The organism is Aeromonas sp. RU39B (genome assembly GCF_900156095.1).
In the GTDB taxonomy this organism is placed as follows: Bacteria; Pseudomonadota; Gammaproteobacteria; order Enterobacterales; family Aeromonadaceae; genus Aeromonas.
Genome location: NZ_FTMJ01000010.1, coordinates 1 through 57,671, shown reverse-complemented (window position 1 = coordinate 57,671; position 57,671 = coordinate 1). Strand labels below are relative to the sequence as shown.

General features: G+C 60.3%; 51 protein-coding genes and 1 tRNA gene (1 of these 52 running past the window's edge). 27 read left to right on the top strand and 25 right to left on the bottom strand.

The window, feature by feature from the left end:
• Window positions 1-585: the 3' portion of a heparan-alpha-glucosaminide N-acetyltransferase domain-containing protein gene (locus BW958_RS13960; RefSeq protein ID WP_076576373.1), read on the top strand. Its footprint begins 441 nt before the window's first position; the window shows 585 of its 1,026 coding nt (coding positions 442-1,026); the start codon falls outside the window, past its left edge; the stop codon is at window positions 583-585.
• Here BW958_RS13960 and BW958_RS13955 read toward each other — a convergent pair.
• From BW958_RS13955 to BW958_RS13945, 3 genes are read right to left on the bottom strand one after another with little or no spacing between them, the layout of a single operon-like run.
• Window positions 579-1,235, bottom strand: a complete 657-nt coding sequence (locus tag BW958_RS13955) for a ChrR family anti-sigma-E factor (protein ID WP_076576372.1) — start codon at window positions 1,233-1,235, stop codon at window positions 579-581. The two genes, BW958_RS13960 and BW958_RS13955, sit on opposite strands and share 7 nt — an antisense overlap.
• Complete coding sequence (locus BW958_RS13950) at window positions 1,228-1,851, bottom strand: sigma-70 family RNA polymerase sigma factor (protein ID WP_083687352.1); 624 nt, start codon at window positions 1,849-1,851, stop codon at window positions 1,228-1,230. Before BW958_RS13950 ends, BW958_RS13955 begins: the two co-directional genes overlap by 8 nt.
• A 56-nt stretch (window positions 1,852-1,907) precedes the next feature.
• Window positions 1,908-2,471, bottom strand: a complete 564-nt coding sequence (locus BW958_RS13945) for an LON peptidase substrate-binding domain-containing protein (RefSeq protein WP_076576371.1) — start codon at window positions 2,469-2,471, stop codon at window positions 1,908-1,910.
• A 309-nt stretch (window positions 2,472-2,780) separates the two neighbouring features.
• Between BW958_RS13945 and argS the strand changes: the two genes are divergently transcribed.
• A complete protein-coding gene (gene argS / locus BW958_RS13940; protein ID WP_076576370.1) occupies window positions 2,781-4,526 on the top strand; it encodes an arginine--tRNA ligase in 1,746 nt (581 codons plus the stop codon).
• 3 nt (window positions 4,527-4,529) lie between these two features.
• A complete protein-coding gene (locus tag BW958_RS13935) occupies window positions 4,530-5,402 on the top strand; it encodes an SPOR domain-containing protein (RefSeq protein ID WP_076576369.1) in 873 nt (290 codons plus the stop codon).
• Between the two features lie 51 nt (window positions 5,403-5,453).
• Here BW958_RS13935 and BW958_RS13930 read toward each other — a convergent pair whose 3' ends face one another.
• Genes BW958_RS13930 through BW958_RS13915 form a run of 4 tightly spaced genes read right to left on the bottom strand, consistent with a single transcriptional unit; the run spans window position 5,454 to window position 9,449 of the window.
• Window positions 5,454-6,596, bottom strand: coding sequence for a beta-galactosidase BglB (locus BW958_RS13930; RefSeq protein ID WP_076576368.1), 1,143 nt, complete (start codon window positions 6,594-6,596; stop codon window positions 5,454-5,456).
• Between the two features lie 13 nt (window positions 6,597-6,609).
• Window positions 6,610-7,917, bottom strand: coding sequence for a TRAP transporter large permease (locus BW958_RS13925; protein WP_076576367.1), 1,308 nt, complete (start codon window positions 7,915-7,917; stop codon window positions 6,610-6,612).
• The gene (locus BW958_RS13920; protein WP_076576366.1) at window positions 7,910-8,437 is read right to left on the bottom strand and encodes a TRAP transporter small permease; all 528 of its coding nucleotides are present in this window, start codon (window positions 8,435-8,437) and stop codon (window positions 7,910-7,912) included. The genes BW958_RS13925 and BW958_RS13920 overlap by 8 nt, the downstream gene beginning before the upstream one ends.
• Window positions 8,438-8,444: 7 nt before the next feature.
• Entirely contained in the window at window positions 8,445-9,449 is a 1,005-nt protein-coding gene (locus tag BW958_RS13915) for a TRAP transporter substrate-binding protein (RefSeq protein WP_076576365.1), read from the bottom strand.
• A 314-nt stretch (window positions 9,450-9,763) separates the two neighbouring features.
• Here BW958_RS13915 and hslV point away from each other — a divergent pair, with 314 nt between their 5' ends.
• From hslV to BW958_RS13880, 7 genes are all read left to right on the top strand, one after another.
• Entirely contained in the window at window positions 9,764-10,297 is a 534-nt protein-coding gene (gene hslV / locus BW958_RS13910) for an ATP-dependent protease subunit HslV (RefSeq protein ID WP_076576364.1), read from the top strand.
• Window positions 10,298-10,348: 51 nt separating this feature from the next.
• Window positions 10,349-11,677, top strand: coding sequence for an ATP-dependent protease ATPase subunit HslU (hslU, locus tag BW958_RS13905; RefSeq protein WP_076576363.1), 1,329 nt, complete (start codon window positions 10,349-10,351; stop codon window positions 11,675-11,677).
• A 265-nt stretch (window positions 11,678-11,942) separates the two neighbouring features.
• On the top strand, window positions 11,943-14,486 hold the full coding sequence (gene nirB / locus BW958_RS13900; protein ID WP_076576362.1) for a nitrite reductase large subunit NirB: 2,544 nt from the start codon (window positions 11,943-11,945) through the stop codon (window positions 14,484-14,486).
• 2 nt (window positions 14,487-14,488) lie between these two features.
• Window positions 14,489-14,806 carry a nitrite reductase small subunit NirD gene (gene nirD / locus BW958_RS13895; protein WP_076576361.1) on the top strand — a complete coding sequence of 106 codons (318 nt, stop codon included), beginning with the start codon at window positions 14,489-14,491 and terminating at the stop codon, window positions 14,804-14,806.
• Between the two features lie 47 nt (window positions 14,807-14,853).
• Window positions 14,854-15,663 carry a nitrite transporter NirC gene (gene nirC / locus BW958_RS13890; protein WP_076576360.1) on the top strand — a complete coding sequence of 270 codons (810 nt, stop codon included), beginning with the start codon at window positions 14,854-14,856 and terminating at the stop codon, window positions 15,661-15,663.
• Between the two features lie 13 nt (window positions 15,664-15,676).
• Complete coding sequence (gene cysG / locus BW958_RS13885) at window positions 15,677-17,077, top strand: siroheme synthase CysG (RefSeq protein ID WP_076576359.1); 1,401 nt, start codon at window positions 15,677-15,679, stop codon at window positions 17,075-17,077.
• A gap of 121 nt (window positions 17,078-17,198) precedes the next feature.
• Window positions 17,199-17,996, top strand: a complete 798-nt coding sequence (locus BW958_RS13880; RefSeq protein ID WP_076576358.1) for a PhzF family phenazine biosynthesis protein — start codon at window positions 17,199-17,201, stop codon at window positions 17,994-17,996.
• Window positions 17,997-17,999: 3 nt separating this feature from the next.
• Here the strand turns inward: BW958_RS13880 and BW958_RS13875 are convergent, their stop codons facing one another.
• Window positions 18,000-19,493: a MocR-like pyridoxine biosynthesis transcription factor PdxR gene (locus BW958_RS13875; protein ID WP_076576357.1), complete on the bottom strand. Its 1,494-nt coding sequence runs from the start codon at window positions 19,491-19,493 to the stop codon at window positions 18,000-18,002.
• 239 nt (window positions 19,494-19,732) lie between these two features.
• Here BW958_RS13875 and BW958_RS13870 point away from each other — a divergent pair, with 239 nt between their 5' ends.
• The 4 genes from BW958_RS13870 to BW958_RS13855 all read left to right on the top strand — a co-directional run bounded on the left by BW958_RS13870 (window position 19,733) and on the right by BW958_RS13855 (window position 22,752).
• Window positions 19,733-20,599: a transporter substrate-binding domain-containing protein gene (locus BW958_RS13870; RefSeq protein ID WP_076576356.1), complete on the top strand. Its 867-nt coding sequence runs from the start codon at window positions 19,733-19,735 to the stop codon at window positions 20,597-20,599.
• Window positions 20,600-20,677: 78 nt separating this feature from the next.
• Complete coding sequence (locus BW958_RS13865) at window positions 20,678-21,319, top strand: amino acid ABC transporter permease (protein WP_076576355.1); 642 nt, start codon at window positions 20,678-20,680, stop codon at window positions 21,317-21,319.
• 10 nt (window positions 21,320-21,329) lie between these two features.
• Window positions 21,330-21,995 carry an amino acid ABC transporter permease gene (locus BW958_RS13860; protein WP_076576354.1) on the top strand — a complete coding sequence of 222 codons (666 nt, stop codon included), beginning with the start codon at window positions 21,330-21,332 and terminating at the stop codon, window positions 21,993-21,995.
• 1 nt (window position 21,996) lies between these two features.
• On the top strand, window positions 21,997-22,752 hold the full coding sequence (locus tag BW958_RS13855) for an amino acid ABC transporter ATP-binding protein (RefSeq protein ID WP_256702030.1): 756 nt from the start codon (window positions 21,997-21,999) through the stop codon (window positions 22,750-22,752).
• Between the two features lie 42 nt (window positions 22,753-22,794).
• Here the strand turns inward: BW958_RS13855 and BW958_RS13850 are convergent, their stop codons facing one another.
• The 3 genes from BW958_RS13850 to BW958_RS13840 all read right to left on the bottom strand — a co-directional run bounded on the left by BW958_RS13850 (window position 22,795) and on the right by BW958_RS13840 (window position 24,915).
• Window positions 22,795-23,340, bottom strand: a complete 546-nt coding sequence (locus BW958_RS13850) for a YgjV family protein (RefSeq protein WP_076576352.1) — start codon at window positions 23,338-23,340, stop codon at window positions 22,795-22,797.
• An 88-nt stretch (window positions 23,341-23,428) separates the two neighbouring features.
• Window positions 23,429-24,193: an SDR family NAD(P)-dependent oxidoreductase gene (locus BW958_RS13845; protein WP_076576351.1), complete on the bottom strand. Its 765-nt coding sequence runs from the start codon at window positions 24,191-24,193 to the stop codon at window positions 23,429-23,431.
• Between the two features lie 38 nt (window positions 24,194-24,231).
• The gene (locus BW958_RS13840) at window positions 24,232-24,915 is read right to left on the bottom strand and encodes a TSUP family transporter (RefSeq protein ID WP_076576350.1); all 684 of its coding nucleotides are present in this window, start codon (window positions 24,913-24,915) and stop codon (window positions 24,232-24,234) included.
• Window positions 24,916-25,115: 200 nt separating this feature from the next.
• Between BW958_RS13840 and BW958_RS13835 the strand changes: the two genes are divergently transcribed.
• Window positions 25,116-26,444, top strand: coding sequence for an aspartate aminotransferase family protein (locus BW958_RS13835; protein WP_076576349.1), 1,329 nt, complete (start codon window positions 25,116-25,118; stop codon window positions 26,442-26,444).
• A 143-nt stretch (window positions 26,445-26,587) separates the two neighbouring features.
• Window positions 26,588-28,330, top strand: coding sequence for a tannase/feruloyl esterase family alpha/beta hydrolase (locus BW958_RS13830; RefSeq protein ID WP_076576348.1), 1,743 nt, complete (start codon window positions 26,588-26,590; stop codon window positions 28,328-28,330).
• Window positions 28,331-28,426: 96 nt separating this feature from the next.
• On the opposite strand, the gene brnQ is transcribed toward BW958_RS13830, so the two are convergent.
• On the bottom strand, window positions 28,427-29,755 hold the full coding sequence (gene brnQ, locus BW958_RS13825; RefSeq protein WP_076576347.1) for a branched-chain amino acid transport system II carrier protein: 1,329 nt from the start codon (window positions 29,753-29,755) through the stop codon (window positions 28,427-28,429).
• 582 nt (window positions 29,756-30,337) lie between these two features.
• On the opposite strand from brnQ, the gene BW958_RS13820 reads away from it, so the two are divergent.
• Window positions 30,338-30,769 carry a DoxX family protein gene (locus BW958_RS13820; RefSeq protein ID WP_076576346.1) on the top strand — a complete coding sequence of 144 codons (432 nt, stop codon included), beginning with the start codon at window positions 30,338-30,340 and terminating at the stop codon, window positions 30,767-30,769.
• Window positions 30,770-30,833: 64 nt separating this feature from the next.
• Here BW958_RS13820 and rimK read toward each other — a convergent pair whose 3' ends face one another.
• From rimK to metH, 3 genes are all read right to left on the bottom strand, one after another.
• Window positions 30,834-31,730 carry a 30S ribosomal protein S6--L-glutamate ligase gene (rimK, locus tag BW958_RS13815; protein ID WP_076576345.1) on the bottom strand — a complete coding sequence of 299 codons (897 nt, stop codon included), beginning with the start codon at window positions 31,728-31,730 and terminating at the stop codon, window positions 30,834-30,836.
• 95 nt (window positions 31,731-31,825) lie between these two features.
• Window positions 31,826-32,887 (bottom strand): Gfo/Idh/MocA family oxidoreductase, encoded by a 1,062-nt coding sequence (locus BW958_RS13810; protein WP_076576344.1) that lies wholly within the window; start codon window positions 32,885-32,887, stop codon window positions 31,826-31,828.
• A gap of 2 nt (window positions 32,888-32,889) precedes the next feature.
• Window positions 32,890-36,564 carry a methionine synthase gene (metH, locus tag BW958_RS13805; RefSeq protein ID WP_076576343.1) on the bottom strand — a complete coding sequence of 1,225 codons (3,675 nt, stop codon included), beginning with the start codon at window positions 36,562-36,564 and terminating at the stop codon, window positions 32,890-32,892.
• 208 nt (window positions 36,565-36,772) lie between these two features.
• Here metH and BW958_RS13800 point away from each other — a divergent pair, with 208 nt between their 5' ends.
• On the top strand, window positions 36,773-38,050 hold the full coding sequence (locus BW958_RS13800; RefSeq protein WP_076576342.1) for a cation:proton antiporter: 1,278 nt from the start codon (window positions 36,773-36,775) through the stop codon (window positions 38,048-38,050).
• A 57-nt stretch (window positions 38,051-38,107) separates the two neighbouring features.
• Here the strand turns inward: BW958_RS13800 and cysQ are convergent, their stop codons facing one another.
• Window positions 38,108-38,923, bottom strand: coding sequence for a 3'(2'),5'-bisphosphate nucleotidase CysQ (gene cysQ, locus BW958_RS13795; protein ID WP_076576341.1), 816 nt, complete (start codon window positions 38,921-38,923; stop codon window positions 38,108-38,110).
• Window positions 38,920-39,483, bottom strand: coding sequence for an ADP compounds hydrolase NudE (nudE, locus tag BW958_RS13790; protein WP_076576340.1), 564 nt, complete (start codon window positions 39,481-39,483; stop codon window positions 38,920-38,922). Before nudE ends, cysQ begins: the two co-directional genes overlap by 4 nt.
• Window positions 39,484-39,632: 149 nt before the next feature.
• Between nudE and BW958_RS13785 the strand changes: the two genes are divergently transcribed.
• From BW958_RS13785 to BW958_RS13755, 7 genes are all read left to right on the top strand, one after another.
• Entirely contained in the window at window positions 39,633-40,301 is a 669-nt protein-coding gene (locus BW958_RS13785; protein ID WP_076576339.1) for a glutathione S-transferase family protein, read from the top strand.
• A gap of 55 nt (window positions 40,302-40,356) precedes the next feature.
• Window positions 40,357-41,025, top strand: a complete 669-nt coding sequence (gene yrfG, locus BW958_RS13780) for a GMP/IMP nucleotidase (protein ID WP_076576338.1) — start codon at window positions 40,357-40,359, stop codon at window positions 41,023-41,025.
• Window positions 41,026-41,150: 125 nt separating this feature from the next.
• Entirely contained in the window at window positions 41,151-41,543 is a 393-nt protein-coding gene (gene hslR, locus BW958_RS13775; RefSeq protein ID WP_076576337.1) for a ribosome-associated heat shock protein Hsp15, read from the top strand.
• Between the two features lie 51 nt (window positions 41,544-41,594).
• Window positions 41,595-42,476 carry an Hsp33 family molecular chaperone HslO gene (hslO, locus tag BW958_RS13770; RefSeq protein ID WP_076576336.1) on the top strand — a complete coding sequence of 294 codons (882 nt, stop codon included), beginning with the start codon at window positions 41,595-41,597 and terminating at the stop codon, window positions 42,474-42,476.
• A 155-nt stretch (window positions 42,477-42,631) separates the two neighbouring features.
• Window positions 42,632-44,257 (top strand): phosphoenolpyruvate carboxykinase (ATP), encoded by a 1,626-nt coding sequence (gene pckA, locus BW958_RS13765; protein WP_076576335.1) that lies wholly within the window; start codon window positions 42,632-42,634, stop codon window positions 44,255-44,257.
• 119 nt (window positions 44,258-44,376) lie between these two features.
• Window positions 44,377-44,853 (top strand): transcription elongation factor GreB, encoded by a 477-nt coding sequence (gene greB / locus BW958_RS13760; protein WP_076576334.1) that lies wholly within the window; start codon window positions 44,377-44,379, stop codon window positions 44,851-44,853.
• A gap of 16 nt (window positions 44,854-44,869) precedes the next feature.
• On the top strand, window positions 44,870-47,191 hold the full coding sequence (locus BW958_RS13755) for a Tex family protein (protein WP_076576333.1): 2,322 nt from the start codon (window positions 44,870-44,872) through the stop codon (window positions 47,189-47,191).
• A gap of 51 nt (window positions 47,192-47,242) precedes the next feature.
• On the opposite strand, the gene BW958_RS13750 is transcribed toward BW958_RS13755, so the two are convergent.
• The 7 genes from BW958_RS13750 to BW958_RS13720 form a co-directional block, all read right to left on the bottom strand.
• Window positions 47,243-47,851, bottom strand: a complete 609-nt coding sequence (locus tag BW958_RS13750) for a DsbA family protein (protein WP_076576332.1) — start codon at window positions 47,849-47,851, stop codon at window positions 47,243-47,245.
• A gap of 70 nt (window positions 47,852-47,921) precedes the next feature.
• Window positions 47,922-48,899 carry a serine/threonine protein kinase gene (locus BW958_RS13745; protein ID WP_083687356.1) on the bottom strand — a complete coding sequence of 326 codons (978 nt, stop codon included), beginning with the start codon at window positions 48,897-48,899 and terminating at the stop codon, window positions 47,922-47,924.
• Window positions 48,900-48,951: 52 nt separating this feature from the next.
• Window positions 48,952-50,379, bottom strand: coding sequence for a cytochrome c oxidase accessory protein CcoG (gene ccoG / locus BW958_RS13740; RefSeq protein ID WP_076576330.1), 1,428 nt, complete (start codon window positions 50,377-50,379; stop codon window positions 48,952-48,954).
• A 151-nt stretch (window positions 50,380-50,530) separates the two neighbouring features.
• Entirely contained in the window at window positions 50,531-50,794 is a 264-nt protein-coding gene (locus tag BW958_RS13735) for a YihD family protein (RefSeq protein ID WP_076576329.1), read from the bottom strand.
• Window positions 50,795-50,821: 27 nt separating this feature from the next.
• Complete coding sequence (locus BW958_RS13730) at window positions 50,822-51,976, bottom strand: GGDEF domain-containing protein (RefSeq protein WP_076576328.1); 1,155 nt, start codon at window positions 51,974-51,976, stop codon at window positions 50,822-50,824.
• Window positions 51,977-52,048: 72 nt separating this feature from the next.
• Window positions 52,049-52,438: a Cu(I)-responsive transcriptional regulator gene (gene cueR, locus BW958_RS13725; RefSeq protein WP_076576327.1), complete on the bottom strand. Its 390-nt coding sequence runs from the start codon at window positions 52,436-52,438 to the stop codon at window positions 52,049-52,051.
• A 1-nt stretch (window position 52,439) separates the two neighbouring features.
• Window positions 52,440-54,815: a heavy metal translocating P-type ATPase gene (locus BW958_RS13720; RefSeq protein ID WP_076576326.1), complete on the bottom strand. Its 2,376-nt coding sequence runs from the start codon at window positions 54,813-54,815 to the stop codon at window positions 52,440-52,442.
• A gap of 302 nt (window positions 54,816-55,117) precedes the next feature.
• Between BW958_RS13720 and pgi the strand changes: the two genes are divergently transcribed.
• Complete coding sequence (gene pgi / locus BW958_RS13715) at window positions 55,118-56,767, top strand: glucose-6-phosphate isomerase (RefSeq protein WP_076576325.1); 1,650 nt, start codon at window positions 55,118-55,120, stop codon at window positions 56,765-56,767.
• A 225-nt stretch (window positions 56,768-56,992) separates the two neighbouring features.
• Window positions 56,993-57,355, top strand: a complete 363-nt coding sequence (locus tag BW958_RS20360) for a hypothetical protein (RefSeq protein WP_143233089.1) — start codon at window positions 56,993-56,995, stop codon at window positions 57,353-57,355.
• Window positions 57,356-57,465: 110 nt separating this feature from the next.
• Here BW958_RS20360 and BW958_RS13710 read toward each other — a convergent pair.
• A tRNA-Thr gene (locus BW958_RS13710) sits at window positions 57,466-57,541 on the bottom strand.
• Window positions 57,542-57,671 lie beyond the last annotated feature (130 nt).

Below are 57,671 nucleotides of genomic sequence, written 5' to 3'. Positions count from 1 at the left end.
CGCTGGCAGGATCTCAGCTACCCCGATTTCTGGCAGCCACTTGGATTTGCACGCAATCTGCTGTTCAACGGCTGGTATCCGGTGGTGCCCTGGTTGGCGTTTCTGCTGCTGGGGCTCTGGCTGAGCCGCTTTGATCTGGCAAGCCCACGGGTGCGCGGCTTGCTGCTGACAGGCGGCGTGGCGGCGGCGGTGCTGGCCAAAGCGGGCTCGCTGCTGCTGTCGGCGCTCTTCCCGGCCTGGGACTCCCTGTTTGCACTAGAGCCGATGCCACCGCTGCCGCTATTTCTGCTCTCGGCGGCCGGCATCGCCTGCGCCCTCATCGCCCTGTGTCTGTTGCTAGGTGACAGTGTGGTGCTGCGCCCCCTGCTGCCGATGGGGCGGCAGACGCTGACCCTCTATCTGCTGCATCTGCCCTTTGTCACTCTGCTCACGGCGCTTGATGCAACCGCTTGGCAAAGCCTGCTGGCAGCCGGCCTCTGGTTGTGGCTGGCTGCGCTGGCGGCAGGATGGTGGCAGCGGCATCGTGGCCGCGGACCGCTGGAAGCCCTGATGCGGCGGTTGTGTGACCGCCGCATGCCTCAATAGAGGCGATGGGCCAGCGGATTGAGCAGGCGTGGCAGACCGCGGGTAAAGTGGATGGGTGCATCCTGCACCGTATAGCAGAGGCACCCCTCTGCGGTGTGCGGGGTATGCACCACGCTGGCATCGCGCCAGATAAAATCGCCGCGCTGATAACGCACACCGCCGTCCTGCATGCTGCCTGACAACAGCAGGGTCAGCTCATAGCCGCGATGGGTGTGCTCGGGGATCTGTCCACCCGCCGCGATATGCAGCAAGCTGGCCCGAATGGCGGCCTGACCAAACGCCAATCCCTGATGACGCACCTTGCCCAGTTGCCGCCAGGTCGGCTGATGATGGCGCGCCAACACCCCCGGCAGGGCAATGCGCTCACCGTCCACCTCAATCCAGCCTTGCGCGGCTGGTGGCGCAGGCACCCGCTCAGCCGGCGATGCCAGAATCTGATCCAGCATGTCAGACATCCCCGCGTCATCAAATGCGGCAGGCAGCGGCTCATCAAACGCTTCGGCGGCCAGTTCGGTTTCGTGTTGATGCACTCGGTTGCGACAGGCGGCGCACAGCTCGCAGTGGGCGGCAACCCCTACCGCCAGCGGCACAGGCAGCTGATCGGCCGCGAAGGCGCGCAGCATCTCGTCAGTCGGATGGGCTTTAATCATGGTGCTGCTCCACCTGTTCTTTGAGTTTTTGCAGGGCAAGGCGCAAACGCGACTTGATGGTACCGAGCGGAACGCCAAGCAGGTCGGCCAACTCCTGCTGGGAGAGCTCCTGCAGATAGAGGCCGCGAATCACCTGTTGCTGCGGCTCGGGCAGCGTGGCCACGTAACTGGCCATCTGGCGCGTCAGCACCGCCCCTTCACCGCCGCCGCTCTGCTCATCATCCTGCTGATTGAACTCCACCAGCGGCCACAGCTCGTCGGCGCACAGATCTTCTTTATTGCTCTGGCGACGGCGCAACATGTCAAAGCAGTGATTGCGCATCACGGTGTAGACCCAGGTGGTCGCCTGACCCCGATCGGGTTGATAGAGCGCCGCCTTCTGCCACACCAGGAGCAAGGTTTCTTGTACCAGCTCCAGCGCATTGGCTTCGCTGCCAAGATGACGCAGGCCATAGTGGCGGATGCGGGGGGCAAAGTAGTGAAACAGCCGGGCAAAGGCCGCGCGGTCACGGTCGCTCGCGACCCGCAACAGCAGCGCCTGCAGATCCTCGGGCAAAGGTTGCGTCACGGCACCCGTCCTGTGAGGCTGTGGGGAAATGTGGCCAGTATATGTCATGGCGAACCGTCCTGTAGCTCGATGACACAGCAATACGTGGCCGAGTCAAAGAGGGATCACTGCGGACGCGCAACCAGCTCTTCAAGCAGGGTCAGGGCAGCAATGCAGTTGGGCTCGCCAATCAGCCACTGCTTTTGCTGCGGCGACATGGGCAGGATCTCAATCCAGCGCTGCACCACCCAATTAATGTCGTGCCAGCGCGGATGCTGGTAAAGGGCGCCATATTCGGGGTACTCACGAAACACTTCGCGCAGCTTCTCCACCAACCAGCCATCTTCAATTCCCTCTTGCGACGGCCAGGTAGGCAGCGATGTCACCTCGCCCCAGCGCAGGCCGTCCGCCTCCTGACGCAGCTCGCCAATCTTCATCCGCTCCATGCCGCGCACCGTGATACCGAGCAGACCATCTTCGAGGCGGTCAAAATCGATGATCTCGACCCGGGTGCCGATCGGCAGCATGTTGCACAGCGCATCCGGCTGTTCAGGGTCAAGCATGCACAGCACAAAGCCATGCTCGCTGGCCAAGGTGACCAGCCGCTGATAACGGGGCTCGAAGATCCGCAGTAGCATGATGCCGCCGGGCAACAGATGAGCAGATAGGGGGAAGAGAGGCAGTTCCATGATGATCTCCGCTGACACACCTATCATGATACGTCAGCCAGCGTCAGGCGGTTCAATAATGGCGCGATCTTCTGCCTGCCAGCGCACATAGTGGCCTGATTTGTCTGTCATTCTCTGGAATTATGCAGTAAAAGTGGATAACGAGCGATTATTCGGAATTTAATCCGGTAGTAAGTGGTCCCTTTCGGTGAGTTGCCCTGCCTTCGCGCCTTGTCGCCGCCCGCACGGTGGTTTTCTCGGCCCGTTACGGGTAAAATTCACGCCCTTAAATCCAGTCATTCTTCGACGCATAGCCATTGGTGGTCAGTTATGAAAGAGCATATTCATCATCTACTTGAACAGACGGTTGCCAACCTCAAATCCGCTGGCATGCTGCCGGCCGACCTGGAAGCCCGCATTCAAGTCGATCGATGCAAGGATAAAGCTCACGGTGACCTGGCTACCAACCTGGCCATGCTGCTGGCCAAACCGGCCGGTAAAAACCCGCGTGAGCTGGCCGCGGCCATCATCGAGCACCTGCCCGCATCCCAGCAGGTCGCCAAGGTCGAGATCGCCGGTCCCGGTTTCATCAACTTCTTCTTCGACAAGGCCTGGCTGGCCGGTCAGGTGGATGCCATCAACGCGTCCGCCAAGGCCAATGTGAAGCTGCCCGAGCCGCAAACCGTGGTGGTCGACTACTCGGCGCCGAACGTAGCCAAAGAGATGGCCGTGCACCACATCCGCTCCACCGTGCTCGGTGACGTGGCAGTGCGCGCCCTCGAGTTCCTCGGCCACAACGTGATCCGCGCCAACCACATCGGTGACTGGGGCACCCAGTTCGGCATGTTGATCGCTTATCTGGAGAAGATGGAGAACGAAAGCGCCTCCGACATGGAGCTGCGTGATCTGGAAGCCTTCTATACCCAGGCCAAGCGTTATTACGACGAAGACGAAACCTTTGCCGAGCGCGCCCGGGGTTATGTGGTCAAGCTGCAGGGCGGTGACGAGTACTGCCGCACCATGTGGAAGAAGCTGGTCGATATGACCATGGAGCAGAACCAGCGTAACTACGACCGCCTCAATGTCTCCCTGACCAACAAAGACATCATGGGCGAGTCGATGTACAACGACATGCTGCCCGAAATCGCGGCCGACCTGAAAGCCCGTGGTCTGGCGGTGGAAGATGACGGCGCGCTGGTGGTCTATCTCGACGAGTTCAAGAACAAGGATGGCGAGCCCATGGGCGTCATCATCCAGAAGCGTGACGGTGGCTTCCTCTACACCACCACCGACATCGCCTGTGCCAAGTACCGCTACGAGAAGCTCAAGGCCGATCGCGTGATGTACTTCATCGACTCCCGTCAGCACCAGCACCTGATGCAGGCCTGGACTATCGTGCGTAACGCCGGTTATGTGCCCGCCGCCGTGCCGCTCGAGCACCACGCGTTCGGCATGATGCTGGGCAAAGATGGTCGTCCCTACAAGACCCGCTCCGGTGGCACCGTCAAGCTGGTTGACCTGCTCAACGAGGCCGAAGAGCGCGCGGCAGCCCTGCTTGATAGCCGTAACAGCGACATCACTGGTGACGAGCGTGCCAAGGTGATCAACGCCATCGCCATGGGCGCGGTGAAGTATGCGGACCTCTCCAAGAACCGCACCACCGACTATGTGTTTGATTGGGATCTGATGCTGTCGTTTGAAGGCAACACCGCGCCTTATCTGCAGTATGCCTACACCCGTATCCAGTCGATCTTCCGCAAGGCCGGTGTCGATGCCGCCAGCCTGACCGGCAGCATCGCTCTGGCCGAAGAGGCCGAAGAGACCCTGGCGCAGAAGCTGATCCAGTTCTCCGACGCCGTCAACGGTGTCTCTGACAAGGGGATGCCGCACCTGCTCTGTACCTATCTGTACGAGCTCTCCGGCAACTTCATGACCTTCTACGAAGCCTGCCCGATCAACAAGGACGGCGTCGATGAAGCGACCCGCAACAGCCGTCTGCTGCTGTGTGCTGCCACCGCCAAGGTGCTCAAGCTGGGCCTCGACGTGCTGGGTATCCACACTCTGGAGCGCATGTAAGTTATGGCTACACGGGATTATGTCGGCAACGGCGCGCGCAGGCGCTCCGGTGGACGTAACAGCAGGCGGGCAGCGCCCAAGCGCAGCTTCCCGCTGATTCCGGTGCTGGTTGCCGGAGTGCTGCTGGCCGGCTTTGGCGGCTTCCTTTACATGATCAAAGGTCAGGGAAACAGCGGCCCCTCCATCGAAGATCAGGTGCGGGCCAATAAACCCAAATCTGACAAACCCGAGCTACCACAAGAGAAGTGGAGCTACATGGAACGGCTGGAGAACAAGCAGGTCGATATCGTCGCCCCGCCGCCCCAGCCGGGCGTGCTGCCCCCGCAGCCGGCCGACACCATGACGCTGCAGACCGATGCCGAAGCCAATCCGGTCACCACCTCGGTGCCGCAACCGGGGACACCGGTGGGCCAGAGCGGTCTGAACCAGCCGGTGACCCAGCCCAAGCCAGTCACCAAGCCACAAGCGGTGACTCAGCAAGCGGTCAGCCAACCGGCCGTGGCGCCGGTAGCCGAGGCGCGCGAGCAGGTGATCGATCGCAAGGCAGAGCGGGAACGTATTGAGCGGGAGATCCGCGCCGAGATGGAGAAAGAGCAGGCAGCAAAAGCCGCGGCAGCCAGCACGCCGGCTAGCAGTGACAGCGGCCGCTTCATCATGCAGTGCGCCGCCCTGCGCTCGCAGGATGCTGCCGAGTCGCTCAAGGCGCGCATCGCCTTTACCGCCGGTCTGAGCTCCAGCTTGCAGATCGTCAACGGCGCCAGTGGCACCGTCTATAAGGTGGTGGTAGGTCCCTTCAACGGCAAGGCCGCAGTCGATTCGGCTGGCAGCCAGTTGAAGGCCTCCGGCATCAGCGGCTGTATCCCTCGCAAGCAGTAACCTATTGAAAAAGTTGAGCCGCCCTCGGGCGGCTCACTTGTTTCTGCCTTGTCACAGATAGGTTCGCAGATACTCCGACAGACAGAGGATCGCCATCGCCTGCCCATAAGGCATGGAGGTGAGCGGGATCTGCCGGTAATAGTCGAGATCGCTGCCCATCGCCGTACCAAACGAGACGCAAGTCAGCTCACCCTGCTCGTTGATGTAGTCGCGGATCAGGGTATCGACCGCCTTGGTGGCCAGCGGAAGATAGCTGCGATCCAGATAGCGTTTGCGCACCCCCTTGAGGATTCCGTAGGCAAATCCGGCAGTGGCCGATGCCTCCACGTAGGAGTGCGGATCATCGAGCAGGGTATGCCACAGACCGTTGTCGCTCTGATAGCGCGCCAGCGCTTCCACTTGCCGCTCAAAGATGTGCAGCAGATGACGGCGATAGGCATCGCGTTCAGGCAGGTCGAGCAACTCGAGAAACTCTGGAATCACGATGGTCAGCCAGCTGTTGCCACGGGCCCAGCGGGCGCGGGCAAAGTTGTGGTTACCTTCAAAGGTCCAGCCGTGGAACCAGATGCCACTCTGGGTATCCATCAGGTATTGGGCGTGAACCAGGAACTGGTATTTGGCCTCCTCCACATAGTCATCGCGTCCAAGCAGCAGACCGATCTTGGCCAGCGGCATCACACTCATCATCAGGGTGTCATCCCACATCTGCTGGCTGTTTTCGCTGTTGTAGACGATGTGCTGAATGCCGCCGTAGCGAGTGCGCGGCATCTCGTACATCACATAGTCCGCCCAGCTTTCGAGATAGGGGCGCAAGGTCGCGTCACCGGTCTCTTCATAGCGATAGGCCAGCGTGAGAAACGGGCAGACGGTGTTGACGTTGCGAGTCGCTTGCTCTTCGCCAAAACGGTCGCTAAACCACTGATCGATAATGCCGATCACCTGCTCATCACCACTTTGCTGATAGTAGCGATACATGCCATAGAGACCGATACCGTGGGTCCACTCCCAGCCGGCCCACCCCTTGGTGTCGATGGTGCGCCCATCATCCAGATGCAGCAGGAACTCCCCGCTTTCGTCCTGAATGTTGACGAGGTTGTCGATGAGGGCGTGAATCTTCTCTACCACCACAGAGCGGGGATGAACCCACTGTGGACGGCGTAACAGCTCACTGTGTTTGACAGGAAAGACTTTCATTCACCATCTCCGCTTACATAACACCAAGCATTCTTGGCAGGAACAGAATCACATCAGGCACATAGGTAATCAGCAGCAGCACGGCGATGATGCCGGCATAGAAAGGCATCAGCGGCTTTAGCACCTCTTCAACCTTCACCTGACCCACGCTGGCCCCCACATACAGGCCACTGCCGACCGGCGGCGTAATGGTGCCGATGGCCAGGTTGTAGACCAGCAGCACGCCGAAGTGCACCGGATCGACCCCAATTTGCTGCATGATGGGCAGCAGGATGGGTGTGAAGATCAGGATCGCCGGACCGATATCCATAAAGCAGCCGATCACCAGCAGGAAAATCGTCACCACCAACAGGATCACCCACTTACTCTTGGAGATCCCCAGCAGCATGCCGCTGAGCGTCTCGGGGATGCCGGTGATCGCCATCGAGAATGACATGGCTGACGAGGTGGCGAGCAGAAACATGATCACCGCGCTCATGACGAAGGTCTGCAGCAGCAGTTTGGGCAGATCATGCAAAGTCAGGGTCTTGTAGAGACTCAAGGTTAGATAGGCGGTATAGACCACCGCGATGGCCGAGGCCTCGATGGCGGTGAAGATCCCAGCCACGATGCCGCCCACGATGATCACAATCAGCAGCAAGCTCGGGATCGCGTCCTTGGTTACTTGCAGCGCCATGCCTTTGCGCAGGTTGAAGAAGTTGGTATAGCCATAGCGTTTCACCATGTAGTAGGTGATCAGCATGCAGCCAACTCCCCACAGCACCCCGGCTACCAGCCCGGCGGCAAACAGCGCGGCAATCGAGGCGCCCCCGCTGGCCAGCGCATAGAGGATGAACGCGGTGGTCGGCGGGATCAGCATGCCGGTCGGCGCCGACGCGATATTCACCGCCGAGGCAAAACTGCGGTTGTAGCCTTCGCGGGCACTCATCGGCACCAGCACCCCACCGATCGAGGTAGATGCCGCAATGGCCGAACCCGACACCGCCCCAAACAGCATGTTGCCCATGATGTTGGTGTAGGAGAGCGAGCCCGGCAGACGACCGGTGAACAACTTGGCGAAGTTAACCAGCCGCGTCGCTATCCCCCCGTTGTTCATGATCACCCCCGAAAGCACGAAGAAGGGCACCGCCAGCAGCGAGAAGCTGTCGAGGCTGGCAAACATCTTCTGCGCCGTGGTGAACATGGCGATGTTAAAGGGCAGCACCAGCATGATGGTGCAGGTTGAGGAGAGCACGATGCACAGGCCAATCGGCGTACCGAGGGCCAGCAACGCGACAAACACCCCGACCAGAATGGCCGAAGCCAGAATCGGGTCAATCATACTGTTGCACTCCCTGTTGCAGGCGGTCGGCATCCTGACCAGTCGTCACGCTGGCCGGTTGCGAGAAGAGATCGGCAATATTGAGCAGGCTGTAGACGATGATCAGCACGCCCGAAATAGGCAGGGCGAAGTAGACATGGCCCATCGACAAACGCAGCACCGGCGAGACCTGTACCATGGCATTGGCCGAGATTTTCCAGCCCCCCATGATCATCACGTAGATGGCGAACAGGATGAACACCAGCTGGATGATCAGGTGCCAAACGCGGGTCCAGCGCGCCGGGCACTTGTCGAGAAACAGAGTCAGGCTGATGTGCTCTTTGCGCCCAGCCACATAGGCCATGCCGATCACCGAGATCCACACCAGCGAGAAGCGCAGCAGCTCCTCGGTCATGGTGCTCGGCGAGTTGAAAATATAACGGCTGACTACCTGCCAGCAGACTGCCAGCACCATCAGCACCAGCATCAGGCAACCGAATGCCTCAATGCTGCGATCAAGCCACTTCCTTATCGTATTCATGGCATCCTCACTGACTGACCGCGGCAGTTTCTGCTACCGGTAAATGGGCGGAAATCCGCTTGTAAGCCTCGGCCACGGCCGGGCTCAGGGTCTCATAAATGGGCTGGACAGCCTGCTTGAAGGGGGCTGGGTCGATGTCGATAAACTGCACGCCAAACTGATCGACCGCCTGCTTGCGGGTCTTGGCCATTTCGGTTGCCCAGGCCTGTTTTTCCACCGTGATCGACTCGTTGATCACCTCTTGCAGCAGGGTTTGCTGCTCGGGAGTGAGCTTGTCGCGGGTCAGGGTGCTGACAATCACGATGTCGGGAATGCGGGTGTGCATATCGAGGGTGTAGAACTTGGCCACTTCGCCGTGGCGGGCAATCGTCAGGGCAAACTCGTTGTTCTCGGCCCCATCGATAATCCCCTGCTGCAGCGCGGTATAGACCTCGGCCTGACCCATCGCGATGGGAGACGCACCAAGCAGCTTCATGGAGCGGATGGCGGTGTCACTTTGCATCACCCGGATCTTCTTGCCCTTGACATCCGCCATGCTGCGCACCGGCGCCTTGCTCATGTAGAAGTTGCGGGCCCCCGAGTCATACCAGGCCACACCGGTAAAACCCTGCGGCGCGGTGGATTGGTAGATGGGCTGCATCACGGCCGGATCGTCCATCACCTTGTAGTAACTCGCCTGATCCGGGAACAGATAGGGGAGCGAGAACACCCCGTAGACCGGCGAGAAGCTCTCGAGCAGGCCCGAGGAGACCTTGGTGATGTCCACCGCCCCCACCTGGGTCAACTCTACCAGTTCACGCTCGCCGCCCAGCTGACCGTCGGGGAAGTAGAGCACCTTGATCTCTCCCCCACTGCGTTTTTCGATGGTCTCGCCGATGTACTTCAGCGCATCTTTCACCGGCTGACTGTTCTCGGCATACGCCAGTCGCAACAAGGTGGCGGCGCCCGCCTGCCCGAGCGGCAGCAGGGTCGTCATCGCCACCAGCAGCGACGAGCACAAGGTTCTTTTCATGAAGCCCTCCTTTGCACACCAGCGTGCGACCGGCACACCATCTGTGTCCCGAGCGACGATATGTGAGGCATCTGGAAGATACCTTTGCGTTTCTGCCAGCTAAAACAGGCAGATGGCAAAAATGCGAACGTCGGCATGATGCCGCGCACCATTTGGGAAAAAAGGCTCAAAAATAAAAAACGAAAGATCTTTAAAAGTAAAACAACAAACCAAAATGAAAAGAGCATTGAAAAAAAGCGGACCTGTCCCCACTTCTGGTTTCATGCAACCTTGACCCCGCTTTCGGGGTTATATCCCCCAGCGAGGTACTCAAAGTGACCACCATAGTTTCAGTTCGCCGCAACGGTCAGGTCGTCATCGGTGGCGATGGCCAGGTATCCCTTGGCAACACCGTGATGAAAGGCAATGCCCGCAAGGTCCACCGCCTCTACAACGGCAAGGTGCTGGCCGGATTTGCCGGCGGTACCGCCGACGCCTTTACCCTGCTTGAGCGTTTCGAAGCCAAGCTGCAGGCCCATCAGGGCAACCTGGAGCGCGCCGCCGTGGCGCTGGCCAAAGAGTGGCGTACCGACCGTGCCCTGCGCCGTCTTGAAGCGCTGCTGGCCGTGGCCGACGAGAACAAATCCTTCATCATCACCGGCAACGGTGACGTGGTGCAGCCGGAACACGATCTGATCGCCATCGGCTCGGGCGGCAACTTCGCCCAGTCGGCCGCCATCGCACTGCTTGAGAACACCGATCTCGACGCCAAGAGCATTGTCGAGAAGGCCCTCAAGATCGCTGGCGATATCTGCGTCTTTACCAACCAGCACCACACCGTCGAAGTGCTGGACTATCAGCCCAAGTAAGGCCCATTTTCTCATGGGGCGGCAGGCCGCCCCTGCTACAGGAATATCAACATGTCCGAGATGACCCCGAGAGAAATCGTTCACGAACTGGACCGTCATATCATCGGCCAGGCCGATGCCAAGCGCGCCGTCGCCGTTGCCCTGCGTAACCGCTGGCGCCGCATGCAGCTCGATGAGGCGATGCGCCACGAAGTCACCCCGAAGAACATTCTGATGATCGGCCCGACCGGCGTCGGTAAAACCGAGATCGCCCGTCGTCTGGCCAAGCTGGCTAACGCCCCCTTCATCAAGGTCGAAGCCACCAAGTTCACCGAAGTGGGCTATGTGGGTAAGGAAGTAGACAGCATCATCCGCGATCTCACCGACGCCGCTATCAAGCTGGTGCGTGAGACCGAGATGGAAAAGATGAAAGTGCGCGCCGCCGACAACGCCGAAGATCGCATCCTCGACGCCCTGCTGCCCAACCCGCGCAACGGCTGGGGTGAAGAAGAGAAGGCTGACAACAACCACACTCGCCAGATCTTCCGCAAGAAACTGCGCGAAGGTCAGCTCGACGACAAAGAGATCGAGCTCGAGCTCTCCGCCAGTCCGATGGGTGTTGAGATCATGACCCCGCCCGGTATGGAAGAGATGGCCAACCAGCTACAGGGTCTGTTCCAGAACCTGGGTCAGGGCCAGAAGAAAAAGCGCAAGCTCAAGGTGAAAGACGCCCTCAAGGCACTCACTGAAGAGGAGGCCGCCAAGCTGGTCAACCCGGAAGAGCTCAAGCAAAAAGCCATCAGCGTGGTCGAGAACAACGGCATCGTCTTCATCGACGAGATCGACAAGATCTGCAAACGCGGCGAAGTGTCCGGCCCGGATGTCTCCCGTGAAGGGGTGCAGCGCGACCTGCTGCCGCTGATTGAAGGGTGCACCGTCAACACCAAGCACGGCATGGTCAAGACCGATCACATCCTGTTTATCGCCTCCGGCGCGTTCCAGGTGGCTCGTCCGTCTGATCTCATCCCCGAACTGCAGGGTCGTCTGCCGATCCGGGTTGAGCTGGGCGCCCTCTCCACCGAAGACTTCGAGCGGATCCTGAGCGAGCCGAACGCCTCCCTGACCGAGCAGTACAAGGCGCTGATGGCCACCGAAGGGGTCAACATCGACTTTACTGCCGATGGTATTCGTCGTCTGGCCGAAGCGGCTTGGCAGGTGAACGAGCGCACCGAGAATATCGGTGCCCGTCGTCTGCACACCGTGATGGAGCGCCTAATGGAGGAGATCTCCTTCGACGCCTCCGAAAAGTCGGGCCAGACCTTCACCATCAATACCGACTACGTCAACGCCCACCTCGGTAAATTGATCGAGGACGAAGATCTGAGCCGTTTTATCCTGTAACGCGCCTGAATCTTCTGGTTAAAAAACGCCTCCTGCATGGAGGCGTTTTTGTTTCTGTCCCCCTTTAGCTGAGGCTTCAAGCAACACCCTTACTTTGTAGGTAATTTTGCCTTACAAATACCCATTAAGTTATATCTTTGAATTTATTAGGTTTACCTCTGATGGGATATATAAATAGACACTTGATTTGCATCAATCGCCTGCGCCGCGCGCGTGAGTAGGCTTGCTGCAGATTTGATGTTTTATTACTCCAACTGAGGCAATTATGAGCAAAGCCAGACTGGTCGTTGTCGGCAACGGCATGGTGGGGCACCGGTTTATCGAAGAGCTGGTTGATCGGGGTGGCTGCGACCACTTCGAGATCACCGTCTTCGGTGCCGAACCGCGCCCCGCCTATGATCGTGTCCACCTCTCCTCCTATTTTTCCCACCACACCAGCGAAGACCTCTCCTTGGTCAAGCCGGGTTTCTACGAGAAGCACGGCATCCGTCTACTGCTGGGCGAAGCGGTGAAAAAAATTGATCGTGAGCAGCGCGAAGTGCACTCCAACAAGGACACCGTGGTTGCCTACGACAAGCTGGTTCTGGCGACCGGCTCCTACCCCTGGGTGCCGCCGATTCAGGGCGGCCAGCATGACGAGTGCTTCGTCTATCGCACCATCGAGGATCTCAAAGCGATCCGCACTGCCGCCAAGAGTGGCAAGAGCGGCGTGGTGATCGGGGGCGGTCTGCTCGGTCTGGAAGCCGCTGGCGCACTCAAGGCGCTGGGCCTCGAAACCCACGTGGTGGAATTTGCCCCGGTCCTGATGGCCGAACAGCTCGACGGTCAGGGCGGTCTGCTGCTGCGCCGCAAGATCGAGTCGATGGGCGTGCAGGTTCACACCAGCAAGAACACCCGCGAAATTCTGATGAACGGCGGTGAGCAGGCGCGCCATCGCCTCGCCTTTGCCGACGGAAGCAATCTGGAAGTGGATGTGGTGGTCTTCTCCACCGGGATCCGCCCGCAAGATACGCTGGGTCGCTACGGCGAGCTGGCGATTGCCGAACGCGGCGGCATCGTGATCGACGATCAGTGCCACTCCTCCGATCCGGACATCTTCGCCATTGGCGAGTGCGCAGCCTGGAATGGCCGCTTCTTCGGTCTGGTCGCCCCCGGCTACAAGATGGCTCAGGTGGCGGTTGACCAGCTGCTCGGCGGCGACAGCCAGTTCCAGGGCGCCGACATGAGCGCCAAGCTCAAGCTGCTCGGTGTATCGGTCGGCTCCATCGGTGATGCCCACGGCCGTACCCCCGGCAGCCACAGCTACCTGTTCCAGGACGATCAGGCCGGGATTTACAAAAAGCTGGTAGTGAGCGAAGACAACAGTCGCCTGCTCGGCGCCGTGCTGGTCGGTGACGTGGAAGATTACGGCAACCTGCTGCAGATGATGCTCAACAGCCTGCCGCTGCCGGAGCACCCGGACACCCTGATCCTGCCCGCCTATGCCGGTGCCAAGCCGACGCTGGGGGTCGATGCGCTGCCCGACACCGCCCAGATCTGCTCCTGCTTCGACGTCTCCAAGGGCGATATCGCCCGCGCCGTGGCCGAAGGTCACACCACGCTGGCGGCCATCAAGGCCCACACCGGCGCCGGTACCGGCTGTGGCGGCTGCGTACCGCTCATCGGCAAGGTACTTAATGCCGAGCTGGCCAAGCAAGGCATCACCGTCAGCAACCACCTGTGTGAACACTTCCCCCACTCCCGCCAGGAGCTGCTGCATCTGGTCAAGGTGGAAGGGATCAAGAGCTTCGACGAGCTACTGGCCAAGCACGGCAAGGGCCACGGCTGTGAAGTGTGCAAGCCGACGGTCGGCTCAATCCTCGCCTCCTGCTGGAACGGCTATGTGCTGAGCCCGCTCAACACCCCGCTGCAGGACACCAACGACATCTTCCTTGGCAACATGCAAAAGGACGGTACCTACTCGGTGATCCCGCGCATGGCCGGTGGTGAAGTGACCCCGCAGGCGCTGCTGGTGCTGGCCGAAGTGGCACGCGACTTCAACCTCTACACCAAGGTGACCGGTGCCCAGCGCATCGGCCTGTTTGGTGCACGCAAAGATGACTTGCCGGCGATCTGGCGCCGCCTGCTGGAGGCCGGTTTCGAGACCGGTCAGGCCTATGCCAAGGCACTGCGCATGGTCAAGACCTGCGTCGGCAGCACCTGGTGCCGTTACGGCGTGCAAGACAGCGTCGGCCTCGGCGTCTTCCTCGAAAACCGCTACAAGGGGATCCGCACCCCGCACAAGATGAAGTTTGGTGTCTCCGGCTGTACCCGTGAGTGCGCCGAAGCGCAGGGCAAGGACGTGGGCATTATCGCCACCGACGCCGGCTGGAACCTCTATGTGGGCGGCAACGGCGGCATGAAGCCGCGCCACGCCGAACTGCTGGCGGCCGATCTCGACCGCGAAACCCTGATCCGCCTGGTTGACCGCTTCATGATGTTCTATGTGCGCAGCGCCGACAAACTGGAGCGTACCGCCACCTGGATCAGCAATCTGGAAGGGGGCATCGACTACCTGCGTCAGGTGATCGTCAACGACAGCCTGCAACTGGCCGACACCCTGGAAGCGGAGGTCGCCAACCTGATCGAACGCTACGAGTGCGAATGGTCGCGCACCCTCAGCGATGAAGACGCGCTCAAGCGTTTTGCCCACTTCATCAACAGCGATCAACGCGATCCGGATGTGCAGTTTGTGGCGGAGCGTGACCAGCACCGTCCGGCCACCCCGGCCGAGCGCATCCCTGTCTACAACATCAATCTGGAGGCCTGAGCATGCAACTCGCCTGTTTACTGAGTGACATTCTGCCGGGCACCGGAGTGTGCGCCCTGATCAAGGGGCGCCAGGTTGCCTTGATGCGCCCGACCCGTGACGAGCAGGTCTTTGCCATCGACAACCGCGATCCCTTTTACCAATCCAACGTGCTGTCACGCGGGCTGATCGGCGAACACGACGGGGAGTTCTGGGTCGCCAGCCCCCTCAAGAAGCAGCGCTTTCGCCTGACCGACGGCATCTGTCTCGACAATCCGGCTGTCTCGCTGACCACCTACCGGGTAGAGCTGCGCGGCCAGGAAGTGTGGGTTGGCCTCTGATTTCATTTACCGGGCTGCCAGTGGCAGCCCCTTTTTAGGAAAGCACCATGTATAACGACACCATCAATAAATGCGCCGCCAACGCGGCCCGCATCAACCGTTTTAGCCGCGAAGACGGCTTCGGCTTCTGGCTGAGCTCCGCCATGGCGGGCGCCTATGTGGGCCTCGGCATCATCCTGATTTTCACCCTCGGTAACCTGCTCGATCCGAGCGTGCGTCCGCTGGTGATGGGCGCCACCTTCGGTATCGCCCTGACGCTGGTGATCATCGCCGGCTCCGAGCTGTTTACCGGCCACACCATGTTCCTGACCCTCGGCGTCAAGGCCGGGACCATCAACGGCGCCGACTGGCTGCGGATTCTGCCGCAAACCTGGGCGGGTAACCTGCTTGGTTCAATTGCCGTGGCGCTGATCTACGCCTATGGTGCCGGCAGCCTGCTGCCCGACGCAGGCAGTCTGGTGCACAAGGTCGCCCTGGCCAAAACCCAGGCGCCGGCACTGGTGCTATTCATGAAGGGCGTGCTGTGTAACTGGCTAGTCTGCCTCGCCATCTGGATGGCGCTGCGCACCGAAGGGGCCGCCCGCTTCATCGCCATCTGGTGGTGCCTGCTGGCCTTTATCGCCTCCGGCTACGAGCACTCCATCGCCAACATGACCCTGTTCGCCCTCTCCTGGTTCGGTGCACACGCTGACACCTACACCCTGGGCGGCATCGGCCACAACCTGCTGTGGGTGACGCTGGGCAACACCGTATCCGGCGCCCTCTTCATGGGTCTGGGTTACTGGTACGCCACGCCGAAGGCGCAGCGTCCGGTGGCATCGGCCAACGCGACTGTCGCCGCCACCCAGAACGCCTGATCCGGAGGCCACCATGGACTACCTGCCCCTCTTCTGCCAGCTCGATAACAAGCCGGTGCTGCTGGTTGGCGGCGGCGAAGCGGCCGAACGCAAGGCGCGTCTGCTGCTCGCAGCCGGCGCCCGCCTGACCTTGGTTGCGCCTATGCTGTGCCAGGCTCTGGCCGATCAGGCAGCCAGCGGCGCCATCCTCTGGCTGCCCGAGTGTTTTGTGCCCGAGCATCTGGAGGGGAAGTGGTTGGTGGTGGCCGCCACCGGTCTGCGGGATGTGGATGCGCTGGTTTATCAGAGTGCCAACTCACGCCGAATCTTCTGCAACGTGGTGGACGATACCAAGCGTTCGAGTGCCATCATGCCCTCCATCATCGATCGCTCACCACTGATGATCGCCATCTCCTCGGCCGGTACTGCGCCGGTGCTGGCACGCCTGCTGCGTGAGCGACTCGAAGCACTGCTCCCTGAACATCTGGGACGGATGGCGGCGTTTGCCGGCACCCTGCGCGAGCGGGTCAAAGCCCGTTTTGCCAGTCACGGTGAACGGCGCCGCTTCTGGGAACGGCTGCTCGGTGCCGATCGCCTCGGTCAGGCGCTGGCGCGTGGTGATCAGGCGGCGGCTAACCAGCTCGCAGACACGCTGTTTGCCAGCAATAGCGAGCTGCGGGGGGAAGTGGTGCTGGTCGGAGCCGGCCCCGGCGATCCCGGTCTGCTCACCCTGCATGCCCTGCGTCATCTACAGCAGGCCGATGTAGTGGTTTATGACCGGCTGGTCTCGGCTGAGGTGATGGCACTGGCGCGACGCGATGCCCGCCGCATCTTTGTCGGCAAGCAGGCGGGCCACCACTGCGTGCCGCAGGAGGGGATCAACCAGCTGCTGCTTGATGAAGCAAAACGGGGACAAAAGGTGGTGCGCCTCAAAGGCGGTGACCCCTTTATCTTCGGTCGCGGCGGTGAAGAGCTGGAGACCCTGCTCGGTAGTGGCGTCGGTTTTCAGGTAGTGCCCGGCATCACCGCCGCCAGCGGCTGCGCGGCCTACGCCGGTATTCCCCTCACTCACCGTGACCATGCCCAGAGCGTGCGCTTTGTGACCGCTCACGGCAAAGGGGGCGCGCTGGATCTCGACTGGCCCATGCTGGCGCGCGATCGCCAGACGCTGGTGTTCTACATGGGATTGGCCCAGTGCGGCGTGATCCGCGATCAACTGACCGCCCACGGTCGTCCCGCTGACACACCGGTGGCGCTGATCGAAAACGGGACCCGCCCCGAGCAACGGGTGATTCGCGGCACGCTCGCGCAATTACCCACGCTGGCAGAGGGCGTCGAAAGCCCGGCCCTCATCATGGTCGGCTCGGTCACCACGCTGGCCGACAAGCTCGCCTGGTTTGGCGAGGCGACGCCCGGACTCAAAGCAAGCGCCTGATAGTCATAACGCCTCCGACGGGGGCGTTTTCTTTTTGTTCTGATTGCCGCTGGACCCGCCTATCCGACAGCGCTTAAATACCATGTTCCTCCCGCCACACGAGCCAACCTGCGGAGCCACGATGACGCTTCCCATCTATCTGGTCGATGCTTTTACCGATACCCCATTTCGCGGCAATCCTGCTGCCGTCTGCATCGTCGAGACGCCGCTTGCCAGCGCCTTGATGCAGCAGATCGCCGCCGAGATGGCGGTCTCAGAGACCGCATTTCTCTGTTTAAGCGAGATGAACCTGCGCTGGTTTACCCCTCAAACCGAGGTAGCCCTGTGTGGACATGGCACGCTGGCGGTGGCCAAGGTGCTGGCCGAGCAGAATAAGCTGCAAACGGGCCAAACCCTGACCTTCGCTACCCTCTCCGGCCCCTTGTCGGTCACGGCCGAGGGCGAACGCTTTACCCTCGATTTTCCTGAAACGCTGGCACGCCCCTGCCCGCCCGACCTGCCGTTGCTGGCCGCGCTGGGAATTGAACCCGGCGCGGTGAGCCATTTCGCCATGGCCGGCCCCAAGGTGCTGATCGTGCTGGAGCAACCAGCACAGCTGCGGCAACTGGCGCCCGACATGGCTGCGTTGCGTCGCCTGCCGGGACGCGGCGTGGTGGTCAGCACCCCTTCAGATGATCCGAGCTTTGATCTGCTGTCGCGCTACTTTGCCCCCTGGGTCGGGGTGGAGGAGGACCCGGTCACCGGCTCGGCCCACTGCATGCTCTCCCCCTACTGGGGTGAGCGGCTGGCATGCCGTGAGCTGCGGGCCTGGCAGGCCTCGGCCCGTGGTGGCGCCCTGCAACTGGAGCGCCGCGCCGGCGGCCGACTGGCCATGACCGGTGCGGCGGTGATCATGCTGCGCGGTGCGCTCAGCCTGTAACGCTTACAAGCTCTGACTGCTGCGGCCGAGCTCTTTATCCAGCGCCTCGGCCAGCAGCCGAATGCCGGGACGAATAGCATCGGCCTCGATGGCGCTAAACCCCAACCGGAAGAAGTGGCGCGGCGCGGTGGCATCGAGAAAGTGGTTCACGCCGGGTTCGATCAACACGCTGCTATGGGCGGCGCGCCATGCCAGCCGCTGGGTATCCACCCCGGCGGGAGCCTCGACCCAGAAGGCGGTCGCCCGGCTGTCGTTACAGCGACACACCGGTAACTCACGCTCCAGCGCTTCGCGCAGCAGGCTCCAGCGGTAGGCGCTGTGGTCGCGGCAGCGGCGCAAGAAGCTGTCGTAGTGACCCTGCGCCAGAAAGTGGGCCATCTGATACTGGATATTGGCGGGAGGATGGCGATACATCAGGCGGCGCAGGGCGCGCAGCTCGTCGATCACCTCGGCCGGTGCCACCAGAAAACCGAGGCGCAGTCCCGGCGCCAGCGCCTTGGAGAGCGAGCTGACATAGATAACCCGGCCACCCGGATCGCTCGCCTTGAGCGCCGGGCGTGGATAGGCTTCGATGTTGGTCTCGGAGTCGAAGTCATCCTCGATGATGATCTGGTTGTGGATGATGGCGTGCTGCAGCAGCTCCTGGCGACGGGCATTGCTCATGCTGACGCCGGTCGGCGCCTGATGGCTCGGCGTCACATAGAAGTAGTCACAGGCCGCCGAGGCCGGCGTCAGAACCAGCCCTTCCTCATCGACCGGATGCGGCACGATCTCGGCCTGCTGCAAGGTAAAGGTGTTGATCGCCTCACGAAATCCCGGATTCTCCACCCCGACCCGCACACCCCGGCTCACTAGCAGCTGGGCGATCAGGCTCAGCGCATTCTGGGTGCCGAGGGTCACCAAAATCTCGTCCGAGCGAGCCAAAATGCCACGCTTGGGCAACACCCGGCTGCGCAGCTGCTCAATCAGCATGGGGCTGTCCTGATCCACCAGATCGTGCAGCCAGTGGTGGTCGCGGGCGCCACCAGTGACCCGTCGCGCCGCCTCGCGCCACTGCTCCATCGGGAAGTGAGTCACATCGGGTTGGCCATAAATGAAGGGGTAGCGGTAGTTCATCCACTGCGCCGGTTTGGTGATGGCCACCAGCTCGCTGGGGTGAAGGCGAAAACGCGCGCCCCAATCCGGTGCAGCTGCACTGTCCTGAGTACCCAATGCGATCGGCGCCTCGCCAGTGCACTCTTCCTGTGCATATTGCGGGTCAACAAAATAACCGCTGCGCGGCCGACTCACCAGATAGCCCTCATCACGCAGGCTTTCATAGACCAGAGAAACGGTATTGCGCGAAATACCGAGCTGTTCCGAGAGGCTGCGGCACGAGGGCAGCATCTCATCGGGAATGAAGCGCCCGGCCAGAATCGAGCTGACCAGCGCCTCGCGCAGCTGCTCCTGCAGCCCACGATCGGCACTGAAATCAATGAGCAGACAGTGTTCAATCATCGCCAGATCTCCCCGGAAAAACCCTGAACCTCACACTGGTGCAAATGCTGCGCCACTGCCGGTCTGACTGCCCCCATCTTCACGCTTGATTGGCTCTATCCCTCATGACTATAAGCGGGATAAAAGTGAGCGGTACGTTCTGGCATCGATTCTGCATATTGCTTATTCAGCATCAGAATAAGTGCGCTATCAATAGCGAACTTACCAAGATTTTCATCCGATCACATGGAGGTGACGTTATGCAATTGAAGAAGAAAAATTTGCACAAAGCCCTGGCCCTGCTCGGTGGTGTGGCGATGCTGTTCAGCGTCGGCGCCAAGGCGGCTGATCTGCCGGAAATCGAGAAGGCAGGCGTGCTGAAGATCGCCACCGAGGATGACTACGCGCCCTTCAACTTCATGAAGGACGGTCAGCCGGACGGCTTCCACAAAGATGTCCTTGATGAGCTTAAAACCTATGCCAAGACCTTTAAGCTCGATCAGAGCATCCTGCCATGGACGGGGTTGCTGGCCGCAGTTTCAGCTGGTCAGTATGACATCGCCATCACCGGCGCACTGGTGACCGACGAGCGCCTCAAGGTGTTTAACTTTGCCTACCCCTTCGCGTCTGCCCAGAGCTACTACGTGAAGCGTGCCGGTGATGACAGCATCAAGAGCGTGGCCGATCTGAGCGGCAAGACTCTGGGTGTGCAAGCCGGTAGCGCCCTGCTCTCCCGCCTGCCCGAGCTGAAAGCCATGCTGGCCAAAACCGGCGGCAAACTGGGTGAAGTGGTGGAGTACCAATCCTACCCGGAAGCCTATGCGGATCTGGCCAACGGTCGTCTCGACTATGTGGTTGATGCGGTCATTCCGATCAACTCCCTGGTCAAGACCCGTGCTGGCGTGTTCGAGAAGGGCCAGCCCGTTTCCGGTGGCGGCTTCGTCTGCTGGCCGATCCCCAAGAACAGCCCCAAGCTGCTTGAATACATGAACGGCTTCATGAAGCACCTCAAAGAGAGCGGCAAGCTGCACGAGCTGCAAATCAAGTGGTTTGGCGAGCCGTTTGACAACCTGCCGCAAGAGGCCATCACCACTGCGGAACAGTTCCACAAGCTGGCCGGTCTGTAATGCCATCGGGCCGGCCTGTGGGTCGGCCCCATCCTCGCTTGTCCGTTTCCGGTTCATAGCCACAAGGAGAACTCCCCCATGGATTGGAGTGCATGGAAGCAGTTGCTCGAAGGCGCCTGGACCACGCTCTGGATTTCCGGCGTGTCGATCGCCATCGGTGTGCTCACCGGTCTGCTGATCGCCATGCTGCGCCGTGCCCGCATTCCGGTCGTGGATCAGCTGCTGGCGCTGTATGTCAGTCTGGCCCGCGCCACCCCGCTGGTAACACTGGTGCTGTTTCTGTTCCTTTCGCTGCCGACTATCGGCATCCAGCTCGATCGCAACACTGCCGCGATCCTGGCGCTGACCCTCAACACCGCCGCCTTTAATGCGGAGATCTGGCGCTCGGCGCTCGACAACTTCTCGCGCGCCCAGCATGAAGCCGCCCTGTCGGTCGGTATGCCGGACTGGGTCTTCTTTCGCCGCATCATGTTGCCGCAACTTATCACCGTCAGCCTGCCAGCACTGGTCAACGAGATGTCTTCACTGATCAAGGCCAGCCCGGCCATTGCGGTCATCGGCCTGGTCGATCTCACCCGTGTGACTAACCGTATTGCCGCGGTCACCTACGATGCCCTGCCGCCGATCCTCGGCGCCGGTCTTATCTACATGGTGATCATCGCCGGACTGGTCAAGGCACAGGCCGTTGCCGAGCGGCATGCCCGCCGTCTGGCCATGTAAGGAGCCCGTCATGAGTGAATGGGAAGTTATCTGGGGAGCCCGCGACGCGTTTATCGCCGGCTTCTGGAAAACCCTGGAAATGTTCGTGCTGTCGGCCCTGATCGGATTTGCCTTCGGCGTACTGTTACTGTTTTTGCTGGAAGGCCGCCCCCATCCGGGTCGCCGTTTGACCAAGCTGCTGATCGACGCCATGCGCACGTTGCCGTTCCTGATCCTGGTCTATCTGCTCTACTACGGGCTGCCGCACTTTCGGGTGCGTCTGCCGGCCGACACGGCCGGTCTGCTGGCGCTGGCGCTCTACCACGGCGCCTACTTTGCCGAGATCCTGCGCAGCCAGCGGCTGGTGATGCCAAGCGGCTACATCGAGGCCGCCCAGGCCCACGGTTTTCGCGACGGGGTTATCTACCGGCGCATCATCCTGCCTAATGCGGTGATGACCTCGCTGCCGCTGCTCGGCAACCAGCTGATCCTGTGTCTCAAGGACACCGCCTTTTTGTGCATCATCACGGTGCGCGAAGTGACTGCCGCCGCCAACTCGGTGCAGTCGACCTATTTCATTCCGCTCAAGGCATTCGCCGTGGCGATCCTGCTCTACTGGCTGGTGACGCTGGCCATTGAGTACGGCATCCGCAAGGCCGGTGCAGTGAGCAAGAAGCGAGGATTCCAGCATGCCTGACATGCCCGCAATCACCATCAAGAACGTCTCCAAGCACTTTGATAACGTGGAGGTGCTGCGCGATATCAACCTGACGGTCAACAAGGGCGAGGTGGTCAGCATCCTCGGCTCCTCCGGCTCCGGCAAATCAACCCTGCTGCGCTGCATGAACTGGCTGGAGCAGCCGGATCGCGGCGCCATCTATCTGGGCGAGCAGCGCTTAGGTATCGACGAGCAGAGCGACAAACCAATGAGCAGCCGCCAGCTGGCGCACATGCGCGAACGGGTCGGCATGGTGTTCCAGAGCTTCAACCTCTGGCCGCATCTGACCGTACAGCAGAACGTTACCGAAGCACTGCGTTTTGTGAAGAAGGTGCCCAAGGAGAAGGCCAACGAAATAGCCCGCGCCCAACTGGAAAAGGTAGGCATGCTGGAGAAGGCCGATGTCTACCCCATCACCCTGTCGGGCGGACAGAAACAGCGAGTGGCCATCGCCCGTTCGCTGGCCATGAGCCCGGAGGTGATCCTGTTTGACGAACCCACCTCGGCGCTGGACCCGGAGCGGGTTGGCGAGGTGCTGGCGGTGATGAAGCAGCTCTCGCAGGAGGGCTACACCATGGTGGTGGTGACCCACGAAATGGACTTTGCCCGCGCCGTCTCTGATCAGGTGGTGTTCCTCGAGAAGGGTAAACTTATCGAGCAGGCACCGCCCGAGGAGTTCTTTACCAATCCCAAATCGGAGCGGGTACGCCAGTTCCTGCAAACGGTCCGTCAGTAATACACAGAGAGCAAAAAGGCACGCGACGCGTGCCTTTTTCATTTAGCGGGATTCGGCCGCCAACTCGCGATGCCGCTGCTTCCAGAGCCGCACCATGGTGTGACTGTTCACCAGCAGGAAGGTGCCTTCAATCAATGCGCCGCCCAGAGAGCCAATCACGACGTTGTGGGTGAACCAGCAGACGGTGCCAAACAGTAGCAAACCACGCATCCGCAGACCCGATTCGCGAAACAGCGCCCAAGTGCCGGTGGTGGTGCCGATGATGGTCAGCCACTGGATCGGGGCGGTGATCTTCGGAATGCCGAGCACCCAGACAATCACCAAAAACAGCAGCATCACCCAGACATTGCGGGTGCGGGTGGAGGCGAGGCTGCGCAGACCGCTGAGCCAGGCGGCCATGGCGGCGGTGGGCGAACCAAGCAGGTAGAAGTGCAGGCCGATGACCGCACAATAGAGGGTCAGAAATGCTCGCAGGCGCATGTCGCGTTTTTGCACAAACGCGCTGATGCCGATGCCGGCGGCGACCAGCCCGACCGACTGGGCCAGCGGGTTGGCAGCAAACAGGGAGGCGATAATCTCAAATGGCATGATGCTGGATGTCGTGGCTGATATACCAGCAATTGTCAGGCCGAATAATCGGCCTGACAAGAGTTTTCTAGAAATTTAAAAGAAGGTTTCAAACTGGATCGCGATCGATTGCAAACGCAGACCAGGCCTGGCGCGTCGGCATCACTTCCACCCGGTTGATATTGATGTGATCCGGCAAGCTGGCGATATAGAACATCTGTTCGGCGATGTCCTCGGCGGTGAGCGCCGTGGTGCCGCGATAGAGGCGATCGGAGGCCGCCTGATCGCCCTTGGTACGCACCAGCGTGAATTCGGTCTCGGCAATGCCGGGAGCCAAATCGGTCACACGCACACCGGTGCCCAGCAGATCGCAGCGCAGGTTGTAGCTGAACTGTTTGACGAAGGCCTTGCTGGCGCCATAGACGTGGCTGCCCGGATAGGGCCACTGACCGGCAATCGAGCCGATGTTGATGATGGAGGCGCCAGCGCCGGTGGCGATCAGCGTCGGCAGCAAGGCGTGCGTCATGGTCACCAGGCCGGTCACGTTAGTGTCGATCATGGTCTGCCAATCATCGAGCTCGACGCTCTGGGCCGGATTAGGCGACAGGGCAAGGCCGGCATTGTTGATGAGGGCACGTACCGCCTTGAACTCGGCCGGCAGGGCATCCACCACGGCCTTGACCGATGCACGATCGCGCACATCGAGCGCGGCATAGTGGACAGGCACGCTCTGGGACAGTTCATCGGCCAGAGCGCGCAGGCGATCTTCACGGCGGCCGGTGATGATGACCGACCAGCCATCCTGGGCAAAACGACGGGCGGCCGCTTGGCCAAAACCGGAGGTAGCTCCAGTGATAAAGACAATCTTGCTCATGACTCACTCCTTTGGTCACGCACGAGGCGAGGTTCGGTTCAGTGCCCCGGGTGCACAATCACCCAGAGCGCCAGGACAATCAGTAGCGGCGCCACCCAATAGTGGAGGCCACCGGTGCCGTAACGGGCAAACAGGTGCTGGCCGAGCTGGTTACCGAGCAGCGATGGCAACCACAGCATCAGGGCCAACCACGCCTGCTGCATACCAAGCAGGCCATTGCCAGCCAGTCCAAGCAGCGAGGCGCTGCTGCACAGGGCGAAAAAGACGATGGCGGTAGCGCGTTGCACCTCGGCAGGGAGCGGCTGATTGAGCAGATAAACCATCAGCGGCGGTCCACCGGCCGAGGCCGTGGTCATCGCCAGCCCGGACGCCACCCCGGCAGGAATCGCCAACCGTGGCGCGCCATTTGGCAGGCGCAGGCGGGTCAGTAGCAAGACACCGCCCAGTAGCGACAAGCCTCCCACCACCCGGCTCATCCAGATGCCCGGCACTACCTGCAACAGCCGCAGCAGCAGCGGGCGTTCGCAGCGGTGCACGGCGCCAGGCAACAGCCCCAGGCAGCAGACCAGATCGAGCAAAATGGCGGTCACCACCGCCTGCTGCACCGGCAGCAGCCGGGTCAGGCCAAGCACCATGATCACGGCATAGCCAAATCCGCTGAAGCCACGCACCGTTCCCGCCAGCAGGGCCAGCAGCACGGCGGGCAGAAAAGATGCCAGCATGGCGACTCTCCCCATTCGTCTGCCCCCACTCTATGGGCTACGCAAAGACACCTGTAGGGCCAGATGTCGCCCTCGCTCGGGACACCTGCTGGCACCATCTTTTGCCCAATCTGGCCCTAACGCCCGACGCCCACTGTTTCTAGTCTGGTGAAGAGCACCGGCAGCGCCGGAATACCCCATTCATCCAGAGGGAAGAGATGATGAATCAAGCCATCAACAAGGATGCCGTGATCAGCAACCAGTACGTCCACCAACTCGATCGCGACTATGTGTTTCACTCCTGGTCGGTGCAGGGCACCCTCAATCCGCTGGTGATCGCCGGCGGCAACGGCTGCACCCTGTTTGACTACGACGGCAAGCAGTACCTCGACTTCAGCAGCCAGCTGGTCAACACCAACATCGGCCACCAGCATCCCAAGGTCGTGGCCGCCATACAGAAGCAGGCTGGCGAACTGGCGACCATTGCCCCTGCCACCGCCAACCTGGCGCGCGGTGAAGCGGCCAAGCGCATCATTGCCCGCGCCCCGGCTAACTTCAGCAAGGTGTTTTTCACCAATGCCGGTGCCGATGCCAACGAAAACGCCATGCGCATGGCCCGCCTCTATACCGGGCGCAGCAAGATCCTGTCGGCCTACCGCTCCTATCACGGCAACACCGGTGCCGCCATCGTGGCAACCGGCGACTTCCGCCGTCTGCCTAACGAATACGCCCAGGGGCACGTGCACTTTTTCAACCCCTACCTCTATCGCTCCGAGTTTTGTGCCGCCAGTGAAGCCGAAGAGTGCGAGCGCGCACTGGCGCACCTGCGCCGCATCATCGAATGTGAAGGGCCGCACACCATCGCCGCGCTGCTGATGGAGACCGTCCCCGGCACCGCCGGCATTCTGGTGCCGCCGGCTGGCTATCTGCCGGGCGTGCGCGCTCTGTGCGACGAATTCGGTATCGTGCTGATTCTCGACGAAGTGATGGCCGGGTTCGGCCGCTGCGGCAGCTGGTTTGCCTTCGAGCAATTTGGCGTGGTGCCCGACCTCATCACTTTCGCCAAGGGGGTCAACTCCGGCTATGTACCGGCTGGCGGGGTGATCATCTCCAACCCGATTGCAGCCTATTTCAATGACCGCTACTTCCCGGGCGGCCTGACCTATTCGGGTCATCCGCTGGCGATGGCGGCCATCGTCGCCACACTGGATGCGATGGATGAGGAGCAGCTGGTTGAGAACGCGTCTGCTATCGGCAGCGAACTGCTGGGGCCGGGCCTCAAGGTGCTGGCCGAGAAGTACGCCATCGTGGGTGACGTGCGCGGTCTGGGTCTGTTCTGGGCGCTGGAGCTGGTCGCCGATGCCAGCAGCCGCAAGCCACTGCCCGCTGACAAAATGGGGCAGATCAAGAGCGCCCTGATCCAGCACGGTTTACTGCCGTTTGTGGTGGATAACCGCATCCATGTGGTGCCGCCCTGCATCGTCACCGCCGATGAGGTGAAACAGGCACTGGCGATTCTCGACCAGGTGCTTGGCCAAATCAGTCTCTAACTTTCCCCGGCCCGGTTTGCTGCATGTCGCGCAACAGCAGCCACCGGGCCGCTTTTTTACAGTATTTTTGCGCAACATAAACACCCTGTGGTGACCAGCCTTCTTACAATGGAGTGCAGATTAATTCGCCACAGGATCCCGTCATGTTCGCCTCCATTGCCCGCATCAGCATCATGCTGCTGCTCGGCTGGCTGACACTGCCTGCCAGTGCCAGTCAACCCTCTGCCCCGTTGCAGGACAATCCGGCCTGTACCGCACTGACCACGACCGATCTAAGCGCCGTGGCCGGAGTGGGCAGCCATGTCCTTTCGACCGCCAGCCAGAGCCTCAACGGCGCTCGCTACTGCGTGGTGCAGAGCCGGCTGATGCCGGCCATCACCGTCACCACCCTGCTGCCTGAAGAGGGGTGGACCGGTCGCTATATGCAGATCGGCTGCGGCGGTCTGTGCGGGATGATTGGCATGAACGTGGGGGCGGCCGCCGGCTGCGCGCCACTGACACAAAACGGCGTGGCCATGGCGGCAACCGACATGGGCCACAGCATGCAGGAGGTGGATTTTGGTAAGGATCCGCAGAAACGGCGCGACTTTGCTGACCGGGCCCAACACTTGGCAGCGGTGGCGAGCAAGGCGCTGATCCGCCAGTTCTACGGTAAGCCAGCGCGCTGGTCCTACTTCAACGGCTGCTCGGATGGCGGACGCGAGGCATTAATTGCTGCCCAGCGCTACCCGGACGATTTTAACGGCATCATTGCCGGGGCGGCCGCCATGAACTTCCTGGCGCAAAACGCCCTCTATCACGCCTGGCAGGCTCGCACCAATACCGGCAGCGACGGCCGCGCCATTCTCACCGCAGATCTGTTGCCGGTGCTGCATCAAAGCGTGGTGGCCCAGTGTGATGGGCTCGATGGCCAGAAAGACGGTCTGATCGCCGAGCCGCAGGCCTGCCACCCCGACCTGCAATCGATCCGCTGCCCAGCTGGGGAAGCGGGCAAGAACTGCCTGACTGACCTGCAGATCAAGACGGTGCAACGCCTCTATGACGGCCCGCGTGACCAGCAAAGCGGTGAGCGGATGACAGTGGGCGGCCCACTGCCGGGCTCGGAGCTCGCCTGGATTGGAGTGTTCGTGCCACGCATGGCGGACCAGCCACTGATGAGTGCCCAAGCGTCACTGGCGGTACTGCGCTATCTTGCCTTCGAACAGACCAAGCCTGATTTCAAGCTGAGCGATCTCACCTTCGACCGCGCCACGTTCGATAAGCTGCGCGCCCTGCACCCACTCTATGACGCCACCAACCCGGACCTGTCAGCCTTTGCCAAGGCCGGTGGCAAGCTTATCATCTGGCACGGGCTGGCCGATCCGCATATCTCGCCGCTCAACAGCATCGCTTATCATCAGGCGGTCGGAAAACAGATGGGCGAAGCCCAGCGCGATAGCTTCGAGCGCCTCTATCTGCTGCCAGGGGTTTACCACTGCTCGGGCGGTGAGGGGCCGAGTCTGGTCGATTTTATGACCCCGCTGATGAACTGGGTCGAGCAGGGCCGTGCTCCTGATACGGTGGTGAGTTGGCAAGCCCCCAAGGACGATCACAACGGCTTCGGCCAACCGGGCGGCATGCAGGGTAAATCCGGCAAGCCTGCAGGCAAAGCGCATGGCAAGTTGCCGCCCCCGGACGCCATGTCCGACCATCCGCTGGCGCTGCGCATCGACTCGGTGCCGCACGGCAGTGCCGGTCGCCCCGTCTACCCCTACCCTTACCGCGCCGCCTATCGCAGTGGCGATCCTGCCCAGCCCGCCAACTACCAGCGGGTCAAGGTGAGTGAGGTGCCCACTCGCTACCCCTGGCTGGGAGAGGAGTTCTTCACTCCCTACTCCGCGCTGTAACCAAGGCGCTAAAGCAAGAGGGCGGACCATCTGGTCCGCCCTCTGCGTTGATAGGTGTGCGATGTCCGTTTAGGTTGCACACTGCCCGTCATCGGCTTAATCCATCAGAGAGACGGCGGCAGCCTGACGGCCTGCCAGTCGATCATAACCGGCAGCCAGTGCCAACGCTGCCAGCGATGGCAGCAGCCAGGCCAGTCCCTGCGCACTCATCGGCAGGTTGAGGGTCCACTCCGGCAGCAGGTTTGACAGCGCCGACGACTTGATGCCGTCGATCATGCCAAACAGCAGGCTCACCAGCATGACCGGCGCGACCACGCGGCTTGTGTTGTTCCACCAGCGCAGGGTGAAGCTCAGCACCACCAGAATGATGCAGGGCGGATAGATGGCCGTCAGCACCGGGATCGACAGCTGGATCAGGTGGCTCAGACCCAGGTTGGAGACCAGGGTTGAGAAGCCGCCCAGGATAAACACCAGGGTGCGATAGGAGAACGGCAAGTGGTGGGAGAAGAACTCGGCGCAAGCGCAAGTCAGACCCACAGCGGTCACCATGCAGGCGATGAAGATCAGCATGCCAAGGAAGCCGCTACCCATGTTGCCAAAGGTGTGCTGCACGTAAGCGTGCAGGATTTCAGCACCGTTTTGCGCAGTCGGTACCAGCTCACCGCTGACCGAGCCAAGGCGGAACAGGCTCAGATAAACTAGGGTCAGACCAATACCGGCAATCACTCCGGCCATGATGGTGTAGCGAGTCAGCAAACCGGCACTCTCGACGCCACGGGAGCGGGCGGCATTAACGATAACGATGCCAAACACCATGGCCCCCAGCGTGTCCATGGTCAGATAACCGTTCACGAAACCACTTGAGAAGGGGATCTGCTGATAGACCTCGGTGGCGGGAATGGCATGGCCAGCCGGCCACAACACGGCAGCGATACCCAGTGCTGCCAGCGCCAGAATCTTGATCGGAGCCAGCACGTGACCCACGGTGTCGAGCAGACGACCCGGATAGAGAGAGATAGCAATGACCAGCGCGAAATAGATCAGGCTATAGACCAGCAGCGGGGTGGCACTGTGACCAAACAGCGGCGCCAGACCCACCTCGAACGAGACAGTCGCGGTGCGCGGAGTGGCAAACAGGGGACCGACGGCCAGATAGCAGACCATCGCCAGCAGCACGCCAGCTTTCTTGCCAATCGGCTGGCTCAGGGCATCAATGCCGCCACCGACACGGGCCAGTGCCACCACGGTCATCACCGGCAGACCCACGGCAGTCAGCAAAAAGCCCAGCGCCGCAGTCCAGACGTTTTCGCCCGCTTGCAGACCAACGATCGGCGGGAAAATGATGTTGCCCGCCCCCACAAACAGCGCAAAGGTCATGAACCCTAACGCCACGATGTCTTTGGAAGTTAAGTGTTTTTTCAGCATGGATGTGTGGTGCCTGTCTAAAGCCTTGAACAGGAGAAAACACTCTTGGACAAACAACCTACAGAAGGATTAATAGGCAGAATGACAAGGTGCTACTCTTTTTGTTTTTATTTTGCCGATATCACGGCGGGGGCCAAGTAAACAGGTTATGTCGTTACAAGGCAAGAGCAGAACAACAAGCTAAAATTTATGACTGTAAATTATAAAAAAACCAGTTTCATAAACTGGTTTTTTCTTTAAAGGCCAAAAAATAAACCAAGACTCTTGGGAGACCTTATTGTCACTACGCCATCACGACGGATAACCCGCTACCAATACACACTGATTCCGTGGCCACTCGACATCGCAGCTCCGGCGCACAAGGGTGAACACTCACCCCGCAATGTCTGACGGGCCGATCGCATTTTCAGAATGCTGTTTAGTAAAATTATCCTTGTTCAGGATCAATACGTTATAAGACGTATCCCCTTTCCACCAATCTGGGTGGAACTCCCCCCCACTCCCTGTGAGCCCACCCGCCGATCCCTTACACTATCTTTTCTAGCAATAACAATTATTCACATTCACTTTCAGGTGGTCCCCATGCTGACTCTGCTTCGACAATGTAATGCCCTGCTCGACAAACCAGATCTGGCCAAACTGCTGCTGCGTATCACGCTGGGCGGATTGCTGTTCTTCCACGGCTGGCACAAGGTGCTGGCAGGCACCGGTGCTATTCAGGGCATGCTCGAAGCACAAGGGGTACCGGGCTTTATTGGTTACGGCGTACTGATCGGTGAAGTGGTTGCCCCGATCCTGCTGGTGCTGGGTATCCTCTGCCGCCTGTCGGCGCTGAGCATTTTCTTCACCATGATCGTGGCCTGGCTGCTGGTCGGCACCGGCAAGACCTTCACTCTCACCCCGGTCGGTGCCTGGGGTATCGAAGATCTGGTCTATTACGCGATGGCCGCGCTAACCGTGATGCTGCTCGGCTGCGGTCGTTACTCGGTGATGAGCAACCCCGAGTGGCGCTAACTGCCCCCCAGATACAAAGCAAAAACCGGCCGCTTGGCCGGTTTTTGTTTTTCCGTCGCGGCAATTACTCCGCCGGCTTGTGTTTGCGCGAGGCCTTCCTTTCCAAAAACGCGATCATCTTGCCGGCCACGTCTTTGCCGGAGGCTCCTTCCACCCCCTGCAAACCCGGTGATGAGTTGACTTCGAGCACCAGCGGACCGCGGGCGCTGCGCAGGATATCAACACCGGCCACATCGAGACCCACAATCTTGGCGGCCTGTAGCGCGGTGTCACGCTCCTGGTCGGTAATCTCAATCGCCTCGGCCGAGCCGCCCCGGTGCAGGTTGGAGCGAAACTCCCCCTCTTGGGCCTGACGGCGCATCGCGGCCACCACCTTGCCGCCCACCACCACGCAGCGAATATCGGCCCCGTTGGCTTCACGGATATACTCCTGCACCAGAATATTGTTGTTGGTCTGGATAAAGGCTTCAATGACGCTCTCGGCCGCCTTCTCGGTCTCGCACAGCACCACACCCACCCCCTGGGTCCCCTCCAGCAGTTTCACCACCAACGGCGCACCGCCGACCATCTTGATAAGGTCCGGCACATCACGGGTGCTGTGGGCATAACCGGTGATCGGCAGGCCCAGCCCGTGGCGGGACAGCAGTTGCAGGGCGCGCAGCTTGTCCCGCGAGCGGGAGATCCCGACCGAGCTGTTGAGCGCCAGCGTCCCCATCATCTCGAACTGGCGCAGCACGGCGGTGCCGTAAGCGGTGATGCTGGCGCCGATGCGCGGGATCACCGCGTCATAGGTGCCAAGCTCCAGCCCCTCGTAGTGGATGGAGGGGCAGTGGGAGGCGATATTCATGTAACAGCGCAAGGTATCGAGCACCTCGACCCGGTGACCGCGTGTTTCAGCGGTCTCCACCAGACGGCGGGTTGAGTAGTTGTTGGGTTCACGGGAGAGAATGGCAATCTTCATGGCAGTGCGGCCGAATTAACGGAGAGTGTGCACAGGGTGCCACGTTCATATGACAACACCAATCGGTGTGCAGCATAAATGCGGTAAAAGCCCTCTCAGTGCCGGCCGCGCAGGCTCTGTTGCAGGGTCAGCAGGCAAGCAACCTCCTGCAGCCGGCGCCGGGTGACCGCCTGCCACTCACTGCGCCAGGGGGCGAGCAAGGTCAGCGCGATGCAGTGGCGATAGAGGGCGCCGCTACGCTGCCAGCGCCAGCTCTGTCCGTCGGCGTGATAGGTGAGCCACTCGCAATTGCCGCTGCGATCGAGCTCAAGCCGACGCTCGCCACGCAGGTGCAGGCAGAGCCCCTTGCGCTCCACGCCGGGGCCGGCGTATTTGTTGAGCCAGAGCGTCAGCGGCACGCCGGCGGCAGTGCCATGCAGGCAGGCTTGCCCTTCGGCGCTGTGCAGATCGCCCACGCAAATCGGGTTGCCGAGCCGGTCACACACATCACGTGCTTGCAGTGTCAGGGCCGTATCGCCCCCGAGCGCCGCCAGCAGCTCGCGTAGCATCGCCAGCAGATGGGTACCGATATCGAGAATCACCCCGTCGGGGTGGCGAAACTCGCGGCGATCCGGCTCGCCGGTGGCAAAGTTGAGCGCAATCGGATGGCCCGCCGCATCGAAACCGGAGGGCTCGAGCAGAAAACCTTCCAACCGCTCGATATCCGCCAGCGTCACCGCGGGCGGGACGGGTAGAGAAGCAGATTCGCTGTGCCATTCATTGCCCAGCTGACCATGCAGCCACTCTTGCACGGCGCTGCGCGCCATCCAGTGATCGAGAGCCAGCAGCCGACCGGCCGCGCGCTCGTCATTGAGCAGCGCCAACAACTGCTGTTGCTGGGCCAGGGTCGCCACCACCGGTTTTTCCACCAGAATGCCAGGGACTGCGCTGGCCAGTGCCGCTTCCAGCGTTGGCAGATGCAGTAGCGACGGGGTGGCGATCACCAGCCGGTCCAGCGGCTCGGCCAGTAACGCGGCCAGCGAGGGCATGGGGCGCACACCGGGCAGTACACGCGCCGGATCGAAACCGCTCAAGGTCAGCGCCGGCGCCAGCTCCCGCAGCGCCGGCAGATAGGCGGTCTCGACCACACTGCCGAGACCCACAAACCCGATATGCATGGTTATGCTCCCAGATTGGGCGCCAACCAGCGCTCGGCCTCTTCCAGACTCATGCCCTTGCGCGCCGCATAATCTTCCAGCTGGTCGCGCTGGATCTGGGCCACCGCGAAATAGCGGCTGTCCGGATGGGAGAAGTACCAACCCGATACCGCCGCTCCCGGCCACATGGCGTAAGAGTCGGTCAGGCGCATGCCGATCTTCTCCTCCACCCCGAGCAGCCGCCAGATGGGCGCTTTTTCGCTGTGCTCCGGGCAGGCCGGATAACCGGGCGCCGGGCGGATGCCCTGATAGTTTTCGCGGATCAGCTCATCGTTGGAGAGATTCTCATCCGCCGCATAACCCCAGTGCACCTTGCGCACCTGCTCGTGCAGATATTCGGCAAACGCCTCGGCCAGCCGGTCACACACCGCCTGTACCAGAATTGCGTTGTAATCGTCATGCTCGGCCTTGTAAGCCTTGGCCACCTCGTCCTCGCCAATGCCCCCGGTCACCGCGAAGGCGCCCACCCAGTCGGCGACACCACTCTCTTTCGGGGCCACATAGTCGGCCAGGCAGTAGTTGGGGAAATCTTTCTTCTCGCTCTGCTGGCGCAGGTGGTGCAGGGTTTCGATCACCTGCTGGCGCGACTCGTCGGCATACACCTCAATGCTGTCACCCACCGCATTGGCCGGGAACAGGCCAAAGATACCGGCGCAGCGGATCGGCCCATCGGCTTCGAGCCGGTCGAGCAGGGCCAGCGCATCGGCATAGAGACGCGTGGCCTCTTCGCCCACCACCTCATCTTCGAGGATGCGCGGGAATTTACCGGCCAGCTCCCAGCTCAGGAAAAACGGCGTCCAGTCAATGTAGCGGCGCAAGGTGGCGATCGGCATGTTGTCGATCACCTGTACGCCGCTCTGCTTGGGCTGCGGCGGCTGATAATTGGCCCAGTCGAGCTGATGCTTGTTGGCGCGGGCGGCGGCCAGCGACACCGGCGGTGTGCGCGGCTGCTTGCGCGCGTGCTGCTCGCGCACCACCTCGTACTCTTTGCGCAGGCGCTCGACAAATGCCGGCTTGAGATCCTCACTGAGCAAACTCTGCGCGACCCCGACCGCACGGGAGGCATTCGAGACATACACCACCGGCTCGGAGTAGTTCTGCTCGATCTTGACCGCAGTGTGCGCTTTGGAGGTGGTCGCACCGCCAATCAGCAGCGGCAGCTTGAAGCCCTGACGCTCCATCTCTTTGGCCACGTGCACCATCTCGTCGAGGGACGGAGTGATCAGGCCCGACAGGCCGATGATGTCGGCACCGACTTCCCGCGCTGTCTTGAGAATGGTCTCGGCAGGCACCATCACGCCGAGATCGACGATCTCGTAGTTGTTACAGGCGAGCACCACGCCGACGATGTTCTTGCCGATGTCGTGCACATCGCCCTTCACGGTGGCGAGCACAATCTTGCCGTTGCTGGTGCCGCCGGATTTCTCTGCCTCGATGTAAGGTTGCAGATAGGCCACCGCCCGCTTCATGACCCGCGCCGATTTCACCACCTGCGGCAGGAACATCTTGCCGGTGCCAAACAGGTCACCAACCACGTTCATGCCGTCCATCAACGGCCCTTCGATGACGTGCAGCGGCCGCTCGGCCTGGGCGCGCGCCTCTTCGGTGTCCTCTTCGATAAAGTCGGTAATGCCTTTGACCAGCGCATGTTCAAGACGCTTGCCAACCGGCCAGCTGCGCCACTCCTGCTCACGCGGATCGGCCGCTTCGGCGCCGCCCCCGCGATACTTCTCGGCGATCGCCAGCAGCTCTTCGGTGGCGCCGGAGTGGGTGTTGAGCACCACGGCCTCCACCTTCTCTTTGAGCTCAGGCGGGATCTCTTCATAGATAGCGAGCTGACCGGCGTTGACGATCCCCATGTCCATACCGTTCTTGATGGCGTGGTAGAGGAACACGGCGTGGATCGCCTCGCGCACCGGCTCGTTCCCGCGAAAGGAGAACGAGACGTTGGAAACGCCGCCCGAGATCATGGCGTGCGGCAGGGTCTCCTTGATGTCCTTCACCGCTTCGATGAAGTCCACCGCGTAGTTGTTGTGCTCATCGATGCCGGTCGCCACCGCAAAGATGTTGGGGTCAAAAATGATGTCTTCCGGCGGGAAACCCACCTGTTCGACCAGAATGCGGTAGGCACGCTGGCAGATCTCGGTCTTGCGCGCCCGGGTATCGGCTTGCCCCACCTCGTCAAACGCCATGACGATGACGGCGGCGCCGTAGCGGCGGATAAGGCGGGCCTGAGCGATAAACTTCTCCTCGCCCTCCTTCATGGAGATGGAGTTGACGATCCCCTTGCCCTGCACGCACTTGAGGCCAGCTTCCAGCACTTCCCACTTGGAAGAGTCGATCATCACCGGCACCCGGGCGATGTCCGGCTCGGCGGCGATCAGGTTGAGGAATCGCACCATCGCCTTCTCGGCGTCGAGCATCCCCTCGTCCATGTTGATATCGATGATCTGGGCGCCACTCTCCACCTGCTGCTTGGCCACCTCGAGGGCTTCGTCGTAAAGCTCCTCTTTGATCAGGCGCTTAAAGCGCGCCGAGCCGGTGACGTTGGTCCGCTCACCGACGTTGACGAACATGGAGTCGGCATCGATGGTCAACGGCTCGAGACCGGAGAGGCGACATGCGACAGGGAGTGTCGGCAACGGGCGTGGCGCCAGATCGGCCACCGCCTCGGCAATGGCACGAATATGGGCCGGGGTGGTACCGCAACACCCCCCCACCAGGTTAAGAAAGCCACTCTGGCCCCACTCGCGAATATGGCTCGCCATCTCGGCAGCATCCAGATCGTATTCACCAAAGGCGTTGGGCAGACCGGCGTTGGGGTGGGCGCTGACGTTGCATTCGCAGATACGCGACAGCTCGGCGACATATTGACGCAGCTCATCCGGGCCCAGCGCGCAGTTCAGGCCAAACGAGATCGGTTTGACGTGGCGCAGGGCGTTATAGAAGGCTTCGGTGGTCTGGCCGGACAGGGTGCGGCCGGAGGCGTCGGTGATGGTCCCGGAGATCATCACCGGCAGGCGCAGCTGCATGTCATCAAACACCGACTCGACGGCGAAGGCGGCCGCCTTGGCGTTGAGGGTATCGAAAATAGTCTCGATCAGGATGAGATCCGAGCCCCCTTCAATCAGGGCGCGGGTTGACTCACGATAGGCGGTCACCAGCTCGTCAAAGTTGACGTTACGCTTGCCCGGATCGTTAACGTCCGGCGAAATCGACGCGGTACGGTTGGTCGGACCCAGCACCCCGGCTACAAAGCGCGGCTTGTGCGGCTCTTTGGCGGTCCACTCGTCGGCAACCGCGCGGGCCAGCCGCGCCGCTTCACGGTTGATCTCGGCCGACAGGGACTCCATGCGGTAGTCCGCCATGGCGATGGTGGTGGCGTTGAAGGTGTTGGTTTCGAGAATGTCGGCGCCCGCTTCACAGTAGGCATCGTGGATAGCGCGGATCACCTCCGGCTTGGTCAACACCAGCAGGTCGTTGTTACCCTTGAGATCGCTCGGCCAGTCGGCAAAACGGGCTCCCCGGTAGTCGGCTTCGGCCAGCCTGTAACCCTGAATCATGGTGCCCATGCCACCATCGATAATCAGGATCCGCTTGGCAAGATGCGCCTCCAGACTCTGTTGTGTTTGCGCCACGACACTCTCCTTTCGTTTTCATTCCGTACAGCGTGCGCTCATCCTAGCAGCAATTTGGCGAGAATAGAAATCTAGCCGTCTATCTGTCTATCTTTGCAAGCGCGCCGGATAAAATAGGTGATGATGAAAATAACTCCCGATAGTACCCTAGGCGAGCCCTGAAAGAGGCTAACACTGCTTGCCGTCACACCATCGAGACACGATAACAATGAACGTTTATTACACGCTCTGTTTTCTGGCTGCGCTGGCGATCCTGATTGCCTTCGCCAACCAGTATGTCATTCGGATTCAAACCACCATCGCCATTACCGCTGGCTCCATGCTGCTCTCTGTGCTGATCGTTCTGTTCGGCAAGATGGGCTGGTTCAATCTCGAGCCCATCGCTGTTCATGTGATGGAGAGCATCGATTTTGAAAACTTCCTGCTCAAAGGCATTCTCGGCTTCCTGCTGTTTGCAGGCGGGATCGGCATCAAACTGCCAGCCCTGCGCGATCAGAAGTGGGAAATCGCCATCATGGCGGTGGTCTCAACCCTGCTCTCGACCTTCATTGTCGGTTTCGGTTTCTGGTGGCTGGCCGGCCTGTTTGGCTGGGACATTCCGCTGGTCTACTGCATGTTGTTTGGCGCCCTGATCTCCCCGACCGACCCGATTGCGGTGCTGGCCATCGTCAAGAAACTCAAGGCGCCGCCCCAAATTGCCATCCAGATCGAAGGGGAGTCGCTGTTCAACGACGGTGTGGGTCTGGTGATTTTCGCCACCGTGTTTGCCGTTGCCTTCGGCGGTGTCGAACCGACCTTTGGCAGCGTAGCCGGCCTGTTCCTGCATGAAGCGCTCGGTGGCATCCTGTTTGGTGCTGTGCTGGGTGTGATTGCCCATTACATGATTAGCGCCACCGATGACCACGCCCTCGAACTGCTGCTGACGCTGTGCATTCCGACCGCCGGCTTTGCTCTGGCCAACATGCTGGGTGTCTCGGGTGCTCTGGCGATGGTGGTCACCGGCATCATGGTCGGTAACTGGACTCGTCATAAAGGATTCTCCGAGCAGAGCCAGCACAATCTGGATCACTTCTGGGAGCTGATGGACCAGTTCCTCAACGCCCTGCTGTTCCTGCTGATCGGTCTGGCCGTGGTGTTGATGCGCCTCGATGTGCACGACTGGGTGCTGCTGATCATCGCCGTACCGCTCTGCCTGGTCGCTCGCTTTCTCAGCGTATCTGCGCCCTATGTGGTGTTTCGCCGCTTCCGCACCTACAACACCTACTCGGTGCGCATCCTGACCTGGGGCGGCCTGCGTGGCGGTCTGGCGATGGCGATGGCACTGGCACTGCCGGCTGGCAAGATGATGCTACCGGAGCATGGGGTGGATCTGCGCCAAGTCATTCTGGTGATGACCTACGCCGTGGTGATGTTCTCCATCGTGATTCAGGGGATGACCATCACCCCCATGATTCAGCGGGCCAAACAGCTCAACGGCGAATACTGATACGACAAGGGCGGCCACTGGCCGCCCTTCTTCTTGGCATGATCCGCGCCGACTACGTCACTGCTGCCGCACCAACTGCAACCAGGGCAACGCCGGGTCGCCCTGGGTAATAAAATCCGGGTTCATCAGGCTTTCACGCCGGTTATAGGTCAGTGGCTGCTGGGAAAGAGTACGGATGACGCCTCCGGCCTCCTCAACAATGCACTGGGCTGCGGCGGTATCCCACTCACCGGTCGGCCCCAGCCGCACATAGCAATCGGCGCGGCCTTCAGCGACCAGACAGGATTTGAGCGAACTCGACCCGCAGACCAGCCACTCGTAGCGGCACTCATCGCTGAGGGTCGCCCCAAGCGCAGCCAGATCCTGATGACGGCTGACCGCCACCGTCAGGGCCGAGGGACGCAAGTCGTGACGACGCACCTGCAGCGGTCGGCTTACCCCTTGCTGCTCGCAAAAAGCGCCACCCCCACGCACCGCCCGATACAGCCGGTCGCTGTGCGGTGTATAGACCACCCCGAGCACCGGCTGATGATCGACCACCAGCGCAATCAGAGTGGCGTAATCACTGCTACCGGTGATGAACTCGCCAGTGCCATCGAGCGGGTCCACCAGCCAGTAGTGCGACCAGCCGGCACGCTCGGCCAAGCTGGGTTGCTCGCCCTCTTCGGTCAACACCGGCCAGTGAGGCGTTAGCTCGCCCAGCGCCTGCTTGAGAAAGGCGTCCACCGCCAGATCGGCGCTGGTGACAGGGGAGAGATCGGCCTTGGTGCACTGTTCAAACTGCCCATGCCGGCGAAATTCCAGCAGCATCTGACCGGCACGGCGCGCCAGCGCGCAGACCGCCGGTAGCAGTGTAGCCGGATGAGGGTTCATAATGCGGACTCCTCGGACAGCCACTTTTGCGCCAGGAACAGGGCGCTCAGGCTGCGCGATTCGGTAAAGTCAGGGCGCGCCAGCAGCGCATCGATATCACTCAACGGCCAGGGAATCACATCAAGCGGCTCTGGCTCATCCCCTTCGCGCTGCTCCGGATAGAGGTCGCGGGCCAGCAGGATATCCATCCGGCTCGAAAAATAGCCGGGTGCCAGCGACACCTGTTTAAGTGGAATCAGTTCACGAGCGGCAAAGCCCGCCTCTTCCATCAACTCGCGGTTGCCCGCCTCGAAAATATCTTCGCCCGGATCGATCAACCCTTTGGGGAATCCCAGCTCGTAGCTGTGGGTGCCGGCGGCGTATTCGCGGATCAGCAGCAGCGTGTCGGCGTCCAGCATGGGAACCACCATCACAGCGCCCCGGTTGCCGCCGCGCATCCGTTCATAGAGACGCTCTTCGCCGTTGGAGAACTTGAGATGGAGCGACTCCACCTTGAACAGGCGGCTCTCTGCGACCAGTTCGGCCTTGAGTATTTCAGGTTTGACTTTATCGTGGTCCATGACGGGTCACTGGGCTGGAATCCTTGACCCAAGAGTAAACGACTCGGCACGGCTCGGCTATCAACGGATGCTCACCTACCACCATAGGGTGAGTACAAAACGGCAGCATCATAGGGATGTCATCAAGGACATCCACTTCGGGAGGTCTCATGTTCACACTCTATATCGGTAACCAGAACTACTCGTCCTGGTCGCTGCGCCCCTGGATTTTGCTCAAGCACTTCGCGATTCCCTTCTCGACCGTGAAAGTATCCCTGACCGGTCAGGGCGTTTCGGCGCGCCATCAGGGCTACTCCGCCAGTGGTCTGGTTCCTTGTCTGCATGACGGCCCGCTGCAGGTGTGGGACAGTCTCGCCATCGCCGAATATCTGGCCGAACGCCACCCCGAGATGTGGCCCGAGCAGGTTGAGCTACGCGCCCGGGCCCGCAGCATCAGCGCTGAAATGCACTCTGGCTTTACCGCCCTGCGCAGCCAGCTGCCGATGAACATCCGCTTGCGTCTGAATGGGGCGCCAGCCGATGCCGCGCTGACCCGCGATCTGGAGCGGATCTTCACCCTCTGGCGCGAGGCGCAGGCCATGGCCGAATCCGGCCCCTATCTGTTTGGCCCCTTCTCGATTGCCGATGCCATGTTTGCCCCTGTGGTGTGGCGTCTGCACAGCTATCAGGTGGCCATACCGGAGGATCTCAAACCCTACATGAAGACCATGCTGCGCCATCCGGCCATGCAGGAGTGGGAACAGGCCGCACTGGCTGAAACCGAGCGCCTTGGCAATGATGACGAGCTGATCGCCCGCTTCGGCGGCATGCGGGGGTAATCTGCCGCGGGGCGGTGCAGCTGATATACTGCCCGCCCCACTCAAGGAGCGCTGCATGACCCACCCCCTGCCCTGGCACGCCATCGATACCGTGTTGCTCGACATGGATGGCACCCTGATCGATCTCCATTTCGACAACCACCTGTGGCTGACTCTGGTCCCCGAGCGTTATGCCCGCCTGCACGGTCTGACAGCAGATGAGGCAAAGCGGCGCATCGATGCCCATTACGGCGCCGTGGCCGGCACCCTGAATTGGTATTGCGTGGATTACTGGAGCGAGACGCTGGGGCTGGATATACGGGCGCTAAAGCAGGAGATCCTCGAGAAAATCCGCTGGCGCCCCAACGTCATCCCGTTTCTCGAGGCACTGAAAGCCGCCGGCAAGCAGCGCATCCTGTTTACCAACGCCCATCCGGCCAGTCTGGAGGTCAAGGTACCGAGGCTCGGGCTCGATGCCCACCTCGATCGCATCGTCAGCACCCACGAACTGGGCTGGTCGAAAGAGAGCCAGCGCAGCTGGCAGGCGCTGGCCGCGCGGGTGGCGTTTGACCCGACGCGCACCCTGTTTATTGATGACAGCGAGCGGATTCTGGCGGCCTCTGCCGAGTTTGGCGTAGCCTACCAGCTCGGCATTCGTCACCCGGATAGTGGCAATCCGCCGCTCACCTTCACCCGCTTCCCGGCGCTGGACGATTACGCCGACCTGCTGCCGCTTAGGCTCTGACACCGGCGCGGTCAGAAGTCACCGCAAGCTCTGCATCAGCTGCTGACCCGCGCACAGTGATCCATGCAGCGGCTCCCCTCTGGTATACTCACTGACCCGTACCGGGAGATATCAGGAGAGCTGCGATGCAACAGGAGAACCCCGAATCTGTTCGCCTGGACAAGTGGCTGTGGGCGGCCCGCTTCTACAAGGCCCGCAGCACCGCCCGCGAGATGATTGAAGGTGGCAAGGTGCACTACAACGGCCAGCGCAGCAAACCCAGCAAGGTGGTCGAGGTGGGTGCACTGATCCGCTTCTGGCAGGGCCACGACGAGCGCGAGGTGGAGGTGCTGGCGATTACCGCCCTGCGCCGCGGCGCCCCGGAGGCACAACTGCTCTACCGCGAGACCGAGGCCAGCCTCAAGCGCAAGGCCGCAAACGCCGAAGCGCGCCGCCTCGGCAGCCAGTTTGCCCCCAGTCCCGAACGCCGCCCTGACAAGCAGGAGCGCCGCCTGCTGATCCGGGCCAAACAGTACTGACTCTTTTTCTTGCCGACTGCCCTTCGCGGCCGGCCATCACTGGAAAACAACATGAGCCAAGATCTACTCCATCGCTACCTGTTTGAAGAGTACGAAGTGCGTGGCGAGCTGGTACAACTTGACCAGACCTATCGCCACATCGTGGACGCCCAGAGCTATCCGCTGCAGGTACAGACCCTGCTTGGCGAGCTGCTGGTTGCCACCAGCCTGCTGACCGCCACCCTCAAGTTTGAGGGCTCCATCACCGTCCAGCTGCAAGGCGACGGTCCGGTCAAAATGGCGGTCATCAATGGCGATCACAACCAGCAACTGCGCGGTGTAGCCCGTTTTGAGGGCGAACTGCCGAGCAGCAGCAACCTCAAGGATCTGGTGGGTAACGGCCAACTGGTCATCACCATCAGTCCGGAGCAGGGTGAGCGCTATCAGGGCATCATCGCCCTGTCGTCCGACACGCTGGCTGGTTGTCTGGAAGCTTATTTCGCCCAGTCCGAACAGTTGCCAACCCGGCTCTGGATCCGCACCGGTATGGTGGAAGGCGAGCCCAAGGCGGCCGGCATCATGGTGCAGGCACTGCCCGCCCAGAGCGAAGATCACGAAGCCGATTTTGAGCATCTGGTAAAGCTGACCGAGACCATAAAGGACGAGGAGCTGTTCACCCTGCCGGCGGTCGATATCCTTTATCGCCTCTACCACCAGGACGAGGTGCGGGTGTTCGAGCCGCAGGCGGTGGCATTTCGCTGCACCTGCTCCCGGGAGCGCTGCGAGCATGCCCTGCTGCAGGTCGGCCGGGACGAGGCGCTGTCGATTGTGCTGGAGCAAGGCGGGATCGATATGCACTGCGATTACTGCGGCAGCCACTATCTGTTTGATGGCAGCGATGTTGAAAGCCTGTTTAATATCACTCCACCAAGTGATACAAATAAGTTACATTGATGTGTAGTTTAAAGGCGGGGTAACCCGCCTTTAACTTTATAACTAAAAAAAAACCCTACTTTTAAAAGTTTGATGCCCGTCGCTTATTTCTACCACCTAGGTGGTAGGATGACGGTCAGATAGAACCTACCAACCTCTGAACCCAGGAGAAAAAAATGACAGTCGTGGCTGAACATACCCTGGCCCAACAACTGGGACTGGACCGTTACGGTATCCATAATGCGAGCGACGTGGTACGTAATCCCTCCTACGAACAGCTGTTTGCCGAAGAGACCCGTGCGGACCTCGAAGGTTATGAACGTGGCGTGGTGACCGAACTCGGTGCCGTTAACGTCAATACCGGTATCTTCACCGGTCGCTCTCCGAAAGATAAATACATCGTCAAAGATGCCACCACCAAGGACACCGTATGGTGGTCCGATCAAGGCAAGAACGACAACAAGGCCATCAGCCCGGAAGTGTGGGCACACTTGAAGTTGCTGGTTACCAAACAACTCTCCAACAAGCGCCTGTTTGTCGTTGACGGCTTCTGCGGTGCCAACCCGGATACCCGTCTGGCCGTGCGTATCATTACCGAAGTCGCCTGGCAGGCTCACTTCGTGAAGAACATGTTCATTCGTCCGAGCGACGAGGAGCTCAAGAGCTTCAAGCCCGATTTCGTGGTGATGAACGGTGCCAAGTGCACCAACCCGCAGTGGGAAGAGCAGGGCCTCAACTCCGAGAACTTCGTGGCATTCAACATGACCGAGCGCATGCAGCTCATCGGCGGCACCTGGTACGGTGGCGAGATGAAGAAGGGTATGTTCTCCATGATGAACTACTTCCTGCCCCTGCGCGGCATTGCCTCCATGCACTGCTCTGCCAACGTGGGTAAAGATGGCGACGTGGCGATCTTCTTCGGCCTCTCCGGCACCGGCAAGACCACTCTCTCCACCGATCCGAAGCGCGCCCTGATTGGCGATGACGAACACGGCTGGGATGATGATGGTGTCTTCAACTTCGAAGGCGGCTGCTATGCCAAGACCATCAAGCTCTCCAAGGAAGCCGAGCCGGACATCTACAACGCCATTCGTCGTGATGCCCTGCTGGAAAACGTGACCGTGGCGGCCGATGGCACCATCGATTTTGACGATGGCTCCAAGACCGAGAACACCCGGGTCTCCTACCCCATCTATCACATCGAAAATATCGTCAAGCCGGTCTCCAAGGCAGGTCACGCCACCAAGGTGATCTTCCTGACCGCCGATGCCTTCGGTGTGCTGCCCCCGGTCTCCAAACTGACCAAGGAGCAGACCAAGTATCACTTCCTGTCCGGTTTCACTGCCAAGCTGGCGGGGACTGAACGCGGCATTACCGAGCCGACCCCAACCTTCTCCTCCTGCTTTGGCGCAGCGTTCCTGACCCTGCACCCGACCAAGTACGGTGAAGAGCTGGTCAAGCGGATGGAAGCCTCGGGCGCCGAAGCCTATCTGGTCAACACCGGCTGGAACGGCACCGGCAAGCGCATCTCGATCAAGGACACCCGCGGCATCATTGATGCCATTCTGGATGGTTCCATCGAGACGGCACCGACCAAGGTCCTGCCAGTATTCAATCTGGAAGTGCCGACCGAGCTGCCGGGCGTGAACCCCGCCATCCTCGATCCGCGCGACACCTATGCCGAGCCGGCCCAATGGGACGCCAAGGCAGAGGATTTGGCTGGCCGCTTCATCAAGAACTTTGAACGCTTCACCGACAACGATGAAGGCAAGCGCCTGGTGGCTGCCGGTCCCCAGCTCTGATTGATGCTCCCTGTGATAGCTTAGCGGGCCTTCGGGCCCGCTTTTTCATGGTCGCGCCAAGGTTCACAGGAGCGCCTTGAGGGGTAATAATGCTCCCCACCTCTCTTCGGATGGACCCTATGAAAACCCCACTGATTACCCGCGAGGGATACAACGCCCTTAAGGAAGAGCTCGATCAGCTGTGGCGAGTCGAGCGTCCCGAAACGACCCGCAAGGTGGCTTGGGCGGCCAGCCTCGGTGATCGCAGCGAAAACGCCGATTACCAGTACAACAAAAAACGCCTGCGCGAAATTGATCGGCGCGTGCGCTATTTGCGCAATTGCTTGGAAAACCTCAAAATTGTCGACCATTCACCGACTCAGGACGGCAAAGTCTTCTTCGGTGCCTGGGTCGATATCGAGAACGATGACGGCGAGCAGATGTCCTTTCGGATCGTCGGCTACGACGAAATTTTCGGCCGCAAGGACTACATCTCCATCGACTCGCCCATGGCTCGCGCCCTTTTGAAAAAAGAGGTCGATGACGAAGTTATCGTCCACACGCCAGCGGGCGAAGCCGTCTGGTACGTCAACGCGATCCGCTATAGCCAGCCCTGACAGCAGCAAGAGACTCATGAACAGTATTGAAAAACAGATTGCCGGCGAGCTAAACGCCCGCCCGGAGCAGGTGACAGCCGCCATCCGACTGCTTGACGAGGGGGCAACCGTTCCCTTTATCGCCCGTTACCGTAAAGAGGTGACCGGTGGACTGGATGACACCCAGCTGCGTAACCTGGAAAGCCGCCTCGGTTATCTGCGCGAGCTCGAAGACCGCCGGCAGGTGATCCTGCGCTCCATCGAAGAGCAGGGCAAACTGACCGCCGAGCTGGCGCGCGATATCCACGAGGCCGACAGCAAAACCCGCCTCGAGGATCTCTATCTTCCCTACAAGCCGAAGCGCCGCACCAAGGGCCAGATGGCCATCGAGGCCGGGCTCGAGCCACTGGCCGATGCCCTGCTGGCCGATCCCATGCTGGACCCGGAGCATACGGCCGAGGGTTATCTCAATGCCGACGCCGGCTTTGCCGATAGCAAGGCGGTGCTCGACGGCGCCCGTTACATCCTGATGGAGCGCTTCGCCGAGCAGGCTGGCCTGCTGGAAAAGCTGCGTGATTTCCTCTGGCAACATGCCAACCTGCGAGCCCGCGTGGTTGCCGGCAAGGAGCAGGAGGGCGCCAAGTTCAAAGACTACTTTGAGCACGACGAGCCGCTGGCCAAGGCCCCCTCACACCGGGTACTCGCCATGCTGCGCGGACGCAACGAAGGGGTGTTGTCGCTCTCGCTGCACACCGGCGAGGAGGAGGGTGCCAGCCCCTGCGAAGGTATCATCGCCCGCCATCTCAACCTGAGCTTCTCTGGCCGCCCTGCCGACAAGTGGCTGCAAGGGGTGGTGAGCTGGACCTGGCGCATCAAACTGTCGCTACAGATGGAGACCGAGCTGGTCGCCCGCATCCGCGAAAGCGCCGAAGAGGAGGCGATCAAGGTGTTCGCCATGAACCTCCAGGATCTGCTGATGGCCGCTCCTGCCGGCATGCGGGCCACCATGGGGCTGGACCCGGGCATCCGCACCGGGGTCAAGGTCGCCGTGGTCGATGCCACCGGCAAGCTGGTCGAGACCGCCACCATCTATCCGTTCGAGCCTAAGCGTCAGGTGGAGCAGAGCCTCAAAACCCTGCGCGATCTGTGCGTGAAGCACAAGGTAGACCTGATCAGTATCGGCAATGGCACCGCGTCGCGTGAAACCGACAAACTGGCGGCCGAGCTGTTTACCCGCTATCCCGAGGCGCGCGCCCAGAAAATCGTGGTGAGCGAGGCGGGCGCTTCGGTCTATTCCGCTTCGGAGCTGGCCGCCAACGAGTTTCCGGGTCTCGATGTCTCGCTGCGCGGCGCGGTGTCGATCGCCCGTCGCCTGCAAGACCCGCTGGCCGAGCTGGTGAAGATCGACCCGAAAAGCATCGGAGTCGGCCAGTATCAGCACGACGTGAGCCAAACCCAGCTGGCCCGCAAACTGGAAGCCGTGGTCGAGGATTGCGTAAACGCTGTTGGCGTGGACGTGAACACCGCTTCGGCTCCGCTGCTGGCACGGGTATCGGGTCTGACCCAGACCCTCGCTCAAAATATCGTGCAGTTTCGCGATGAGAACGGCGCGTTTGCCAGCCGCCAACAGCTGCTCAAGGTGGCCCGACTCGGGCCCAAGGCATTTGAACAGTGCGCCGGCTTCCTGCGCATTCGTGGCGGCAGCAACCCGCTCGATGCCTCAGCCGTTCACCCGGAGTCCTACCCGGTGGTGGAGCGTATTCTGGCCAAGCTGCAGCAGTCCGTAGAGAGCCTGATCGGTAACAGCAGCCTGCTCAAGGGGCTCAACGCCACCGATTACACTGACGAGCGCTTCGGCGTGCCGACCGTCACCGACATCATCGGCGAGCTGGACAAGCCGGGCCGTGACCCGCGCCCCGAGTTCAAGACCGCCACCTTCCGCGACGGAGTGGAGAAGGTCTCTGACCTTGAGCCGGAGATGGTGCTGGAAGGGGTGGTGACCAACGTCACCAACTTCGGTGCCTTCGTTGATATCGGCGTGCATCAGGATGGTCTGGTACACATCTCTTCGCTCACCGACCGCTTTATCAAAGATCCGCGTGAAGTGGTCAAAGCCGGCGATATTGTGAAGGTGAAGGTGCTGGAGGTGGATGTGCCGCGTCAGCGTATCTCGCTGACCATGCGTCTTGACGAGAAGGCCGGTGAGCGCAAACCGCGCAACGAAGAGCGGCGCAGCAACAGTGCGCGCGATGGTCAACGCGACCGGCCGCAAAACACACCGCGCCGGGATGAACGCCCGCAAAACGGGGCCCTCGGTAATGCGTTTGCAGCGGCGTTTGCCAACGCCCGCAAGAAGTAAGCAGAAAAACAAAGCCCGGCCGAATTGGCCGGGCTTTTCACATCAGCGAACTCAGTCTTTCTTGGTCAGCAGGAAGTTCACCAGACGGTTGAACTGATCCTGAGACGAGATGGACTCGATCTTTACCAGGTATTTGCCGTTGATCAAAAACGCCGGAACGCCACGGATCTGGAAGTTCTCGGTGTTGCGATCGTACTGGGCAACCAGACCGGAGACGGCAAAGCTATCGACAGCACCGTCGAAGTCTTCGGCCTTCACGCCGTTATCGACAAACAGTGCCTTGACGTCATCACGGCTTTGCGGCGGCTGACGCTTGGCATGGATTTGATCGAACATCACCGGCGTGATCTTGGGTTCGACTTCCAGCAGGTTTGCAACGGCATAGGCGCGTTGCAGCTCGGGGCCCATTTCACGGCCGAGGAAGTTCACCGGATTTTTCTTGAACGCAGTACCGGCAGGCAGGCTCTTTTGCAGCTCGGCAGAGATCGGTTCGAACTGATAGCAGTGCGGGCAGAAATAGGAGAAGAACTCCATCACTTCCGGCTTGGCGGTGCCAGTTGGCTTGACCACGTCATAGTTCACCCCTTCCTGAAATTCGGGGGCCGCATAAGCCATGGGCAGCATCAGCATGGCAGCGATGAAAAGCAGAATTTTCTTCATGATCTTTCCTGTTAAAGAGGATCGGTGTGAGGCACGCCCGGCGAACCGAAGCAGTGCCAAGCCTATTGTTTCACCAGCCCTGAGTCAATGAGAGCGGCGGTTCGCGCAGTACCAGCAGTTGATCCTGCAGCGCCTTGAGCTGCTGCTCCCAATAACCGGCGGTATTGAACCAGGGGAAGTGGCGAGGAAAGGCCGCATCGCTCCAGCGGCGCGCCAGCCAGCCCATGTAATGCACCATGCGCATGGCGCGCAGTGGCTCAATCAGGCGCAGTTCACGCCGATCGAGCTCCATAAACTCTTCATAACCGCACAACAGGGTATCGAGCTGCAGCAGCTTTTCCTGCCGGTCGCCCGAAAGCAGCATCCAGAGATCCTGAATAGCCGGCCCCGTGCTGCAGTCGTCAAAATCCACCAGCAGCGGCCCGTCGCGCCACAAAATGTTGCCGGGGTGACAGTCCCCATGCAGCGCAATCTGCTCGACCGGCAAGGTCATCTGCTCGCGCACATGGGCGATCAGCTCATCGAGCACGCCAAAAAACGGCTTGGCCAGCGCACGGGGCAGCCATTCGCCGGCGGCCAGTAACTGGCGCGGCGCCTCCAGCATGGTCGCCACATCCAACTGCGGGCGGCAGTGAAAAGGCCGGCTCTGCGACACCTGATGCAACCGACCCAGACAGCGACCGACCGCCTCCAGCTGGTCCAGATTGTCCACCTCGAACTGGCGCCCACCCAGGCTCGGCCACAGGGCGTAGTGAAAACCCTGATACTCGAGCAGGCTCTCACCATCAAAGGTGAGCGGCACCGCCACCGGGATCTCTTCTGCAGCCAGCTGGCGGGCAAACTCGTGCTCCTCAAGGATCTGCTCACGGCTCCAACGGGCGGGACGATAAAATTTCACCACGAAACGGCGGCGCGACTCATCTTGGAACTGGTAGACCCGGTTTTCGTAACTGTTGAGCTCAATCAATCCCGAGTCCACCACCAGACCACTTTGGGCCAGGGCATCGAGGATCAGGTCGGGAGTCAGGTCACGGTAGTCAAATCCCATGGCATCACCGAATAAAAATGGGGGCATATGCCCCCATTCTACCCACATGCCATCACAGACGGCTGATAAACTTGCTCTCTTGGCGGATCACCCCTTTCGGGTCGCTGCCCGCCCCTTTGCGGATCAGCACGAAGCGGATATCCAGTGCGGCGTCGCGCAGATTGTCCGGATTGACCCCAAGGCTGACCGGCTGATTGAAGATCTCGCCCCCCTTGAGAGTCACTTCGCGCGGGCCATACCACTGATAATCCGGCAACCCTTCCACCGCCAACCGATAAACCTGCGGCTGCAGGGTCTTGTTGAGGATCTTCAGGTTGTAGGTGTTCTCTATCAATCCGTCGCTGTTTTCACGAAACAGCTGGTTGCGGTCACGGATGACATCCAGCCCCATCGGCATGATCGACATGGCATTGAAGGTAAACACCGCCAGCATCACCACCATCACCAGCCCATAACCAAGCAGCTTGGGCCGCGCCACCTTGGTGTCATGGCCGGCCAATCTATGCTCGCTGGTATAACTCACCAACCCCTTGCGATAGCCCATCCGATCCATGGTCTGATCGCAGGCATCAACACAGGCGCCACAGTTGATGCATTCGTACTGCAGCCCATCGCGGATATCGATGCCGGTCGGGCAGACCTGCACGCAGAGATCGCAGTCGATGCAATCCCCCAGCCCCAGTGCGCCGGTATCGGCCTTGCGCGAGCGAGCGCCACGCGGCTCGCCACGGCGGAGGTCGTAACCGACGATAAAGGTGTCCTTATCGAACATGGCCGACTGAAAGCGGGCATAGGGGCACATGTGAATGCACATGATGGCGCGCATAAAGCCGGCATTGCCGTAGGTGCAGGCGGTAAAAAACAGGATCCAGAACAGCGGCCAGACATCGAGAGAGAAGGTCAGCAGACCCGGCACCAGGGTGGTGATGTCCTGAAAAAAACCGACGAAGGTCATGCCGGTTATCAGGGAGATCAGCAGCCAAGCCAGATGCTTGCCCCCTTTGCGCAGCACCTTGTCGCCCGACCAGGGCGCACTGTCGAGCTTGCGCCGTTTGTTGGCAGGCCCTTCAATCTTCTCTTCAAACCAGATAAACAGGAACGTCCAGACCGTCTGTGGGCAGAGATAGCCACACCAGACACGCCCAAGAAAAGTGGTGATAAAAAACAGGGCAAAGGCCGCGATCATGAAGACCCAGGCCAGCAGGGTCAGATCCTGAGGCCAGATGGTGGTAGCAAAGAGGTGGAACTGCTGATTGCCGATATCAAACAGGATCGCCTGACGCCCGTCATAGCGCAGCCAGGGCAGCAGCAGAAACAAGCCAACCAGCACCCAGCCGATGCCCTTGCGCAGCCGCTGCCAGTATCCCTGCTGAGCGCGCACATAAATCTTACGGCCGGGGTTGAATCGATCATCACTGCTTTTGAAGGTGTGCGGGTTGAACTGACCGGCCACCTTTTCGTTATTGTCACGCTCATCCATTGCGGCTCACTGCTCCGTTTCCGGTCATGATGAGCTGATTATATCGCAATCAATATGCTACCAGAGGTGGTCATTTGTAACCGGAGTGGAAGGGAGATCGCAGATTTGTAGCAAAATGGTGACGCGGCAGGATGCCACGTCACGACAGGGACTATTTGATGCCACGCGCCTTGAGCAGGGCTTCTTTGAAGTCGGGCACCTGATCCTTGGCCAGACCCGGAATCATGGCGCTCTTGTCCGATTCGCGCATCTTGAGGTGGTAGATCAGGACATCGTCAGTGAGATCGCTCAGCTTGCCCTGATAACCGGCCTCACCAGCCAGCTTCTCGATAAACTGAATCAGGCTGAGATCCTGCTCCTTGATCCAGGCCGGCTGCAGCAGCTCCAGCAGCTCTTCAATACGGTGACATTGCATCAGGAATCCTCACTCTAATGGCGACATTCAGGCGGCGTGCCCCTGCAGGGCGACCTCCACACGATCGCGTCCATTATGCTTGGCCTGATAGAGGGCTGCATCCGCTTTTTGAATCAGCGAGCTAAGCGCCAAGGAAGAGTCGGGCACTATGGTCGCCACACCGATACTGCAGGTCACTACCGCCGACACCTTGGAGCGGGCATGGGAAATGTCGCACTGTTTGATGCGCTGGCGCACCAACTCAGCCACCTGAAAGGCACCTTGATGATTGGTGGCTGGCAGCAACAGGGCGAACTCCTCACCACCATAGCGGGCGGCCAGATCATCTTCCCGCCGCTGCGCCTCGGAGAGTACAGCCGCCACCTGCTGCAGGCACTCATCACCGGCTTGATGGCCGTAGAGGTCGTTGTATTGCTTGAAATAATCCACATCGAGCAAGATCAGCGACAGTGGCGCGCGGGCACGCCGGCAGCGGCGCCAGGCCAGATCGAGCGAATAATCCAGATAGGCGCGGTTGGCAATCCCGGTCAGACCATCGAGTCGTGAAGTGTGCTGCAGATGCTCGGACACCACTTTGAGCTCGGCGGCCAGATCGGCGTTGGCAAAGCGGTGATAAAGCGAGGAGAGATGATCCCGGCGCAGACGGCGCACCAGTGACGTCAGAAACACAAACAGGTAACCAGCCAGCATGCAGGCGAGAACGCGCTCCTGCTCACTGCCGAGCCCCAGCTCAACCAGCAGTGCAATACCCAGTGGGATGATAAAACCAAAGAAGCAGCGCCGGCTGCCAATCAGCATCATGCTGCCACCGGTCAGGATCAGGGTGGCCAGCACCACCATGCTGGCGCGATAGGAGGCTGGCAGCGCGTCAATATAAAGCAGCACACCGCTGCCCCAGATGATCGAGGTAATGGTCACCCCGATAAACAGCTCATGCTCCAACCAGGAGAGAGAGCGCTCAAACGGGCGATGACGGCGCCAGGTGACATGCAGCCAGCGCAGGGCCAGTACCCCAAGGTTGGCGCTCAGCCACAGCAGAGTCTGCTGGGCCGGCACAAAACTGTAGAAAAGCAGAGCCCAGCTAATGGTCACCAGCAACAGGCATGGCACACTGAAGGCCACATGTTCATAGAGCTGTTCAATAACAGCCTGACGGACCTGTTTGGTTACACTTGGGGTCACCCGATGTACTCCGCTTTAAGAGGAGCGACAGTCTAGCACCCGTCGAATTGCTCAACAATCCAGCGTCGTGGATTAGCCCCGCTCAAATTCATCAAGGATTGGGCACTCCGGGCGCTCATCTCCGTGACAGCAGCAGACCAGTTTTTCCAAGCTAGCCAGCATGGCCTGCAGACCGGCGATACGCTCACGCAGATCGACGATTTTCTCCTGAGCCAGTTTTTTCACTTGGGCACTGGTACGGTGCTCGTCACGATAGAGTGCCAGCAACTCCTGACACTCCTCCAGATTAAAGCCGGTCTCACGGGCGCGTTTAACAAAACGCAGCTCACGCACCGCCGCATCGCCATAGCTACGATAGCCGTTATCGCTGCGAGCCGGGGGAATAATCAGACCGATGCTCTCGTAATAACGGATTGTTTTAGTCGTCAGGCCACTGGCCTTGGCCACTTTGCTGATATTCATGTCATTTCTCCTCTGAACGGGCACAGATGGGCTGCCAACGCTTGAGCAGCAGAGAATTCGTCAACACCGTGATGCTGCTCATGGCCATGGCCGCCCCAGCCAACGCCGGGCTAAGCAACCCGAATGCAGCCAGCGGGATCCCCAAACAATTGAATACAAACGCCCAGAACAAATTCTGGCGGATGGTGCGCCAGGTCGCCGCCGAGATCGCAATTGCATCCACCACCAGACGTGGATCAGGGCGCATCAGGGTGATGGCGGCGGTTTCGAGCGCCACATCCGCCCCCGATCCCATGGCGATGCCGACATCGGCGGCAGCCAGTGCCGGCGCGTCGTTGACCCCATCCCCCACCATGGCCACCAAGCCATTGGTTTGGGACTTCAATTCGTGCACCTTCTCGACCTTACCCTCTGGCAAGACACGTGAAAAGACGCCGTCGAGCCCAAGCGTTTGCGCCGCATATTCAACGGCGGCGGGGGCATCACCACTGACCAGCCAGGTGGCAATATGGCGCTGGTGCAGCGCAGCAACAGCAGGCAAGCTCTCCGTGCGCAGCGGATCCACCAGATCGGCATAACCGGCCAACAGACCCTCTCTTGCCATCCAAATGCGGGTGATTCCGGCAGTCGGCTCACTCATCTCGCTGGTGCGAATACCTTGCTCCTGCATCAGTCGCGCATTCCCCAGCGCAATGCGATGACCAGCTACCGCGCCACTGATGCCACGTCCGATATGCACCTCCACCTGCTCGGCCGCCGGCAACGGCACATCGACGGCCGCCAGAATAGCTTGGGCAAGCGGGTGCTCACTACCCTGCTGCAGTGCAGCCGCCAGCGTTAAATCCTCGGCTGACCCCTGCCATGTCTGCATTTGCGGCTTACCACGAGTCAGGGTACCGGTCTTGTCAAAAATAACGGCACGGATCCGGTGAGCCTTTTGCAAAGTATCAATATCCCGGATCAGGATACCGTGCCGTGCTGCAGCCCCCGTGCCAGTCACCACCGCCGCAGGTGTGGCCAGACCAAGGGCACAGGGGCAGGCAATCACCAGCACCGCCACCGCAGCCATCAGGGCTTGCTCGCCGTTCCCCTGCAGTTGCCACCAGAGCAATCCGGTGATCAACGCAATTGCCATTACCAACGGGACAAACAGCGCAGAGATCCGATCAACCAGTTGCTGGAACGGTGCCTTCCCCATCTGCGCCTGCTCGACCAGATGAATGATGCGTCCGAGGCTTGAATCCGCCCCCATCGCCAGTACGTCCAGCTCGAGGATGCCAGTGCGGTTAATCGCACCTTCCATCACCTTGTCGCCGGGCTGGCGAACCACCGGGACGCTTTCACCAGTGATCACCGCCTCATCAAGCTCACTGGCGCCATTCACAATGATGCCATCCACCGGCAAGCGCTCACCAACCAGCACCTGTACTCGGTCGCCTTTGAGCACATCACCCATCGGCACGACCTGCCAGCGCTCATCGCGCCAGACACGGGCCTGATCCGGGCGCAGCGCCATCAACTCGGCAATCGCGGCGCGGGTGCTGCGCTTGGCACGCCCTTCCAACCATTTGCCAAGCGATACCAGGGTGACCACCACGGCACTGGCCTCAAAATAGAGGTGCGCTGCCGCATGCTCACCCATGGTCAGCCAGAGCCATAAACTATAGAAATAGGCTGCGCTGGTACCGGTAACGACCAGCACATCCATATTGGCACTGCCACCACGCAGTGCGCGCCAGGCACCGCGATAGAAGCGGGCCCCGGTCCAGAACTGCACCGGCGTAGCCAGCAGCCACTGGATCACTGCCGGCATATGCCAGGGTAGCCACCCCACCATGCTGGCCATGCTAAGAAGCAGCGGCGACGTCAGCAAGGCCGCCGTGATCAGCCGCACTCGCTCGCGTCGCTCCGCATCTTGCTCCCGCTCGGCTCGCTCTTGCTCCTGGCGGGCACGCTCTTCACCATCGACAAAGTGCGCCGCGAAGCCAGCTTTGGTTGTGAGTTCACGCAGTTGTGCCGGCGTCAGCAGATTACCGATACTGACCACCTGTGCCTGCGCCAGCGCAAAATTGACCTGAGCATTGACCACCCCCGGGGCGCGCGTCAGCACCTTTTCCAGACGGGCCGCACAAGCCGCGCAGCTCATGCCTTCTACGGAGAAGCGCTGGGTGGTCTCTTCGGTCTGATAACCAAGCCGGGTCACAGTATCGGTAACGGTTTGCAATGTGGCGGGCTTGTCCAACTGTACGGCCAGTTGCTCCAAAGCAAAGTTGACTGTTGCTGTGACCCCATCCAACTGGTTGAGGCCTTGTTCGATGCGCTCGGCACAGCGAGAGCAGCTCATCCCCCTGATAGGGAGTTGCAGTGATTGTGTCATGGTGGATGCTCCACAAGATGACGATGGGGTCACCATAACGTTTCCCTTTACTGTAAGGTAAAGCGAATTCTGCCCTGCTGGATGTGAAGAAGAACATGCGCCGGCGCAATGCGTCGCAGATATTACCGACACATAATGACGTCATTTGGTTGTAAACTTACCGTTCGGTTTCGCGAAGACAGTTCGTTTAAATCTGTTACGACCATTGCCAAGACGGACTGGTTATAATCGCTCGGATATCAAGGTTTCACGGCCGGATGGCCGACATGGTTTACTCACAACTTGGAATGTCTGGAACACCTATGAAAAACATCAATCCCGTCAAGACCAAAGCCTGGCAGGCGCTGGAAGCGCACTTTGCAGCCAACAGCGGCGTGCAGCTGAAAGATCTGTTTGCCAACGATGCTCAGCGCTTTGCTAAGTTCTCGACCACTTTTGGCGGCGACCTGCTGGTCGACTACTCCAAGAACCTCATTACTGAAGAGACCATCAAGCTGCTGATCGATCTGGCCAACGAAACCGATCTTCGCAGCGCCATCGACGCCATGTTCAATGGTGAAAAGATCAACCAGACCGAAGGCCGCGCCGTGCTGCACGTCGCCCTGCGTAATCGCTCCGAGCGTCCGGTTGAAGTCGATGGCAAGGATGTGATGCCGGAAGTGAAGGCTGTTCTGGAGAAAATGAAGGCGTTTTCCGCCAAGATCATCTCCGGCGAGTGGAAAGGCTATACCGGCAAGGCCATCCAACACGTGGTCAACATCGGGATTGGTGGCTCTGACCTGGGTCCGGTGATGATCACCGAAGCCCTGCGTCCGTACAAAAACCACCTGGAAATGCACTTCGTTTCCAACGTCGACGGCACCCATATCGCTGAGACCCTGAAGAAGGTGGATCCGGAAACTACATTGTTCCTGGTTGCCTCCAAGACCTTCACCACTCAGGAAACCATGACCAACGCCCTGAGCGCCCGTGACTGGTTCCTCAAACACGCTGGCGATCAAGCGCACGTTGCCAAGCACTTCGCCGCCCTCTCAACCAACGGTAAGGCCGTGGCCGAGTTCGGTATCGATACCGCCAACATGTTCGAGTTCTGGGATTGGGTCGGCGGTCGCTACTCCTCCTGGTCTGCCATCGGCATGCCGATCGCCCTCTCACTGGGTTTCGAGAACTTTGAAGCGCTGCTGCAAGGCGCCTTCGAGATGGACATGCACTTCGCCACCAAGTCGTTTGGTGAAAACGTGCCAGTGCTGCTGGCACTGATCGGCCTGTGGTACAACAACTTCTATGGCGCCGAATCCGAAGCCATTCTGCCCTACGACCAGTACATGCACCGTTTCCCGGCTTACTTCCAGCAGGGCAACATGGAGTCCAACGGCAAGTATGTGGATCGCAACGGCAATCCGGTGGACTACCAAACCGGCCCGATCATCTGGGGTGAGCCGGGGACCAACGGCCAACACGCCTTCTATCAGCTGATCCACCAAGGCACCAAGATGATCCCGTGTGACTTCCTGGCTCCGGCCATCAGCCACAACCCGATCGGCGATCACCATCCGAAACTGCTGGCCAACTTCTTCGCCCAAACCGAAGCACTCGCATTCGGTAAGAGCAAGGAGCAGGTTGAAGCTGAATTCCTGGCCGCCGGCAAAACGCTGGAACAGGTTAAGGATCTGGTGCCGTTCAAAGTATTTGAGGGTAACCGTCCGACCAACTCTTTCCTGTTCAAGCAACTCTCACCGAAGATGCTGGGTAGCCTGATCGCCATGTATGAACACAAGATCTTCGTACAGGGTGCAATCTGGAATATCTTCTCCTTCGATCAGTGGGGCGTTGAACTCGGTAAGCAACTCGCCAACAAGATCCTGCCGGAGCTGAACACCAGCGCCGCGATCAGCAGCCACGATAGCTCTACCAATGGCCTGATCAATACCTGGAAAAACTGGAAGGCCTGATAACCCTGCCTATTCCATGCGAAAAGACCCACAAAATGTGGGTCTTTTTTATCCAACCTTGCCAGAACCCGTCATGCGCAAAGCTCTTACCGAGACAGTCCATCCAGTAACTATTTGATATATATAATTTTTAATACTATTTAGCAGCTGTAATCCAACCTGATGCAGGTGACGGCGTGGCTGAAAAACCTATGATGACAGCACTTATTTTCATCAGGTTTGATTATGAACACACACTCTTTAGCTGCGCTGACTTGTGCTGCATCCGTCCTGCTTACTGCCTGTGCGTTTCCAACAGCAGAATTTGGCCCCACCAATTACGATAGCAGTGGCACGGTTCCCTGTAGTCGTGATGGCCATGATAAAGTGTGCGGATATCGTCTCATCAACAAAGGCGATGGAAGCTCAGAAATTTGGCTGGCTAATTTCCAACATGGCGCACCGTTTTACCGCGTTCTCCAGTACCAAAGCCACCACTTCACCAGCCGTGATGGCACCCGTGTAACCACGCAACACCATAACAGCCAGTGGCTGGTCTCGCTGAATCGACGTGAAGAAACTTACCAAATTCCGGATTCAGCTCTTTAAGTTGGCCGATTGAACGGCAAGGTTCCGGCAGAATGATCCCGTCGTCGACTCAAATGGACAAAACAACAAAAGCAAAAAGGCCTTCCCGTCAGGGAAGGCCTTTATATTCATGGTGCTGATACCCAGAATCGAACTGGGGACCTCATCCTTACCAAGGATGCGCTCTACCGACTGAGCCATATCAGCACAAAACTCTCAAAACGACGCTGCGCGTCATTTCTAATTGGGTGCCTGGCAGTGTCCTACTCTCACATGGCATCTGCCACACTACCATCGGCGCTACGGCGTTTCACTTCTGTGTTCGGCAAGGATACAG

Bases quoted from the DNA above. Each gene is read 5' to 3' on its own strand.
- BW958_RS13855 (WP_256702030.1), top strand. From the start codon at position 21,997: ATGCCCGCAATCACCATCAAGAACGTCTCCAAGCACTTTGATAACGTG.
- BW958_RS13920 (WP_076576366.1), bottom strand. From the start codon at position 8,437: ATGAATACGATAAGGAAGTGGCTTGATCGCAGCATTGAGGCATTCGGT.
- cysQ (WP_076576341.1), bottom strand. From the start codon at position 38,923: ATGAACCCTCATCCGGCTACACTGCTACCGGCGGTCTGCGCGCTGGCG.
- BW958_RS13755 (WP_076576333.1), top strand. From the start codon at position 44,870: ATGAACAGTATTGAAAAACAGATTGCCGGCGAGCTAAACGCCCGCCCG.
- BW958_RS13735 (WP_076576329.1), bottom strand. From the start codon at position 50,794: ATGCAATGTCACCGTATTGAAGAGCTGCTGGAGCTGCTGCAGCCGGCC.
- hslR (WP_076576337.1), top strand. From the start codon at position 41,151: ATGCAACAGGAGAACCCCGAATCTGTTCGCCTGGACAAGTGGCTGTGG.
- BW958_RS13865 (WP_076576355.1), top strand. From the start codon at position 20,678: ATGGATTGGAGTGCATGGAAGCAGTTGCTCGAAGGCGCCTGGACCACG.
- brnQ (WP_076576347.1), bottom strand. From the start codon at position 29,755: ATGCTGAAAAAACACTTAACTTCCAAAGACATCGTGGCGTTAGGGTTC.
- BW958_RS13745 (WP_083687356.1), bottom strand. From the start codon at position 48,899: ATGGGATTTGACTACCGTGACCTGACTCCCGACCTGATCCTCGATGCC.
- BW958_RS13810 (WP_076576344.1), bottom strand. From the start codon at position 32,887: ATGCATATCGGGTTTGTGGGTCTCGGCAGTGTGGTCGAGACCGCCTAT.
- BW958_RS13845 (WP_076576351.1), bottom strand. From the start codon at position 24,193: ATGAGCAAGATTGTCTTTATCACTGGAGCTACCTCCGGTTTTGGCCAA.
- BW958_RS13925 (WP_076576367.1), bottom strand. From the start codon at position 7,917: ATGATTGACCCGATTCTGGCTTCGGCCATTCTGGTCGGGGTGTTTGTC.
- BW958_RS13880 (WP_076576358.1), top strand. From the start codon at position 17,199: ATGACGCTTCCCATCTATCTGGTCGATGCTTTTACCGATACCCCATTT.
- BW958_RS13915 (WP_076576365.1), bottom strand. From the start codon at position 9,449: ATGAAAAGAACCTTGTGCTCGTCGCTGCTGGTGGCGATGACGACCCTG.
- nirB (WP_076576362.1), top strand. From the start codon at position 11,943: ATGAGCAAAGCCAGACTGGTCGTTGTCGGCAACGGCATGGTGGGGCAC.
- rimK (WP_076576345.1), bottom strand. From the start codon at position 31,730: ATGAAGATTGCCATTCTCTCCCGTGAACCCAACAACTACTCAACCCGC.
- BW958_RS13870 (WP_076576356.1), top strand. From the start codon at position 19,733: ATGCAATTGAAGAAGAAAAATTTGCACAAAGCCCTGGCCCTGCTCGGT.
- pgi (WP_076576325.1), top strand. From the start codon at position 55,118: ATGAAAAACATCAATCCCGTCAAGACCAAAGCCTGGCAGGCGCTGGAA.
- ccoG (WP_076576330.1), bottom strand. From the start codon at position 50,379: ATGGATGAGCGTGACAATAACGAAAAGGTGGCCGGTCAGTTCAACCCG.
- cysG (WP_076576359.1), top strand. From the start codon at position 15,677: ATGGACTACCTGCCCCTCTTCTGCCAGCTCGATAACAAGCCGGTGCTG.
- BW958_RS13930 (WP_076576368.1), bottom strand. From the start codon at position 6,596: ATGAAAGTCTTTCCTGTCAAACACAGTGAGCTGTTACGCCGTCCACAG.
- cueR (WP_076576327.1), bottom strand. From the start codon at position 52,438: ATGAATATCAGCAAAGTGGCCAAGGCCAGTGGCCTGACGACTAAAACA.
- BW958_RS13860 (WP_076576354.1), top strand. From the start codon at position 21,330: ATGAGTGAATGGGAAGTTATCTGGGGAGCCCGCGACGCGTTTATCGCC.
- yrfG (WP_076576338.1), top strand. From the start codon at position 40,357: ATGACCCACCCCCTGCCCTGGCACGCCATCGATACCGTGTTGCTCGAC.
- nirC (WP_076576360.1), top strand. From the start codon at position 14,854: ATGTATAACGACACCATCAATAAATGCGCCGCCAACGCGGCCCGCATC.
- BW958_RS13935 (WP_076576369.1), top strand. From the start codon at position 4,530: ATGGCTACACGGGATTATGTCGGCAACGGCGCGCGCAGGCGCTCCGGT.
- BW958_RS13820 (WP_076576346.1), top strand. From the start codon at position 30,338: ATGCTGACTCTGCTTCGACAATGTAATGCCCTGCTCGACAAACCAGAT.
- BW958_RS20360 (WP_143233089.1), top strand. From the start codon at position 56,993: ATGAACACACACTCTTTAGCTGCGCTGACTTGTGCTGCATCCGTCCTG.
- BW958_RS13720 (WP_076576326.1), bottom strand. From the start codon at position 54,815: ATGACACAATCACTGCAACTCCCTATCAGGGGGATGAGCTGCTCTCGC.
- nudE (WP_076576340.1), bottom strand. From the start codon at position 39,483: ATGGACCACGATAAAGTCAAACCTGAAATACTCAAGGCCGAACTGGTC.
- hslU (WP_076576363.1), top strand. From the start codon at position 10,349: ATGTCCGAGATGACCCCGAGAGAAATCGTTCACGAACTGGACCGTCAT.
- BW958_RS13840 (WP_076576350.1), bottom strand. From the start codon at position 24,915: ATGCTGGCATCTTTTCTGCCCGCCGTGCTGCTGGCCCTGCTGGCGGGA.
- BW958_RS13850 (WP_076576352.1), bottom strand. From the start codon at position 23,340: ATGCCATTTGAGATTATCGCCTCCCTGTTTGCTGCCAACCCGCTGGCC.
- greB (WP_076576334.1), top strand. From the start codon at position 44,377: ATGAAAACCCCACTGATTACCCGCGAGGGATACAACGCCCTTAAGGAA.
- BW958_RS13945 (WP_076576371.1), bottom strand. From the start codon at position 2,471: ATGGAACTGCCTCTCTTCCCCCTATCTGCTCATCTGTTGCCCGGCGGC.
- pckA (WP_076576335.1), top strand. From the start codon at position 42,632: ATGACAGTCGTGGCTGAACATACCCTGGCCCAACAACTGGGACTGGAC.
- BW958_RS13750 (WP_076576332.1), bottom strand. From the start codon at position 47,851: ATGAAGAAAATTCTGCTTTTCATCGCTGCCATGCTGATGCTGCCCATG.
- BW958_RS13950 (WP_083687352.1), bottom strand. From the start codon at position 1,851: ATGACATATACTGGCCACATTTCCCCACAGCCTCACAGGACGGGTGCC.
- BW958_RS13955 (WP_076576372.1), bottom strand. From the start codon at position 1,235: ATGATTAAAGCCCATCCGACTGACGAGATGCTGCGCGCCTTCGCGGCC.
- BW958_RS13800 (WP_076576342.1), top strand. From the start codon at position 36,773: ATGAACGTTTATTACACGCTCTGTTTTCTGGCTGCGCTGGCGATCCTG.
- hslO (WP_076576336.1), top strand. From the start codon at position 41,595: ATGAGCCAAGATCTACTCCATCGCTACCTGTTTGAAGAGTACGAAGTG.
- argS (WP_076576370.1), top strand. From the start codon at position 2,781: ATGAAAGAGCATATTCATCATCTACTTGAACAGACGGTTGCCAACCTC.
- BW958_RS13785 (WP_076576339.1), top strand. From the start codon at position 39,633: ATGTTCACACTCTATATCGGTAACCAGAACTACTCGTCCTGGTCGCTG.
- nirD (WP_076576361.1), top strand. From the start codon at position 14,489: ATGCAACTCGCCTGTTTACTGAGTGACATTCTGCCGGGCACCGGAGTG.
- BW958_RS13830 (WP_076576348.1), top strand. From the start codon at position 26,588: ATGTTCGCCTCCATTGCCCGCATCAGCATCATGCTGCTGCTCGGCTGG.
- BW958_RS13835 (WP_076576349.1), top strand. From the start codon at position 25,116: ATGAATCAAGCCATCAACAAGGATGCCGTGATCAGCAACCAGTACGTC.
- BW958_RS13875 (WP_076576357.1), bottom strand. From the start codon at position 19,493: ATGATTGAACACTGTCTGCTCATTGATTTCAGTGCCGATCGTGGGCTG.